Genomic DNA, 53,579 nt, shown 5'->3' on the forward strand with positions numbered 1-53,579 from the left:
GCGGTACGCCGAGTTGCTCGGTGACGCGGCGGTTTCACCGCGGTCTCGCTGAACGGAGCCCCGTCCGCGCGGCAACCGCCCCCGTTCCACCGCGTCGGGAAGTATCGCCCGGGTAGACTGCCGCGGGTTCTGAGACATCCCCGTGGGGTAGGCCTCCGCCCACTTGCGCGGAGACTCCTGGCTTCTCGTCGGGCCGCCGGAGGGGCTGCGGAGTTAGTCGTCGTAGCCGTGATCGGTGTCGTAGGGGCCGTATTCCGCGCCGTGCTCATGGCCCTGTTCGTGGATCTGCTCAGCCTGGCCACTCTGGTGCTGGTGGCGTTCGTTCTCGATGGCGAGCTGGTCGCGATGGGCCCGTTCGGCATAGCCACTATCGAAGGCGCGGTCCTGGTGGTGCTGGTCGTGCTGGACACGGGCCAGCTGATGCAGCTCTCGGAGCTGCGACTCGCGGGTCACGCGGCGTAGATCATCGACTGCGTCGCGTGCCGCTCCCGAGTCGCGCTCGCCGCTGTGGCGGGCACCGTTGTCTGCGGAGGGCTCCTGGGCGGCCTCGGGTGTTGCGCTCGCGCGCGGCTCCTGCACGTCCGGTTCGACCGCAGGAGAGTCGCCGCGGTGTCCAAGGTCCGCGCCCGGCGCTGTCTCCGAGTTCGCGCCCGGGCCCTCATGCTCGGCACTCGGCTGCGTGGCGGATGGGCTGCTCCCGGGCTCTGCGGCCCCGGCGGACTCCAGGACGTCGGTGGGCAGGGTGAGTTGTTCCCCGGCCGCCGGTGTCGGGGTGTCGCGCCAGGCGGGAAGCTGGCGTCGTTCCAGTTCCCCGGCCGCAGCCTGGTCGGCCTCGCGCAGCGGGGCAACCTCGTCCCACCACTGCTGCCGGGCCTCGTACTCCTCGGACATGGCGGCCGCATGAGCGGTGTACGCCTGCGCGAGGGCGCGATAGCGGTCGGCGGCCGCGACCAACTCGTCTCGGTCGGGACCGTCGGCGGTCACGTCTGCCTCGGCTGCGGTGAGCACAGCGTCGTCGCTGATCTCGGTGGCCAGCCGCTGGGTGGCGGCCAGATCCTCACCGACGGCGCGGGGCCCGTGTTCATCGGCGTGATACAGCGCGAGCGCCCAGGACTCGCGGGCCTGGTAGAGCTCGCTGTCGGTCTTGTGCTGCCAGGCCAGCGAGGTCGGGTCGGGGTCGAGGGCTTCGGTGGCCTCGCGCCACAGCGCGTAGGCGAAGGGCTGCTGAGTCGGGGGCGCCTGCCCGAGCGAGGACTGGTACTTGGGGATGCCTCGGTACTCCCGGTACGCAGCGACCACGCCGGCCCGCTGCTCCCATTCGTGGCGGGCCTCGACGTCGTCCTGGACGGGGACGTCCGGGAGCCGGTCGAGCGCCCACTGCGGCATGTCAAGAGCGATCTCGGTTCCGAGCGCGCTCTGCCGGTCAGCGGCCAGTTCACCGAGCTGGTGGAGGTAGTCGCGGACGGGGCCAGGAGCCAGGGTGTCGGCGACCGCGGTCCAGCCGTGCTCCGGCTCGACAGTTCCGCTATCCGGTTCGCGCTCAGCGGTGAGCTCTCCGACGCGCCAGTGCAGCACCTTCGCGATGGACTCGGCGTCGTCGAACCCGCGGCGTTGCACGGCCGCGGTGAGCAGTGCCCGCGGGTCGTGTCCGTCGAGTTCAGCGCCGTAGACGGCGGCCAACATGCGTCCGTAGGCGTCCTCATCCTGCAGGCGTTCCATCTGCTCCTCGGTGAGCAGTTCCGTGAGGATGTCGGCGTTGCGGCCGCCGGAGGCCCGCATGCTGACCTGGTTGATCAGGGCACCCAGAGTCTGGAACGAGGCAGTGTCGTACTCGGCGACCTCCCGCACGGTCAGCGCCGCTTCCGCAACGTCGCTGCGGGACAGGATGTCGGTGAGCCGCTGAGCTGGTGTGTCCTCGATGCGCCGCTGGTCGTGCCCGTCCGGGGCCTGCTCGATGACCATGTAGATCAGGTTGTTCTCTCGCCCGCGGCTACTCGGCACGTACGCCGATCCGCGCGTCGCGTCGCGGTCGAGGAGCGTCCGCCCCACGTCGACGGTCAGCCCCTGAGAGGCGTAGGACGTGACGGCGTAGCCAAGAATGACGTGCTTCGCCACGTACTCGGGGGTCAGGTGCGCGACCGCGCCGCGCTGGTCTCGAGCCAGCACCGCGCCGTCGGGGCTGAGGCCGATGACGGTGTAGCGCTCCTTGTTCAGGACTTCACCGACACTCCCGTCCGGTGCAGGATCCACGCGCAGTCGCCGGTCGTTGCGCGTGGCCTGGATCAGGTCTCCGACCCCGATGTCGTTCTCCACGCCACCGACAGTCACCGTGGCAAGAGCGTCGGGGGAGACCCGCCCCAGCCCGACCAGGGTCCGGCGGACCTGCTGCGACATCTCCGCTGCTGTCCGGTTGGTTCCGACGATGAGCAGGGCATCCTTGCCGTCGAGCATGTCGGCCAGGTGCCCGCGCACGGCGTGCTCGCTCATCTCCTCCAGCGTCCCCGTGCGCAGCCGCCCGCGGTCGGCGTAGGCGGCAACCGCTGCAACGTCGCCTGCGCGCAGCTGCAGTGACGCCTCGGCCTCCCAGGCGTGCGTGAATCGGTGCACGGTGTCCAGCTCCAGAGCACCGGTCTGGCCGGCGAGGTGAGCGAATATGCCGCCCGCGCCGACCGGCTGGAGCTGGTGGTGATCGCCGACCAGCAGCACCTTGGCCCCAGCCGCCGCAGCGGCGTCACAGATCTCGACCAGCTCGGCGGTGGTACTCATTCCCGCCTCGTCAACGACCACCAGATCCCCGGCGAGCAGCCGATCACGAACCTCACCGGTGGTCGGGTCGGGCACGAACCGCTGCCGCCACTGCGCGGTGTTCATCCCCTCCAGGCCAAGCCCGGCCAGGTTCCGCGCGGCCATCTCCGCCGTCGCCAAGCCCTGCACCCGCCCACCGTGCTCACCCGCCCACACAGCCGCCAGGACGCCGACGGTGTGCGACTTCCCGGTGCCCGCCGGCCCGACCAGCACGTCCACTGTCCGCCCGGACCCCAGCACCCCAGCAATCACCGCAGCCTGATCAGTAGACAACTTCTGAGCGCCGAGCACCTCACCGAGTTCGACGACCCGCGCGGCCGGAAGCGGGGTGAGGCCGTCGGTGCGGCTGTAGCCCAGCAGCCGCTCCTCGGCGGTGACCGCCGCGGTGGTCGCGTAGCGCTCGTCGATGTGGGCACGGAACATCGACCGACCGTCGCCGCCGGCGCCGAGACGTCGCAGCTCGTCCGGTACCGGCACCGGGTCGGCCGCGGAGACCTGCACGATCCCGAACTGGCCGGGCGCGCCCAGCACCGCTTCGGTCAGGGTGGCCATGAACGCCGGACGGGCGGCCGCGGTGACCCCGAGCGCGGCCGCGTGGTCACCGAGGTGGTCGTCGATGGCCGCGGTCAGGTTCCCGACCGTCCACGTCGCATACCGGCTCTGGACATCGGCCACTCCGACCTCGATCGCGATGGCCACCGCCCCCGCGAGCGTGGCCGCACCCTCACCGACAGGCATGTCCTGACCGGACACCGCCCGGCCGGCGCCGATGACCGCCAGGACCTCCAGCGCCGCCTCGCGTCCGTCGGTGACCAGCTCCTGGCCACCACGCGCGGACACCGGATGGGTGCCGTTGGCCGCCGCGGCCATCACCACCTCGTCGACCGCGTCCAGTGCGGCCGCGAGCCTGGACGCCCGCCCCGGCTGTCCGGTCGTCCACGCCAGGACCGCGGCCGGACCGGCCAGCCCCCGCTTCGGCTCACGGGTGCCCTTGACCGCCTGCTCCACCAACGCCCGCCGCGCCCGCGGCCCCGGCGCCCGCCCGTGCCGGGCCGTGTAGGCCTCCACCAGCTCCGCAACCGCCGGGCGGACACGCTCCAAAGTCCGGGTACTCGCCTGCGCCAGCAGTTCCGCGTCGAAACCGGCGATCTCCCGAGCCAGCCCGTCAGGCCGCTGCTGGAACAGCACCCCCATCCGCTCGGTCAGCAGCTGCTGATAGGCCCGCGTGTAGGCCGCCGACAGCGCCTCCTTGACCGGCCGGAACGCCTGCCCATCCAGGGCCAGCACACGCCCATCCGCGGTCGCGGCACGGTTCAGCACCCCGGCGTGGGAGTGCAGCTGCGGCTCGCCGTCGCGGTTGGTGTGGTGCCCGTAGACCACGGCGGCCAGCCCCGTGGCCGCCTCCCACTGACCCACTGTCCGCCCCGACGGGCCCCGCCCCTCGTGGCGGCCAGAGCGGACATACGCCACGTCGGACTGCACCGACGACAGAGCGATCCGCACCGCCTCGTCGTGCGCCCAGCGGACCGTCTCCGCGCCGTCGGAGTCGCCCGCGGCAAGCAACGCCGTGTAGTACATCGACACCGACTTCACCGGCGAGAACGTCACGTCGTAGTAGGCCGTCGGAGTCCGTGTGTTCCGGTCGGCCGACGTCTCGATCTCGAAACGCCGCTCCGCCGACGCGGTCGGTTCCTCCTTGAGCGCGTCGGCCACGATCTGGGCTGCTGTGCGGAACTTCCGCGGCTTCGAGCCGAGGTAGACCGGCGTCTTCTCCGTCGACCCAGCAAGTACGTGCTCGGGGTAGCGCAGCTGCCCGAACACCGCCCGAACGTCATCTGCGGTCGCCGTGGCGCCGGCCTCGAATGGCAGCCCGAGTGCCTCGATCCCGGCGCCGAACCAGACGCCGTCGGGCTCGCCGCGCTCGGCCGCAGAGGTCAGATACTCGGCCGCTCCGGGGGTGCGCTGCAGGCCGTCGCCGCCGTTCTCGACACCCTGTTCCGAACCGCGCTCGTGGCCCTGCTCGGGGCGCGAGTCACACCCGTGGAGCAGGTACTCGACAGACCCGGGCGCCATCGCAGTGACCCGCACGACGCCCATGGCGAGAACGCTACGCGACCGGCACCGTATCCGGCAAGATCATTTGATGCATAGGTGTGAGGCGTCAAAGATGGCAAGACAGACATGTAAGATCGAGGCAAGGTGATCGACAAGCGGGGCTTTGGGAAACTGCCAGAGTCGAACCAGAGTGAAGCTGCGACAGATCGCTAGGAGCGACCTACAGGGCGAAGAACTGAGGCTGGTCGATGGGAACGTGCGGTGCTGCGGCGGGCGACCGAGCTCGGCGCCTCGCGTCCGCTCGCGCCGGCTCCAGGGGCAGGCCCGGCGGGCACAAGCTGGCGCCCACCGGACGTCGGCAGGGGGCACCGGTAAGTGACCCGCTACGGGCGGGTCCGGGATCGATGGGGAGGCGGGGGGAGCGAACGATGGCAACCAGGAAGACAGCGAAGGCGGAGCGGGCGGTCCGGGATCGCGCTGAGGCCATCGCGGCGGCACGCGATCGTCTTGATGCCGATCAGGCCGAGCGCCGCCGGCGGGAGGACGAGGCGTTCGCGCGTTACGCGCGAGCCGACCGTGATGCCGAGCAGATCGTTGCCGACCGGGACTCGGTGATCGCCGAGCTGGAGCAGCGCCGGCGCGACGCAGAGGGTGAGGCGCAGAAGCGGCTCGAGGAGGTCGAGGCGCGACAGCGCGAGGTCCTCGCCGAGCTGCACCGCGAGGGACGGAAGGCCGAGGACCTGGCCGCGATGTTCGAGCTGTCGGTCAAGCGCGTGCGTGGACATCTACGTCAGGCCCGCCGCGCGAGCGCGGCCACCGATTCGCCGCCGGTGGCCGCCTTACCGAAGCCACCGGTCACCACGAGCGACAACGCGGCCACGGCCTGACCGTCCGTGGCCGCGGCTCCATGGCCGGCCCCGCTGGTGGTCGCGGGCGATGCTGTCCCGCCGAAGGTGGGTCCACTCTGAGCCCTCGGCCCGGCGCGGCCGTGAGCGCCACGTTCGGCCCGGGCCGGCGACCATGGCCGGCCCGGGCCGGGCGGTCAGGTGGACTGTGTGTCGCGCCAGGCAATGACGGCGAACTTGTCGGCCTTGGTCATGAATCGCCAGTCCCGTCGCAACCGGGCGTCACGCTCGGCCGGGCTGGTCGAGGTGGCGGCGATGTAGTCGCACCGTGCGGTCAGCATGACCTGCCGGGTTGCGTCAGCGTCCGGGACAGCGATCCCCGGAGTCCCATCCTCCCGGCAGTCCTGGCAGAGCCCATCGCGGTTGACGCGGCGCTGATCGGCGGTCGAACGCTCGACGCCGCAGGCCACGCACGGAAGACCACGCATCGGCGGCACCGCCGCAAGGTCGTAGTCCAGCCGGTCATCGTGCTGGGGTTCGTTGGAGTCCTCGACCGGGTCGATCCGGTCGGCGAAGTAGCGGCGGGCGACGCTGTCGCGCTCGACCGCTCGCGGGTCCCGTCGCCCGCGCGGAGCGCTCCGGCGGCTGGTCAGGTCGCGCGGCTTGCGGGCTGCGTGAGCCTGGTCCTTGGCGCGGTTGCTGCGCGCGATGCGCTCGGCGTCGCGGGTCTTCTCCGCGCGCCGCTCTGCGCTCGGGGCGCACGCCTCGACCAGCGCGCGCCCGTCGTCGTCGGCCTGGCGCCACTCGCCGCGCAGGCGGGCGAGCATCGTGGTCGGGTGCTCGGCTTCCAGGGCCTCCACGCAGCGCACCAGCAGCAGCCGCGCCGACGGGTCGGTGGTGTCCAGCAGCCGCGCGAGACGGGCACGAGCACCACGCAGCGCACCGCGCTCGATCATCTCGGCGATCTCGCCCAGCTCCGCGGCCGCGGCCGCCTTGGTGTTCGTGGTGGTGGTGTCGGTAGGGTTCATCGCGACTGCACTCCCTCGCTGGCCGGTGGACAGGACCGGGTGGGCCTGTCGGCCCGTCTCGGGTGGCGGGCGTCTGCCCCGCCACCGCGAAGCGGCGGTCGCGCGGCATCCGAGGCTCAACGTCAAGGGCAGCCCGAAGGGCTGTCGCCGAAGGCGACGCGGAGCTTGCGCAGCGCCCTTGACGTTGAGTGATGCCGTGCTCAGCTCTAGGGCCGTCAGGCCCACCCCGCCGAAGGCGGGTCCACCGGGTTTCCTCGGCCCGGCGCGGCCATGAGCGCCACCACCCGACCGCCGGCCGCGGCCGCCCACTGGCACCGCTTCGCCTCTGGCGCGGGGTGCGCCGCGGCCGAGGCCGATGTCAGCCTCAGCGGCTCGGCGCGACGACGCGGACGACGCGGACGACGCGGACGACGCGGACGACCACGATCATCCGGCCCGCCCGGGCCTCGATGACGGCTCCGCCGTCGAGCACGACCGACGCTGGCTCGTCCCTGCCGTGGTGCACGACGTCGGTCTCCCGAGCACACGAGGTGGTGTCCACTCGTGCGGGGACGCCGTCGTAGTCGTGTCGCATCCGATCGATCGTGTCGAGTGGCAGCAGGTCCCCTGCCCGGATCTTCGTGGTGTGGGTCTGGTGGATCTCGATCTGCATCGCTGGGGCCTCCTCAACGGAACACATGGGGAGGGGCCCCGCCCTGCGGGCGGGGCCCCTCGGTGGGCGAGCCGCCCTCAGAACGGAGGCTCGTCGTCGCCGAGCTCGGCGTCGCCGAAGTCGGGCGGCTCGTAGAGGTCGACGAGCAGGTCCTCCAGCACGCGCTGGTCGCTGATGCTGAGATCGGAGCCGATGACCCCGTCGAGGGTCCAGAGGCCGGTCTCGGTGTCGACCTCGACGCGTCGGGTAGCGCTGGTGCTGCTCATGTGTGGGCCTCCGGTGCTCGGTGCGGCTGGAACGCGGCGCAGCCTCAGCACGCCCGGGGTGGGGGCCCGCAGGGCCGGCGGCGGTCCTGGCTGGCCCATCCCGGTGTGACCCTGTACGCGACCGCCGCCGCCCCGCCTCGAAGTGACGGGGTCTCACCGGGATGGGTCGGCCAGGTTCGTCGGCGCTTGCCCCACCCCGGGTGTGCTGACCATCCGGGCGATCCAGACGTGCCGAGCACCGGAGGCCCACCCCCGCACCACCACTGCTGGCGAACAGCCACCCTGCAGACCGACCGGCACCGCAGCCGGTGACCCGAACACCCCGGCCTGCACCGAGCTGGCGACCCGGCGGTGCCCACCGGCACCGGGCCTGGTGAGACGAACACTCTGACCGGCACCGGGCCTGGTGCCCCAGCCACGTGACCGGCACCGCTGGCGAACGCGCCGTCCGGCCGGTGGGGCCGGACGGCACGCGAGCGCCGGCGTCAGTCGCCAGCCTCGGCCTCGGGCTCGACCTCGGTGATGGTGATGTTGTGGGCGATCGGGATCGACAGGGCCGAGCTGATCTCGTGCTCACTCGCGCAGCTCGGGCACGGCACGCGCTCACCCACCTCGTGCTCGCCGGGCACGATGCTCATCGCGTCAGTGCACCCGTCACCGAACTCGACCATGGTCGCGTCGCTCAGGGCCAGGCCGTCCTCGACCCGGGGGTTGACGATCGGGAAGTGCTCGCTCATCACGGTCCTCCTCGCAGTGGCTGGGTGGTTGTGGCTGGAACGCGGCCCTGCCTCAGCACGGCCCGGGTGGGCCCGCCAGGGGCGGCGGGGACCCGGTGCTGGCCCGTCCGGTGTGGGATCGGCCGCAGGCCGACGAGCGGGCAGCGAGCTCGTCCCACCCGTGGCGGCGTCGGCGGCGGGCATCGCCGTGCACCCACCCGGGGTGTGCTGACCTCTGGGCGGTCCAGACGGGCCTGCTTCGCCTCTACGGGACCGTGCCCGAGCGAGTCGCCCCGACAGCACTCCTCAGGGCATCGGCAACAGGGTGGCGCCCTCGTTCACCGCGGCCTGCTCGGCCAGTGAACGGAACTCGTCCCTGACCTCGCCGATCCGGGACGGGTCACCGACCAGGAGCGTCTCCCACTCCTCGAGCGACCACCGGACCGTGACCCCGTGCCGGGCCAGGTAGAACGCGAGATGCCGGACCTTCCACCGGTCCCCGCGGTCGAGCCAGGCGTAGCCGAGCAGCTGCCACACCCACCGCGCGACCCGCGCGGGCTGATCAGCCCGCAGCACGGTCTTGACCTCCACCAGGGTGTCGCCGACCAACAGGTCGGCCTCCGCCCAGTGCGGCACCAGCACCGGCGAGGCGAAACCCAGGTCCTGCCCGCGGTCCGGACCGCCGGCCCACTCGTGCCAGGCCGCGAGCGTGCCCGACGACTCGACCACCCGCGCGAGCGCGGCCGCGTCGGCCACGACCGCCGGGGTGGCCAGCGCGCGCAGCTGCTCCACCGTCGCCTCGCCGGACTGCGCGATGCGGGCCAGCGCCGGCGGGGTGGTCCCGGACCGGTAGCGGTCCTCGCCGAGGGTCCACACCGTGTGGGTGCGGGCGAGCGCGGTCTCGGCGCCCGGTGAGCCGATCACCCCGGTCGGGGCATGGCGCCGCGCGAAGACGTGGCCCCGGTGGGCGAGTTCAGCGAACACGGCATCGCCGCGCCGCCCGCCGTGCCCGTCAGCCCGCGGCGCGAGCAACGCGACGACGTCACGCGGAGTGGGGCGCAGCCCCACCGCGACCTCAGCCAGGTCCGGTTCCTGGGCGAGCACGGCCTGCTGGGCCGGGTAGCCGGCCGCGATCGCATTGCTCTCCTGCGGCGAGATCAGCTCGGCCGCGACGAGCCCGTAGAGCGCCGCGTACGGCGCGGCGTCGTGGACCAGCGCGGCCAGCCGCGCGCTGACGATCCCGCCCACCATGGGCCAGTGTCCCGCGCCGATCCGGCCGGTCGGCCGCAGCGCCTCGGCCGCGGCCGAGGCGGCGCGGATCTGGTCGACCGCTGCGGTGGTGCCGGGCAGGTGCGTGGCGCACCACCGCGCGAGCACACCCTGCTGCAGCTGCGCGGTCAGCGACATCCCCGACCTCCTGTCCTACTCGTCGCCTGTTCCGGGCTACTCCTCGCCGGTGTCGTTGCCGGCGTCGGCGGTACGGTCGCGGGTGACGGTGCGTGGGGCGCGCATCCCGAAGCTCATCCCGCGGGTCACGGTCCGCTCTGCTTCGGCGCGGGTGAATCCCGCGACCCCGATATGCGCGGTGGCGGCGTCGAGCAGGACCGCGTAGGCGTTGTCGGCGTCGAGTTCCCCGCCGCCGACGAGCTGGCCGAAGACCCGGGCGGCGCCCAGCAGGGTGATCTGCCGCCGGCCCTCTGCGGCGTGTTCGACCTTGTCGAGCTCGTCGGCCTGGATCGCGGCGACATAGGCGTTCGCGCGCCTGGTCGACAGCCCCTTCGCCGATCCGCCCTGCGGGCGGGGCGCCGGTGGCGGGGTGAGCAGCGTGGCCAGCCAGGCGGGCAGCTCGGCGATCTGGCCGTGTTCGGCGACCAGGTAGGCGCCCTCGGGGCGGACGCTGCCCGCGCCGACGACGAACCCACCACCCGCTCTCGTGTCGATCAGCGGACCGAGGCTGTGCCCGTGCCCGCCGTGGGTGTTGCGCAGCGCCAGGCCCTCGGGCATCCGGTAATAGAGGTGCTCCCCATCCGTCGGGGTCACCGTGGAGTAGGTGTCGGGCAGGATCTCGCCGTGCTGGGCGGCGAGCTGGTCGAGGACCTCCCGGCCAGTAGTGGCTCCGTCCCATTCAGGCAGCGGCTGGCTGCGGGTGTCGAGGTCGATCACCACAAGTCCGGAGGGTCCGCAGGCAATCCCGACATTCCACCGGGACGACGAGTGGGACCACCATCGCCGGATCTGGGCGGGATCGCGGGTGGCGCGCTGTTCCCAGCCCTGATGCCCGCCGGCACAGGGCCCGCGCCCGCGGCACTGGGTCTCGCCGTGGAAGGCGGGAATCTTCGATCCGGCCTTGACCGGGAACACGAACAGTCCGGCGGCCGCGGCGTCGAGCGCGACCTGACGCAGCCGCATCACCTCACGATCCAGGCGCGGGCGGACACGTCGCGGCATGCGCGCTACCTCCTCCCGCCCGGCCCGGGCGCCGTGCTCGTGCACAGCATCGCACCGCTCCCCGACACCGCGAGAGCTGTTGGTGCTGGCCGTGACACTCATGGGTTGCTCCTCCCGTGCTCTGTGGACCCCGTGCCCGACCCGGGTGGGATCCGGGACGGCCAACCGGGGGCAGGCTGTGCGCCTGCCCCTCGGGGGCCTCGCCCCGAGGGCGCGTCGAGGCTCACGGCTCCAGGGCAGCCCGCCAGGGCTGTCGCGACAGCGACGCGTCAGCGCCCTTGACCCGTGAGGAACGCGCCCGCAGGATCGGCCCGATCCCTCCAGGTCCACCGTGCGGCGCAGCCGCTCCACCGGTCTGTGCTTCTCCTGTGACGTCCACTCGGTGTGGCCCCGGTACGAATCCTCCGGGCCACACCGAGCTGGCCGCTACAGGTCCATCTCCGTCTCCGCGTGCTGCTGGATCCAGAAGGAGCGCTCGGCCAGCTCTTCGTCGGTTGGCCCGCGCCCCGAGACGGCGCGCGGTTCGGGCTCCCCTGCGGCCTCGCGCTGCTGCGCGCTGATCTCGACGGCGGCCAGGGCCTGTTCGGCACGGTGGACCGCTGCGTTGGCGTGACAGACCGCGTTGAGGTTGGCCAGGCTGGGCTCGTGGTCCCGCTCGTCGCGGGCGGTCTCCAGGTCGTCGCGCGCGTCGAGGAGCTGCTGTTCGGCCTGGGCGACGTCCAGGGCGCGGAACGAGCCATCGGTCATCAGGCCGAGATCGTTCACGGCGTTGGCCTCGTACCACTCCGGCGGCATGATGTCGCCGTAGTAGACCCCGGCCCCGGGGGCGAGTGCGCCGGGTTCGGCGAGACCGAGTTCGATCATTCGGGTGTCGGTCTTGGCGGTGTGGTCGTCCCATCCGGGCCGGCGTGTGTCGCTCATCGTGGCTCCTCGTGGTGTTGGACGGGTGGTGATGTGCCTGCGCGAGCGCGGCGAGACCGGGTGCGGCGGGGGTTCGGTGCTGGCCCGAGCGGGGTGGGAACCTGCGTAGCGGGTCCGAGCGAAGCGAGGCGATGTCCCACCCGGTCGGTGTCTGCCGCCGGTTCATCGCCCGGTTCCCGGGCACGGTGTGCTGTGTTTCGGGCGCTCACCTCACCCGACACCGCGCAGTAGCCTCAGCCTGGCGATCCGGCCGCGTGAGCCACCCCAGCCAGCAGTCCGCGGCGTGAGCCTGGGCGCGGTGGGTGACACTGCCGGGGGCTCGACGCGGTCAACGACGGGAGAGGCGCCATCGACGCGATGACGGCCTGGGCGAGCCCGGGGCTGCTCTCGGCCGACGACGATCCGGCCACGGCCCTCGCCTACGTGACCGTCACCTTCGCCGTGACCGTCGAGACCGGCGATCCGCATCCGGCGGCCGAGCCGGTCGACGCGATCATCTCGGCGCTGCTCGGTCGCGGGTTCGCGATGCTGACATCCATGGATCCCGGCGCGCTACGCGCGGCTCCGGCACTACCAGGGTGGTCCGGTGTGATCACCGGCGAGGACCGGATCCGGCTCGGTGCACCGGGCGAGCAGTTCTACGACGGCGACCTCGGCGCCGCTGTCCCCGCCCGGTGGCGCTCCACCGCCCTGTCTCGGGGCTGGTTGGTGGTGCTGGTCGCCACCCGGCTGGATCTGCACCGCGGCGACCGTGTCGAGCAGACCCACAGTGCCCTGCACGACGGTCGGCTCCTCGCCGGGCAGGTCCCGCTACGGGGCTCACCGGCCCCGTAGCGGGCTCCGCCGATCCGAGCGGATCAGCCGGTGGCGAGATGGGCGTCGGCGACGACGTCCATGATCAGCTCGTCGGCTTCGGCGCCACGCCAGTACCCGGCGCGGCGCAGCCGCCCCGCGTGGGCAAATCCGGCCTTCTCGTAGGCGGTGATCGCGCCGGTGTTGGGCTCGAGGACCTTGAGCCAGACAGAGCGCAGCGCCGAGATGGTGAAGGCGTAGTCCAGGGTCAGCCGGGTCGCCTCGACCGCGAGGCCTCGGCCACGACCGTCGGCGCCGAGCAGGATGATGAACTCCGCGGTGCGCACGTAGTGGTCGATGCGCAGCGCGCTGGTCCCGACCGGCACCGGCCCCCCGGGCCGGGTCAGGTCGTAGATGGTGAACCGCGGGATGGTGCCCATGCTACGGGCCTGGGCGTCGTAGCCGGCCAGCCGCGCTTCGAGCGATTCCGGGGTCTGGCGGCCCATGCCAGCGATCACGGCGGGCTCGTTCTCCCACTGCCAGTACAGCTCAGCCAGCTCGCGGGTGAACGGGCCCAGCGCGGCGCGCTCGCCCCGCATCCACAGCATCGGTGTGGCCGCGGCGGTGTGGTCGCCACTCGTGGCGCCGGGGTTGAAGGTGTCGGTGTGGCCGTTGGAGGTCAGCGTCATGAGTTGTCTCCTTTCGCCGCCCGGTCACGGCCGCGCGCGGGGTCGGGTTCGGGCAGCTGGATCAGTGGTGTGAAACGCAGCGTGGAGGCGGGCTCGCCGACGGGGCAGCCGTCAAGGCTGAGCCAGGCGTGCAGCCTGATCGGATCCGCGGCGATCCCGTGGCACCACCCAGCTCGCCGGCCGGTGACGGCCAGGGCGAGCATCGCCGCGACGGTTTCCTCCAAGCACGCTGTCCGGAACGGAGACACGCCTCCGATGACGCGCACACAGTGTAGGACCGCCACCACCTGGGTGTCGCACGCCGGACGGCGCGCCACCCCCGCCGCGATACGGACCAGGCGCAGCATGCGCGAGAACCCACGGGCCCGGCGCCCGGTCGTGCGCACGAGCAGCACTGCTGCGAGCGCGCACGCCGCGATCGGTGCCCACGCCGGCGACAGCGGTCCGCGCACCGGGAGTGCACCGGGCGCTTCCTGGGTGCCCCAGCTGGCGTCGGTTTCCGGGATGTCGACGATCGGCGCGGGCACCTGGCCCGGCTGGGCCGGGTGCAGGAACCCCGCGCTCGACAGGCTCGCGGCCAGCGCCTCGGCCTCGGTGCCGGGCGCCCAGGTGCCGGTGGCGTCGAGGGCGAGGAAGGCCTCGCGCTGGGAGCCGAGTAGGGCGCGCACCGTGCCGGTGCGTGCGTGCAGCAGCACGACGGTGTGGCCGAGATCCGCGGCGCGGACCTCGGCCGGACGGACGAGCAGCGTGGTCATCAGAAGACCTCCCATCGGGAGTGGGTCGAGCCCGCTGGTCGCGGGTCCTCGTCGGTGGTGATCCAGCGGGCGGCCGCGGGCCGCTGGTCGAGGGCGCGTAGCCACACCTCGGTGGCCAGCACGGGGTTGAGCTGGTGGAACCCGATACCCGGGGCGCCGGCGGCGGCACGGGTGAGCAGCGCCCGGTAGCGGTCGGGGTCGATCAGACCGCGCGCGGCCAACTCGCCGTCGACGAGCCCGGTGAGAGCCTGGAGGTGGGTGCGCAGTCCCCGGTACTGATCGGGGGTGAAGTCGCCCTTCGTCCGCCGCCCCGTCACCGACTCGGGCAGCAGCCCGGCCATGGCCTGGCGCAGCACCGGCTTGTAGTCACCCGGCGCGGCGCGCAGCGGCCCGGGGACCGCGAGTGCGGCGTCGACCACGGTGGGGTCGGTGAACGGGTTGTGCAGGGTGATGCCGTGGAGCTGTTCGGTGATCTGTGCGTCGGCGCGGGCGGTGCGGGCCACGACCCGCATCGCTGTGCGGGTGCGTGCCGCCTCGCCCGTCTCGCCGCGGGCCGCGGCCGCCCGGGCCTGGGCGAGCAGCGGCCAGACCGCCGTGCGCCGCAGCCGGGCCCAGCCCAGTGCGTGACGCAGCAGCTGCGCCTGCGAGTGCAGGGTTCGCGTTGCGGCAAGGTCGGGCAGGTATCCGGGCTGCGGGCCGAGCAGGGTGTCCCCACCGTCGCCGGTCACCAGGTCACCGACCCCACGACCGGCCAGCAGCGCGAGTTCGGCGTCGAACCGGGCGATCGCGACCGTGGACGGCGCCGGCTCATCGGTCGCCGGAACCAGCTCACCCATCCGCCCGTAGGGCAGGTGACGGTCATCCAGGGGGCAGAGCAGGTGCTCCACGGTCCGGGCCAGCCCGGCCAGCCCGGTGCGGGCGTAGGCGACCGCAGCGCGGGCGTAGTCGAGATCCCCACCCGCGGTGGTCCCGGCCGGGTGCACCGTCACCGCCACAGCGGCGTGGCGCAGCTCCTCGGCGCGGGCAGTGCGGCACTGGGCGAGCAGCATCGCCAGCGACGTCGAGTCCATTCCCCCTGAACAGTCCGCGGCCACTGCTTGGCCGGTCGAGCTGGCACCCGCGGCGATCTCGGCGACCGCTCCCTGCATCGCCCCCCGTAGCCGGTCAGCCGGCCGATCGGGCCCGCTGCTCGGGTCGCCGGCGGTGGCGAGCGGGCGGATCGTGGTTCCCGACGCGGAGACGGTCAGGCGGGCACCGGGCGGTACTGCGGTGACCCCGGCGAACGCCGACCGGGCGCCGGTCCCGCTGCCGGGCTCGGTGCTGTGTGCCGGGCGCAGGTGGGCGTGTAGCCATGTGTCGTCGACGTCGGCGCCGATCAGGGCGGCGAGCGCCACTGCGCTCGATCCCCACAGCGGGGCGCCGTCGGCGGTGGTCGCGGTGTAGATGGGCTGGACCCAGCCAGGATCGGTGAGCACCACCGTGGCCTCATCGGTGATCTCCACGACGGTGTAGCCCCCGGACAACGCGGTGACCGCCGAGTCGGGCACCCCGTGTCGGACCCAGTGCTCCAGCACCTCGACGTCGCAGCGGGCGCGCCCCAGGACCGCCACCGTCGGGCCGGGGCCCTGCACGGTCGCGGCCTGCGAGCTGGGCCAGTCTCCGCACACCCACGCCGTTCTGACGTCCCGGCCGAGCGCGCAGGCGCCGGCCGGGTACCCGGCCCCGGTGCAGCCGGTGCCGGTGTGGGCAGGGCCGGGGGCGGCGGTGCCGCGGCCACCGAACCATCGAACGCTCATCGTCTCGACCTCCCAGGTCGGGTTCTCCGGCCCACCCCGGGGGGGTGGGGTGCTGTAACGACGAGGGCCCGGTGAACGACAGTGCGTTCACCGGGCCCTCGCGCCTACGGCCTTGGATCAGGCGTAGACGTAGCGCTTGTCCTCCGACGTGCCGGAACCACCGCCCTCGGTCAGGACCGCGGCGTCACCCAGCTCGACCATCTCGGTCTCGTTGTGCTGCGACATGCAAGATCACCTCCTCTCGGGTGTGCTCGTAGGCGCATCGACCAAGTACTGGCCGCGCGCTGCCTTCCCCAGCCGCTACCGGCCGGATCCGGGCCCACCGCCGGTCGCGGTGGGACGTGACTCGCCCGCACCGCGTGGGCCGCCGCGCCGGGGACGCGCGCTCGCCCGACCGGTGTGACACCACCCCGCCCGCACTCGGTGGGCCGAGGGACGAAGTCGGTGGTGTCACCCGCGTCGGGTGCGGCCGGCGCGGCATCGGTGGGAAAGGCGGACCGTGGGGTGCAGAGTCACCACGTCCCCACATCGACGGCGGAGGATGCTCCGACCGGGCGCCACGGTGGTCCCGGCCGCGGTCGTGCTACCGGCACCAGGCCTCACTCACCCCGGCTCCGGGCGGCGGCGCAGCGCGTGGGCGTCGGTAGTGGTCTGACGACTATCGTTCGACGCAGCTGGAGCCGTTGTCGATCGTCACCCCCGCCGGGACCGATCGGTCCCGGCGGGCCTGGCTCTGGGCCGGTCATGCGCTGGTGCGGGCGTCGGCCCGCCATCGATCGAGGGTGCGGCGGCTGACACCGGTCTGGGCGGCGACGTCGTCGATCCGATCGCCCTGCTCGACCCGGGCGATGGCCTCAGCTCGTCGTCGGGCCCGTTCACTGCGTGGAGTCCGGTGGTCGGTGCGGCGGGGGCGGCCGGCGGTGCGGCCTCGCCGTAGGGCGCGGCGCTCGTCCTCGCTCAGCCCGCCCCATACCCCGATCTGCCCGGTGGACAGGGCCCACTCCCGGCAGGCGGCCATGGCTGGGCACCGGCGGCACACGGCCTTGGCGGCGTCGAGCTGGTGCTCGGCGGCTGGCCCGGACCCGACGACGAAGAACAGCTCCGGGTCCTCGTCGCGACACGGCAGGGCGTTGTCCAGGAAGTTCATCGCTGCTCACCTCTTTCGGCGGTCGGGTGGGGTGGAGACCGGGCGGGGCACCGCCTGAGGGGTGGCTGGTGCCCCGCCCGGTGGCCGACCGGGGGTCAGTCGGCCGTCTGGGGAGCGGTGGTCGAACCGGCCCGCTCGCGCCCGGGCTGACGGGTCACCGTCGCCCTCGCGCGGCGCAGGTCGGCGGCGATGGTCTGGGCCCGCAGCTCGGTGCGCCGGACCGGGTAGTCGGCCCCGGCGGGGGTGAAGGAGTTGTCGGCGAGCTTGCCGATCACGATCACGGCGTCCCCGGCGTGCAGCGACTCCGCGGTGTTCTCGGCCAGCTCGCGGAAGGCGACCACCTCGGTCCAGACCGGGGGGTTCTCGCGCCACTCGCCGCTGCGGCGGTCGACGTAGCGGTCGTTCTGGGCGATCGAGAACCGCAGGACCGCGTCCCCGGTGTGCTCGCTGTAGAGCAGCTCGGGCGCCTTGCCGATGTTGCCGGCGAGGGTGATCTCGTTCATGGGTGCCTCCAGGGGGTGTCGGGCTGGTTGGTGACGCGGCCCTGCCTCAGCGCGGCGGCGCGAGGCCCGTCAGGGGTGGCGGGGGTTCGGTGCTGGCCCGAGCGGGTGGGAACCCGCGAAGCGGGTCCGAACGCAGTGAGGCGCCGTCCCACCCGCTCGGCGTCCGGGCGCCGGTTCATCGGCACGTACCTCGCGCCGGGGTGCTGACCTTCGGGCGTCTCCACACCTGGGCACCGACATCCCCAGGAGGCATCCCGCCCCACCGGGGGCACTCGTTCCCGGCCGACGCGTCGCAGCGTGGCGGGCACGGCCGCCGTCAGCAGATAGCCACAGCGCCCAGACAGCTCAGACCCAGACGACGTCGCGCTGGTGGGCTCGCGCGTAGAGCGTGACCTCGCGCAGCACGGCGAGCCGGTCCTGCAGCCACCCGGCCTGGCGCCCGAAGTCGATCACCGCGCCGTCGCGGTGCTCGGTGGCTGGTACGCCGGCGTCGGCGGGCGCCGCCGCCAGGGCCAGCTCGACCCGGCCGAGCATCAGCTCCGCGGGAAGAGATCCCACCAGGGCATCCTCGGCGTCCTGCGGAGTGGACGGCGCGATCCCGGCCATGGTCGCCGGGTGCAGGTCGTCGGCGCCGATCTCCGTGCACAGGCCCAGGGCGCGCAGCAGGGTGCGCGCGTGGACGCTGGCTAGGTTGAGGCGCGGTTCGCCGTCGGTGCTGCGGTACTCGACGACGTAGCCCGCTTGGCCGGCGCACCACGGATCTGTGCAGAACCGGTGGTGTTCGGCCAGGCCCGCGGTCGCGGCGGTGTAGTCGCGGAACCGTCGCCGGTCTTGGCGCGGGTCGGCGGGGCAGTGGATGGACGCGCCGAGCACGGTCACGGCGGCGGGCTCGGCGGGGAAGAAGGTGACGGTCACGGTCGACTCCCTGCTGCTGGTGTTCGGGCGGGCAGGCCGCCGTGGTGGATGACGTAGAGGTCGGTGAGGTGCTCGCAGACGTCGCGGGACTGACCGGCGGTGATCATCGGGAGGAACTGGCGGGTGTAGATGCCGCTGCTGCCCTCGACGAAGCACATCCCGCCGGGCAGCAGGTCACACGGCTCCGGGCCCTCGCCGGGCACCTGCTCGCGCACGTCGTGGAACTCCACCCCGCCCATGTCCGGCGCATCGAGGTGAGCCCAGAGCTCGACGGCTCCGGCGGGGCCGGAGCAGATCAGCGAGTGCTTGGTGTGGAGTCCGCGGACCTGGCGCCGGCCCCAGAGGGTCAGGCCGGGAACGTGGAGGATCTCGCCGTTGATGTGGGCCAGGGTGTTCATCGCGTGTGCCTCTCGTTCGGGACCGGCTCGGAGCCAGAGCCTGTGGTGATCGGAGGCCAGGGGAATGGGAGTGCCCGTCCTCGTGGCCGGAGGTGGTCAGGGGTTCGCGCGGTTCATCACGCGCCCGGCGATCAGGACGTTGTGGTAGGCGGCGAGGGCGTCGCCGCTGGTGCGGCCGTCGTCCTGGACGTTCTGCGCCGCGCGGGCGGCGTCGGAGACGAGGTCGGGCAGGACTGGTTCGATCACGAGATCGAGGACGGCGTCGGCGAGGGCTCCTTCGTGGTCGGCGAGCACGTGCAGGGGGACCCCGGCTTGGTGCAGCGCGGCGCCGATCAGACACATCGGGCGGTGGCCGTCGGCGCTGACGTAGCGGCACGAGGGCAGCCCGTGCTCGCCGCTGTTCTCGGCGAACAGCGGGTGGTGATCGTCGGGCTCGACGTAGGCCTCGGGGTCGGTGTCGATGTCGGGGTAGGTCCAGTTCAGGCCGCGGTCGGCGATCACGGCGTGCAGCGCAGCAGTGAGCTGGTCCTCGGTGATGGCGAAGGTGGGCATGATGAATGACCCCTCTGGAGAAGGTGGAATGGGAAACGACGCGGCGGGGACCCGGTCCCGGTGGGCCGGTCCCGCCGGGGCTCAGCGGTTGAGCAGGTCGCGGTGGTAGCCGGCCAGGGCCACGATCACGGGTCCGAGATCGGCGGCGTCGACGAGCGGCCGGATGTCGCGGGCCAGGGCATCGTCGGCGAGCGTGTCGGGGTAGCAGACCCCGACGGTGACCTCGTCGCCGGTGAGGTCGCAGTCCTCACCCAGCTCCTCGGCCCACCGCCCCGGACAGAGCGGGTGGACCGAGTGCAGCGTGACCGAGAGACCGGCCGTCCCCGCGCAGCTGGCCCACTGTGCTGCGAGCCAGCGCATCTCCACCGCGCCGTCGTGGTCGGAGACGACCAGCCGGATCCAGTGCGGATCCAGCGCGATGGAGACGCCCAAGCCGTCGAACCGGGTCGAGCGCTCCCGGAGCCGGTCGAGGCTCAACGCCTCACCGAGCCGGGCACCGGCGCTGGTGTTCGTGTTGGTGATCGTCATGGTGGTCCTCCACGGGGTCGGTGAGGCTCGGCGGCTGGAACGCGGCTCTGCCTCAGCACGGCGGCGGTGGGGCCCCGCAGGGGGCGGCGGGGGTTCGGTCTGGCCCGGCCGGTGTGAGACCGCGACCGGGACCAGGACCCGGCCGGGAACAGGCGCTACCGGCCCGCTGTCGGCTACGGGCCCAGCAGGTGACCGGCGGCCCTGCCCGAGCGGCACCCCGGGTCCTCGCCGCCGGCACCGGGCTGACCGGCTCCGCTACGGCCCATCTGATCGTGGCGGTCTCACCCGGCCGGGTCGGACGGGTTCATCGCCGCGCACCCCACCGCCGGTGTGCTGACCTGCGGGCGATCCAGCCACCGAGCCTCACCCGACCCCAGAATCTGGCCTACCATCGACATGTCGCGCCGGGCGCACAACGGGGCGGGGCACGCTGCGGCGCCCCGCCCCGAAGAGGCGGCGATCAGCCAAGGGCCGCAGCCTCGCTGTCCTCCTCACCCTCGGGTGCACCCTGCTCATCGACATCAACGGCGTCGCCGGCGCCCTGGGGGGCGTCGGTGGTGTCCTCTGTGGCGTCGTCGGTGAGGACGAGCTGCTCGACGTCGGCCAGGGCGTAGCCCCAATCGCGCAGCTGGGCGAAGTAGCGGCGCGTCGCCGGGGTCGGGTTGCGCCAGCTGTCGCGGCTGGTGCCGTCCTCATAGGCGGCGAGCACCAGGGCGAGCGCGAGCATGGTGGCCCGGGCCGCGGAGCCGGAGCGTGCGGCCTCGGCGATGGGGCTGGGTTTGCCGCTGTAGTAGCCGTAGCCGCCGCCTGCGTCGCCGAGCCCGAGCAGTGTTGAGGCGAGGGCGTTGCCGGACTCCATCGCCCGGCGCAGGTCGTGGTCGCCCTGGGCGAACTCGGCGGCGACGAAGATCGCCGCACCCTTCGGGGCAGCCTTGCGCGCGAACAGCTCGCGCAGCCAGTCGCGGCGCACGACCTGCGCGGACTCCCACGCCTTGTTGTTCGCGATCACCGTGCGGCGCGCCTCACGCGCGGCCTCACGCTCGCGGTCCTCCCGGGCCTGACGCTGCTCGTCGGTCTCCCCGACCGGCACCGCCGGCTTCTGGCCGACGCTCGGGCGGCCGTAGCGTTCGGCGTGGCCGTGGATGGCGGGGTCGGTGCACACCCACAGCGTGTGGGCGGTCTTGCCCTGGTCGAAGTCGAAGCGCACCGTGACCGTCGCGGCATGGCCCGGGCAGTCGCGGTGAGCGTCCTCGGTGAGCTCGGTACCTGACGGGTCGTCCAGGCTGGGCCGCAGCCGGGCCAGGGTCATCGCAGTGTCGTGACCGGCGTCGTCACGACCCAGGACGGTGACACCGTCCTCGCGCAGCTGGTCTTCGAGCTCGGCGCACAGGGCCCGCTCGGCGCGGGTGTCACGCAGCCGCTGCGCGGCGTGGGCGAGCTGGTGAGGCCGCTGTAGCGCGGTTTCGGTGAGCCGGGCGACGGCGTCGTCGTCGTCGCTGAACTCGGCGATCACCGACATCTGGATCAGATCGAGGTCGTAGCGGGCGCCGACCTCGATCGCGCGGGCGCTGCCGGCGACCGCGGTGGTCTGGCGGACCCGCTTGGCCGGGGTCCGCGTGGTGCGCGCGATCTGCGCCGCGGACATCCCGAGCCCGAGCAGCTGCTGGTGCGCGGTGACCTGTTCGGCATCGGAGATGTCGGCTCGGTGCTGGTTCTCCGTGAGCTGGTCGATGATCCGTTCGGCGTCGTGAGTGCGTCGAGCCCGCTCCGGTTCAGTGTCGATGTCAGCGGTGGTCGGCTGGGGTTCGATGAGGACCCTCACGCGTGCCAGGCCGGCCTTGAGCGCGGCCAGGGTGCGACGCTGGCCCTTGCGCACGACCAGCACGCTGACCCCGTCGCCGTCGCCGTCGTTGCGTCGGTAGACGCTGATCGGCTCGCGCACACCGCGGTCGCGGACCGAGGCGCAGAAGTGCGGGTCGAGCTGAACCTCGGTGCGGGTGTTGACCTCCAACACCAGCTCGGCGGGGTCGGCCCAGGCCAGCTCACCGAGCTGGTCGAGCGTGCTGAGGGCCGCGCTGGTGTCGAACCCCAGGCGGGTGGTGGCGAACTCGGTGTCGGACTGGTCGTCGGTGCCGACCGTCGCTTCTGTGGTCGCTTCGGTGGTCGGTTCTGTGGTCATGGGCAGCAGGCCTTTCACTCACCGGTGATGTCCACCCGGCGTCGCTGGCCGGGTGGTGCGTCCCCGATGGCCGGGGGCGCGCTGCGCGTCTCCGGCGGCCCGACGGGTGGCTCGGTGGGGGTTCTGCCGTGGTCGCGGCGGCGTGGACCCGCCGGGCGGTGGTGGTGCGCATGCAGGTAGCTGCGGGGCGGGTTCACCCGCGGGGACCCCGCGGCAGGTTCATCACCGAACCACCCGTCGGGATGCCAGCGTGGGTCCGCCCCCTGCTGCGGGGGCGGACCCACACTCCGACGAATCCGTCTACTACTGTTCGACGGCGGTGTCGTGGTCGTGGCTGTGCCGGCAACGTGGCTCGCGAGGGGACAGGCACTGCGCTGCGAGCTCGAGCAGACTGGTGTCGTCGTCCAGCCCGATCGCGGTGAACATCTCATCGAGATGGCCGACCAGATCAGCACCGCTGATCGACCCGCCGCCGTCGTCCTGCAGATCCCGCCAGGCCACGAACAGCCCGAGAATCCACCGCTCGGCAGGGCCGTCGGCGCACAGCGGGAACGGCCGGTGCGCGGCCGGCGGGGCGAGGCGAGCGAGCACTGCGGGGATCACGCGGCACACCGGTTGGTGTGGCGGTGCAGGACCGGTAGGACGCTCTCCGCGATGGTGGAATCGGTACGGCCGTGCTCGACCAGCGCACCGTGGGCGGTGACGAGGTAGTGCCAGCCGATCCGCCAGCCGGCCCGCTCGAGCGGAGCGAACCACACCCGTGTCCCGTCCGGTGTGGTGAGCACGAACGCGGGGGTGCCGTGACTGTCGGGTGGGGTCTGGGTGAGCTGGTCGGGATCGATACCGCGCACGGAGAAGATCCGCCGGATGTCGGCAACCGCGGTCATCGCTGGAGCTCCTGTTCGCAAGAGGATGGTGGTCAGACACGCCCCCGGGCCCGCCGACCGACCCCCGCTGACTACGAGCGGGGTGCCGGTCGGACGGGCTGCCGAGGTGGGGAGCGGTCAGCGCGCGGCCGCGGCGAAGGTGGCCGAGAACTGCATGGCCTCGATGCCGCGGGACTCGACCTCGTAGGCCGCGTCGACGTCGGTGATGGTCTGGGCGGCCGCGGTGACCGCGTGCAGCACCCCACCCGAGGTCGGGGAACCGCCCCGGATGAAGTGGGACAGGATCGAGTCCTGGGCGGTGGTGGAGAACCGCAGCTTCTTGCTGACGTGCTCGATGGTCTGCTGCGGCTGGGTGACCTCGACCCCGGCGTCAGCCTCGATCTCGGTGATCCGGGCCTGGACCCAGCGGGGGTCGAGGAACTTCCCGACCGCGTCGCGGGTCATCTTGCGCGCCAGGGCCAGGCTGGTGGCCTGGGTGTCGGACGACCAGTCGATCTGGCCGTGCTCGAGGCGCCCGCCGGCGTGGACCTCGTCGATGGCGTGCTTGGTGAGGGTCATGCCGTTGGTGCAGATCTGCACGGTGAGCTGGGGGATAAGGCGGAACTTGCCCTGCCCGGTCTCGGAGTTGGTCAGGACGAACCCGGCGAACACCGTCGGGTTGTCGGCGCCGCGCTCCCCGGAGAACGGGGAGGTGTAGCCGGACAACAGCGCCGGGGCCATGGTCGCGACCGCGGTGGAGCGGATCTTGACGTACATGCGGGACTCGGACAGGTCCGCCGAGACGATGTCGACCGGGTGCCCGGCCTCCCGGATCCCGTCCAGGCAGGTCATCAGCACGTCGAGGTTCTCGATCGGGCGGTAACGGTCCGACAGCAGCGCCCGCATCACCCCGTGCCGGCCGTCGCCGTCGGCCAGGCCGCGCACCAGGAACCGGCGATCGGGCTGGTGACTGAGCCAGCCGTTGACGTTGTCGTCGTAGAGGTCGAGGTTCTGCTCGCGGGTGCGGCGCAGGTAGGCGGCCGGGATGCCGAGCTTGTCGGCGATGCCGTTGTCGGCGGTACGGGTCGGTGCCAGGGTCAGGTCACTGGTGGTGACCCCGTCGGGCGACAGCTCGACCCCGGCGCCGTGCACCAGCACCTGCCCGCCCAGGGCCGCCAGGGCCGATGCGGCGACGACGTGGTCGGTCTTGGCGGCCTGCTGGGTGCGCAGCAGCTCGACCATGTCGTTCAGGTCGGCGTTGCGGGTGGTCAGCGAGACGGCGTTCTGGTCGGTGATCTGCTCCATGGCGGGGCTCCGATTCTCTCGGGCGTTCGCACCGGCCCCTGGGGAAGCGGGGCCGGTGCGGTCCCGACCGCTGTGGTGGGACGTGACTCGCCCGCACCCCGCGGTCCGGCGCGACGGGGCCGCGCGCTCGCCCGACCGGTGTGACACCACCCGACCGCCCGACCGGAAGCCGACGACGCGACGTGGTGGTGTCACCCGCGTCGGGTGCGGCCACGCGCGGCATCGGCGGGCAAGCCGGGCCGCGGGGTGCAGAGTCACCACGGCCCACCCGGCTGCGGTCGCGACCTCACCGGAACCCTGCGCTCACCGACGACCACGCAGACCCCCATAGTTCGAACTATTGTTCCCATCTGGGTTAGGCTGCGCGGGTCCGTCGGGGTGGGGGAAGCACCCCGACGGACCACACAGCCGGGACGGCGCCGGGAGGGGCTGGGGATGGGCGAGAACAGCCGTTATGAGCGCTACGCCCACCATGTCGACGCCGAGACCGAAGCCGAGGCCTCGGCGCTACGTGTCGTGGCAGGTCTGGTCGAGCGGGGTGTTCCGCCGATCCCGGACCGGGTGGTCGCCGGGCGCGTCGCCGGCGTTCTGCGGTCTGCGGCCGCGGAGCTCTCGGCGGGCCAGCCGGTGCCGCTGCAGTTGCGGCGCACGGTGCGGTGGACCGCTGATGCGCTCCGCGCCGCGCTCGACCCTCGCACGAGTAGGGGGCGGTGATGCGGGTTTCCGAGGAACGTGCCGCGGTCCAGCTCCGTGATGACCGCCTCCTGCTGCTCGTCCAGTTCGCCCAACAGCTGCGGCGACGCGCAGGTCTGCGGCGCACTGGCCGCGGCGCGGCGCGAACACACGGGCCCAGATGGCCCCAACGATCCGCGTGGACGCACACGACAGGGCCTCACCAACGGTTTCGGCCACTAGCACGATTCTGTCCACGCCGCCCCGGACCGAGGGGATCCACCGAGAACCGCTGACCAGTACGCGACGGAGTGTGGGCAGCCCGACGTTGCACACTCTCCGTGCCAGTGAGACAGTGTGCAGGTAGCTCCCCGCCGTCCTCCGGGACTGGCGGGGCATTTTCTTGTGTACGGTGCGCCGGGTGTCTGGCCCATTGCGCGCGTCCGTAGTGATCGACTATCAGAACATCCATCTCACGGCGCACGACCTGTTCGCCGCGCCGGGAGCTCAGCGGCACACCTCGTTGATCCATCCGCTGCACTTCGCGACCCAGCTCGTGGCCGCGCGCAACGCGGGCCTCAAGGAAGGCTTCGCGCCGGCGGTCCTGTCTCGCGTCCGGGTGTTCCGGGGCTTGCCCTCCGAGGAACACGATCCGGACCAGTACCGGCGCAACCTCGCCCAGCGGGCCGAATGGACCCGGGATCAGCGTGTCGATGTGCACCTGCGGCCGCTGACTTACCGATACGAGCGCGACGCCACCGGGCGCCACCTGCTCGACGTCCACGGCCGTAGGCAGATCGTGGAGGTGCGCGAGAAGGGCGTCGACGTCCTGGTCGCCCTCGCGTTCGTGCGCGAAGCCGCGGACCCGGACGTCGACCTCGTTATCCTGGCTTCGCACGACACCGACCTCGCGCCCGCCCTTGATGAGGCGTTGCGGATAGACAGGGCGAAGGTGGAGACCTGCTCCTGGTGGAACCCGGACCGCTACCGCACCGGCGCGCCACGCCCATCCGGGGAGCGGCGGGTCTGGAATACCCGAGTCCGTCAGACCGAGTTCGACCGAGCGCAGGACCGCGGCGACTACAGCTGACCCCCAGGCTCGGCGCCGCCGCGAAGGCGATGGCGCGCGGATGCTTCCGGCGGAAGCACTCGGACCCCACCATCCCGAGCTGGTCGCCGGGAGGACGGGCCCGGGCCGGCGTACCCCGTCGGCTCGGTGTGAGCGCTCAGACCCAGCGGCGTAGGCGCGCCAGCCACCCGTCGTCGCCCGAGGACCACGGCACGACGTCGGCGTCGGCCGCGGCCACGAGGTACTCACGCTCGTCGCCCAGGTACGCGAGCAGCTGCGTCGGCGCGAACACACCCACCCACACCTGCCCGTCGTCGACCCCGTCTGGCTGCCGGTTGACCGCGAAGTCCCGGGCGATCGCCAGGTTCCTCGTCCACGACATCCCGAACCGGCGGTCCGCCGTCGCGCCCCGGAACAGCCGGCGCGATCCGAGCGGACGCCGAGCTCGCCAGCCCACAGCTTCCCCCGAGGCCCACACGAAGTACCCCGCGTGATCGACCATCGCCCGCCGCGGCGTCGTCGAGAGGGTCGGCCCGGGAGCGGCAGCGCCAGACCGTCGGCAGCTCCTCCACCATCTGGTCGGGAGTGACCTTCCCTGCCCGGAAGCGCGCGTACAGGTCGACCGCGGCACGGTCCCACCCATCGAGGCTGGCCACGGCGCGCTCGGTCAGAGCCGCAGGTCGACGCGCAGCACCGGGACCTCTGTCCCTCAGCTCAGCGCGGCGAGCAGCGCCTGGCCGACAAGCTGCGCGACCGTCCCGCCGGCGGCCGCGGTACCGACCCGGCCGAGAACCACGCGTGCACCGTCCCGCAGCCGGCGGTGGTCGGGCTCCTCGGAGCCCGTCTCCTCCAGAACGCCCTCGGCGACCTCACGGAGCCCGTCCGGGTCCTCGACCTCGAGCTGACCCTTGTCGAGCACGTCGAGTAGCTGCCCGAGCGCTGTCCCGAGCTTCTCGACGTCGACCGGCTCCGCGCCGCTGCTGATCTGGGTGACGCCACCGGAGACGCCGATCGCCACCTGGTGCCGCTCGCCGCTGATCTCGTAACTATCGCCGTAGTAGTAGGACTGGTGCGGTACCACCGGCCCGGCCCACCCGACGGCCGACGCGCGGGTTACGTACTGGGTACGGAGCTGCACGCGGGTCTGCGTCCGGACCCGGGTGGTCACCTTGATCTTCTGGTTGCGGCCCATCACGACCAACCTCCACGGCCGTCCGGGCACGAGAGGGGGGAGCGTCCGGTACCGGCCTCGCAGCCACGACCCGGGTTGAGTCGCGGTCACTCAACATGATGGCACAGTTCGTCCGTCTCTGTCCCGTCTATTCGAACTTCAGTTCGTAGCTCGGCGGCGGGGAAGCCGAGCGGTTCCGCTTGTGTGTGGAAGCGGACTCGTGATGGACGCTCGGGTCAGCGTCCGCGTAGGGCGCGCATGAGTTCAGTGACGGCCCGAAGGACTTCGGCGCCGTCGTCGTGTCGGACGAGGACGACCAGGACACAGGCCAAGGTCAGGGCGAGCACGATGACCATAGCCAGGATGGGGACGTAGCCGCGCTGCTGCTTGAGGTGCGCCGCGACCGCCGGATGCCAGGGGCAGCGCCCCCGGCCGGTGAACGAAACGGGGACTACAGCCGGGTCTCACGAGCTTCCCGGAGCTGACGCAGATGCTCGCTGAGTGCCTCGCGCGCAGCCTGTCGCGCCCCCCGCCCGGCCGGCCGGGCGAGCAGCGCCCGGTCGAGCTGCACTGCCAGCGCAGCCCCGCGCTGCAGGACCGGTGGCTGCTCGCGCTCGGGAGCCGAATCAGTGGTGTTGCGCATGCGTCCGATCTGGACGGCGCGGATCTCGTGCAGCCGCCCCTGCCAGGGACGCAGCCGTGCCCCCATGACTCGTAGGGGATCGCGGGCATCGGTGGTGACCGGTCCCCGGGGCTGGTCGGGCCGGTCGGGATGGTGCTCGAGGGCGTGCCGGAGCCCGGCGACGGTGGCGCCGGCCTCCCACCACGGCTTGAGCAGAGCCCGGGCCCGCCAAATCTCGATCTTGCTGCCTTTTCGGCCTCCTAGGCCGAGAAGCGTGATCAACGAGAGGGTTGCTGCGTTTCTGGCACCGGGGGTGCCGGGGACGTCGTAGGGGTGCCACGGGTGCTGGGAGGTGAGTTGTGGCCGTCTGCCGCCCGACAAGGGCTTAGTAGGCACGTGAGTAGTGGGGAGGTCGCCACTTTCATCCACAGTGGTCTGACCTGGGGAACCGGCATGGCTGTGGGGTTCGGTCACGAGCTGGGGGAGCGGGCTGTGGGTGACCAGAGCGTAGGTGGGGGTACGGCCGGTGTCGGTTCCGAGGAACTCGGCACTCGCACCGGCTTCGACGACCACGAGCAGGCCGCAGTCGCGGGCCCAGGCCAGGACGCGGGACACCGTGCGCGAGGCGCGGCCGCCGGCGTTGGCGAGGTGCTCGAGGGTCAGTCCGGTGATCAGGCCGGTGTCCCAGTCCATGTGGCACACCAGGCGGTGCAGGATCGCCGACCAGCTGGCGCGCTTGTCCGAGCGCCAGTCCTCGTCGTCGACGAGCCGGGCGACGTAGTCGAGCGCTTCACGCTGGGCGGTCAAGACCCGGTACTCGCGGTCGATGAAGTTGCGCCATCCCGGGTGCGGGATGAACCCATCTCGGTGCCGGGCTCGGGCCCGGGCAACACCACGGGCACGGGCCCGTCTGCTGGGAGGCAGGGCGCGGCGTGGCCGTCCGGGGCCGCTGGTCGGCCCGACTCGCCCCCTCGCGGCCCGTCCGCGAGGGGTGCGGCGCGGGGTGGCGGTCGTGCGGATGCCGTAGGCGTCGGAGGGTGGCTGCTCGACGAGGGGGAGCTCGTGGAGCAGGCAGAGCTGGGAGGGGCCGGAGGCCAGGGTGAACGCGCCGTGCTCGTAGCAGTGCAGGCAGAACCCGGTGCCCACTGCTGGTGAGCGCCCTGGTTCTGGGCACGACGAACTCGCCCCGTGTCTGTAGTGGTCGGCTCCCGGCCCAGGATGTATCCTGGACACGCGAAAGCGCCCCTTCTTCGCAGGTGGGGGATCGGCCCCGGTTCGCCGGGGCTACGGCGTCACCTCGGGTGCAGGTCCGAGTGACGCGAGAACGAACGGAGGCGGCCCCTGGCAGGGGGGCCGTCTCGTTCTCGTTTACGAGGCCTTGGTCGTCAGCAGTTGCTCCTGGGTCGTCATGTACTGCACGGGGATCTGACCCGGCAGTTCACCGGCGTGCCGAAGCCCAATTTCGATCAGCGCGCCGCTGACGATCGCGAGGCTCCGGTCCAGCTGTTTCGCCAAGGCCCGGAGCTTTGCTCCTTCGGCCTCAGGGATCCGGACCGTCATGTCCTCGCTCTCAGCCGGGCTGTACCGCATGGGCAACGGCGCGGGCAGCTCCGAGAGGTTCCGGAGTCCTTCTGCGAAGAGCTCTGCTCCGATCTCGGACAAGGTCAGACCTCGCCGCGCGACCAGGTCTCTGAGCGCTCCCTCGGCTGCGAGCGGCAGTCGGGGGAAGATCACGACGCGGCGGCCCTTCGAAGGGCGTCCCTTCGCGCGGCCTGATGATCTCCTCGGCATGGGAGTCATCATGACCCAGATTCTGAATGTTGGGTAGGCGACACGCGGGCCGGTCTGCCGCACATTGGATTGCCGTTCCTCGTCCACTGGCCCCAAGGCCCGGCTGGCAGGGCAGGAGGAGCTAGTGGAGTCGAGCCGGCGGAGACCATCTCATGCTGGGCGCTCTGAGGCGCGGGCAGAAACGCCCGCGGCCAGCTAGTCAAGTTCGATGCCGTCGTCGAGTTCCTCGCCGTGTGAGATGGGCTCAATGCTCTGCTGGAGCTGCTGTGCCACATCGTCGTGGGCGGTGGTCAGGGTCTGATGCGCGGTCTCGAGGCCGTTGAAGCGCCAAGCGCCGAGAGCGGGGGCGGCTTCCTGCTGAATGACGCGTTCTGCGAGTACGGCCATCTCTACGGGGCCGATCCCGCCGGGTACGGGGGTGACGACCTGTGGCTGGGCAGCGGCGGCGGGGTGGAGGTCGCCGCGGGGCCCGTCGGGGTGCGGGGTGAACCCGGAGTCGACGACCAGGCGGTGCTCGGAGTGGATGTGGTCGGGGGTGAGCAGCCAGGGACTCCCGGTAGTCGAGAGGACGACGTCAGCGTCGCGGAGGCGGCGCAGGTCGTCCCCGTCCTCGAACAGGATCGGGTCGTGGCCACCCTGGCGCAGGAGCGCGACGACGCCGGAGCCGACGAAGCCGCTGCTGCCGACCACCGCGATGCGGGCATCGGGCAGGTAGGGCTCGGCGATGCGCACGATGCCGTCGGCAGTCGCACACGCGGTGCGTGGCGCGAAGATGCTGAGGGAGTCGATGTCCTTCGCGGGGTCGATCTCGTTGAGCAGCGCGAGCACGGCTTGGGGCGGTGGAGCCTGGACGATGATCCCGGCGACTTGGGGGTCGTCGTTCGCGCGGTGGATGACTCGGGCGATCTCGCCGAGCTCCACGGTGTCGGGCACGACGATGTGGTCCGAGGTGGCGCCGAGTGCGGTGAAGGTGCGGACCTTCTGCTCGGCCGAGACGCGGGATGCCTCCATCCGCGCGGCCCAGACGGTGTCGTCGGAGGTCGGCTCGAACCGCACGACAATCACCCGGCTACCGCGTTCCTGCAGCGTGTGGGCGTAGGCGTCGCGGTAGGTGTCGCGTACCTCGGCCAGGATCGCGCGGCCAGGGATCTCGCGAGGCTGTGGGGCGTCGGTCATCCCTGGTGCGGGCCGGTGTCGCCGCCGTCCTGTCGGGGCCGGGGGATGTCCCAGGGCATCGCGTCGAGGACCTCCTCGACCGGCCGCAGCCGCAGCTCGGCGAGCAGCCGGCGGGAGTCGTCGTAGTTCAGCCGGGTCACCTCGTCCCAGGCCGGGACGCTGTAGCGGTCGAGAGTCCAGCGCAGGTCAACGCGGGTCAGCGACTCCGGCCCGGTCGGGTCGGCACTGGAGAACTCGCCGTGGTGCACCAGCCACGTGATCGCGCCCGGGTCGACGCTGCCCGGCACGAGCTGGGCGCGCGCGCTGTTCGCGGCGCCGGCGACGTCGGACAGGACGTAGTGGCCGCGGGGCTGACCGCGCAGCTCGCTGAGCACGACAGTCAGCAGCAGACGATCGGCTGCTGCCGGGTCGCGGGTGCCGCGCAGGCGCGCCAGGCACGACGTGGTCGACCCGTAGCGGTGCGTCCAACTCAGGATCGCGTCGCTGGCCAGCGTCAGGCCGTGAGTATAGGCCGTAGTCATAGCGGTCATCATCGTTCACGGCTCCAGGTTCGTCATGGCCTGCTGTGCAAGGGGCGCGATCGGGGCCGGCGGTACGTGGTCCTCGACGAACTGCAGCAGCAGCTCTTCGCCGCGGGGGCGGGCGATGATCTGCAGACCGACCGGGCAGCCGTCGGCGGTGAACCCGGCCGGGACGCTCACCGCGGGGTGACCGGAGAGGTTGATGCCCCAGGTGAGCGCGACGCTCAGGTGCGTGCCGGGGCCGTCGTGGCCGTGCGCTCGCCCGGGGGTCGTGGGCGTCAGCAACAGGTCGAAGTTCTGGAGGAGCTCGGCGAGCCGATTGTTGTTGTCGTGTCGCGTTCGCTGTGCGAGGCGCCGTTCTGCTGCGCTCGAGGTGGAGCTGCGCAGCGTCATCCACGCGCTCTCGGGGTCGGTCAGGTGGACCCCCGGCCGGGATAGGGCCAGGCCAGCGCGGGCGCACAGGGCCTGAGCTGCCCGCTCGGCGATCTCGGCGACCTCGGGGTCGAGGTGCGGACCGGCGAAGCCGAGGGTGGCCGACCAGGCTGCGGCCGCCAGAGGGGGCTCTGACATCGCTGTCTGCGGGGACCAGTCGGGCAGCACGGCGGCGGCCCAGGGCTGCAGGAGGGCAGGTTCACGGACCAGCACGCCGGGTACGGCGAGCCCGGTCGGGTCGGAGGTGGGGGCGCGGCCGGTGCTCGGCTTGAAGCCGATCACGTGGCACCACGCTGCCGGGATGCGGACTGACCCGGCTCCGTCACTACCGCAGGACAGCGGGACGATCCCGGCCGCGACGGCCACGGCCGCGCCGGCCGACGACCCGCCGGGAGACAGGTCCGATCGCCATGGGTTACGCGTCGGACCGCGATCGGTGTAGCCCCAGGTCTGGTAGCCGCGCCGGCCACGGGGGACGGTTGTGACCCCGATGGGCACGGCGCCAGCTCGGAGAAGACCTTGTACGCCAGGGGACCGGGCGCATCGTTCGCCCTTGACCGTGATCGGTAGACCGTCCAGCGGAGACTCAGCTGCGTCGCCTGGATGAGGTGGCGCGCCGGTGTCGAGACGGATGGAGAGGAACGCACGCAGCGCTGGGTCCAGGCGCCGCGCCTGCTCGATCGCGACGGCGGCCGGCGCCTGCTTGTTCGCGGTGTGGTGTGTGGTGGCTGTGTCTCCTCGGATGAGTGCTGCCTGGGGCTGTCGCACGTGCCAGCTGTAGGTGGCTAGCTTCGTTCTCGGTAGTCGTCCGCCAGGTGTCGCACCAGCTCGAGTGACTCGCCTTCGGACAGAGCGAGTTCGGAGAGCTCGGCGTGCAGCTGCGCGTACATGGCGATGTAGTCGGGGTCCTGGATCAGGGTGCTGCCGGATTCGGTGCCGACGAGTGCCTGGGTGTCGTCGTAGAGGTGGAAGCCCGACACCGGCGCGGGACGGGGTGCAACCGTGTCCAGAGCCAGCACCCGGAAGCTGACGTTCGGCTGCGTGGCGATGCCCGCGATGCTTTCCAGCTGCTCGGCTTGTTGTCGGTAGCTGCCGACCAGCCAGCGTAGGGCTTGCTCGTTCTGCACCATCTGCCAGGAGCGGCTTGGATCAGCGAGTAGCTGGGCCCGCTCCATGCGGGCGTCGACGGACTGTGCCGCGTCCTGCTCGTCGAGCTGTGCGTCGGGGGTGAACACCGCGCCTGCGTAGCTCCGTGTCTGCAGCGGGCCGATGATCACGGAGGGGTGATAGGAGCGCACCAGGCGTGCGACTCGCTCGGCCTCGTGAATGCGCCACTGGAACCGGTGGGCGCTCCCGCTCTGCAGGACGACACGGGCGTCCACGCGCTCGACTTCCAGGGCTTGTGCCTGCTCTACGAGCTCGTCGATGCGTTCGGGAGTGAGGGAGTCGACGCCGTGCTGCGCGTAGACCTGCAGTACGGCGCGCACCAGTCGTGGGGTCGGTCGGGACTCGCCGGCTTCGGTACGGGACAGCGAGGACTGCCCAACCCCGGCTGCCTTGCGTGCCTGGTTCTGGCTGAGGCCGGTCTGCTCGCGCAGCGCGCGCAGCAGCTCACCGGACAGCGGGAGGCTGTCCGGAGAGCTACTCGGCTGCGCATCGGGCACTGAGCTCAGGCCGCCCTCTGGCGCTGGTGCAGCTCGGGGTGCCGGTCCCACCACGCCCGAAACGGTTCCGCCGCCGCGTGGGCTTCGTCGCGTGCCCGCAGGTACGGCGCGATCGTCTCGGGGTCGGTGACGATGTCGGCGCTCAGGAAGCGGCCGTGCTCGTCGTACTGCATCGGGATGAGCAGCGCGTCATTGACCAGCCAGAAATCTTCACGGATGAACGTCGCCGGGGTGTCGTGCTCGCCGTCGCGAAGCACAGCGATGTCCTCGCCGGCTGCGGCGTTGTGGACGTAGCACCAGTCAGCCTCGTACCGCTCGTACTCGGTCATGGCGTTGGAGAACGCGCGCACGCGATAGGAGATCAGCCCGCGGGCCTCCTCGCTCCGCAGGATGGCAAGCCACTGCTCCTTGCGTTCCATGTCGGGCCCGTCAGCCCCGGCGAGGTAGCGCTGGAAGTCGCTCTCCTCGCCCTCGCTCGCCATGTAGCGGGGCAGGCACTCCATCCGGAACAGCCGGTCCCCGGCGTGGTGGAAGTGCTCGTCGATGGCAGCTTCGAGCTGCTGTTCGTCGATCATGCTGCTACTCCCTCCAGGATCTGTGCCTTGACCGTCCCGAGCTGTTCGGTGACGGGGTCGAATAGCTCCGCGAAGGCGATGAGCTCGACCTCGCCGGTGACCTCGGATGAGATCACGTACACCCGATCCGGATGGACGCCAGGCCCGGTTACCCCACGGGTGCGCGCGACTGCGTCGCACTCGGCGGGGAGCAGCCCGGCGGGCATCCAGCCGAGGACTTCGCCCTCGTCGAGCAGGTGCTCGAATGCGGCGGCCTCAGCCGGGGTGGTCCGCTTGGACACGACCCACAGGTCCTCGGTGTCGCCGACGACTTCGTGGACTGACGGGCAGACTCGGCTCTCGCCGCATTCGCTGGCGGTGGTTACGAGCGTGCGGATCTCGAGATGGTGCACGTGCTCGGTCATCGGCGTTCCTCCCGGTCAGGGTGTGACCAGGTCAGTGTCGGTCGGGCTCGACCAGCTAGTCAATCGCTCGCTGGATAGCAGGCGCGGCGCCCTCCAACCGTCAGATCATCGCTTGTTATCCATCGTATCACTGGATAAGCTGTGGGTGCGATTCCCCGGCATGTGCCGGTGGGCGGCCCCGGCGGATGCAGCCACATCCGCCGGGGCCTGACAGATCGCGCTCACCCAGCCGTCGAGCACGAGGAGCACGACCGTCATGTCAAGGATCCCAAACCGAGGCCACCGGCCCGAGACCACATCCGCGAGTCCTCAGCAGCGGCACGCGCGTCCTGCGATGGCGGCAGTCGAAAGCCGGCTTGTTGCCCGCCTCAGTACCGATGACTGGTCGCCTCGTCAGAGGCAGCGCGATGACAACGCCCCGATGACGTCTGCCGGGGATGGGCTCGAGCACGAGGTTGCGGCGGAGGAGCTCGTCGTCGGGCGTGCTGTCGGGCGCTACCGCGCGCTGTGCGGCCTGCTGGTCGATCCGGTGTCGTTGACCGTGCCGGCCGGTGTGCCGTGCCGCGGGTGCGCCGTCGAGGCGGCGCCCGCCCCGGATCTTGCGGGGCAGGACGCCCAGAGGTCTCGGCGTGAGACGGCGAGCTGGCTGCGTGGTCTGCGGGCCCGGACGGCTCGTCTCGCGACGTCCTCGGGTGGTCTCGATGTGGCCGCGTAAGTCCGCGCAGTCGCTGCGGGAACGGGCAACGGAGCTGGCGGCCGAGGCCGAGCACTCGGCGCAGGTGCGCGCGTTGTCGACGCACCCGGATGTGGTTGCCCTGCAAGTGGAGCGTGTCCGGAGCCAGGTGAACCGGTTGATGTGGACCGGGATCGTGCTTGGGATGGCGTTCTGCATGACCAACGTGCAGGAGTTCGGGGCCGAGGCGACCGAGGCCGAGGAGTGGTCTCCGGGCTGGTGGGCGGCATGGCTGCTCGACCCGATGGTGTCGTTGGTGTTGATCGCGGTGGTACTGGCGGAGCAGACGACGTCCCGGTGGCAGCTGGCGACGCCGGCCTGGGCTCGCCGGGCCCGATGGGCGACTCTGGGCGCGACGTATGCGATGAACACCTGGAAGGCGTGGGGAGCGCTGGATCTGGGACAGATCTTGCTGCACTCGGTGCCGCCGCTGGTCGTGTTCGTCGCGACCGAGGCTGCACCGGAGATCCGCGACCGTCTCACCGCGGCGGTCAAGGCCGCCGCGGCGGACTCGGGAGACCGTCCGGTGACGGTGGCTGAGGCTGCCGTGGCGGCGGGCATCGCGGCCGAGCCGGCCGTGGTGGAGGCGACTGAGCCGCGGGCTGCGGCAGCGCTCGAGGACGCCGCCGAGCCGCGGGGTCTCCCGGTGGCCAGCGCGGTCGGCGGGGTGCGCTGGGAGCGTGAGGAGCTCCTCAGCGCGGACCCGGCAGCCCGGGTCGAGCAGGTGAAGGACCTGATCCGCGGAGGACTCGTACCGTCGGTGGAGCTCACCGGGTCCCAGGTCGCCGCGATCTTCGGCCAGTCGCCACGCACTGGGCGCCGCGATATCGAGGAAGCCCAGCGCCAGCTCGGCATGGGACAGAGTGAGGAGGCCGACGATCAGCACCGGTCCGCAGGCATGTGTACCGACCCGGAGCACGACGGCTCGTCTGGTGGTTCCGGTGCTCTGGTCCTCGTCGGGCCTGATCGTGGTGTGACGCTGGGGGTGGGCGCATGAACCCCACCGAGTTGCACAGCGTGGTCCCCGGGCCTGAGGACACAGCAACCGTCGAGGTCGGACAGGACCGAGCGGACACGATCGAGGACCAGCACCACGACTCCACTTCGGGCCGATCCCCGGAACCTTCGGGGCAGGGAGCTGCTGCGTTGATCTCAGTGCGGCGGGCTGTGAGCCGGGTGTGGTGGTGGGGTCTGCTACCGCTGGTCCGGTCGATCGTGGCCTCTGCGGTGTGGGCTGGCCTCGGCGAGCGTTCGGCCAGGGCCCTGTCCCGCGGCCTGGCCCAGACGGGCGCTGCCTGCTGGGTGTTGCTGGGGCTCGTGCTGTTGTGTGGTCCGGCGGTCGTCGCGACCGTGGTCGGTGCAGTCGTCGCGGCCGCGTCGGCGCTGCTGCTGTGGCGCCAGGCCCTGCCTGGCGCGGTGTCGGTGGCGGGGCTGGTGCTGGGGGTGGGGCTGCTGGTCCTTCCCGATGTGATGGTCGTGGTCACCGGTGCTGTCCTGACGGCGGTCGGTGTCGCGGTGCTGGCGATCCCGCCCGGCCGGGCGGCGTATGGCCACACCGAGCGGGCCCGTGTGCGGACCGGCTTCGGCGTCGAGGGGTGGGCCGGGTGGTGGGACCTGCACCGGCACCTGTCCTCGCACGCGGTGCGCCTCGCCGCTGCGGCGACTCGCCCCAGCGTCACTGCGGAGGTCAGCCAGCCCGACTCTGGGGGAGTGCTGGCACCCGGGTTGGTGGAGCGGCTGCCGGTGCGTCGGTGCGGGACCTGGCTGGGGCGTTCGGTGGTCGGGCCGGTGATCGGTACCGACTGCTATGCGCCTCATCGGGATGTGATCGGGCTGGTGGCCCCGCCGCAGACGGGCAAGACCGCGTTGATGGGTCACCACATCCTCGATCACGACGGCCCGCTGCTGGCGACCTCGACCAAGCCCGATCTGTACAACTACTGCGCGGGCAAGCGAGCCGAGCAGGGGCCGGTGTGGCTGTTCAACCCGGAACAGCTCGGGGATCTGAGGTCGTCGGTGTGGTGGTCCCCGGTATCGGGCTGCGCGGACGCAGAGGTCGCGGCGGTGCGGGCCGGGCTGATGGTGGGCGGTGTGTCGGCCAGCGATGACGGTGGTGATCGCTGGGACCAATGGTCGGTCAGTGTGCTCGCTGCCTTGCTGATGGCCGCGGATCTGTCCGGGCGAGACATGGCCACCGTGGCGCGGTGGGTGTTCTCCCCGACCAGTGATGCACGCAGCGGGGGAGCCGGGGAAGCGCTGGAGGTGTTGGGCCGAAACCCCGGTGGGCGCGTCCCGGAGGGCACGCTGGACGCTCTGCGGCAGGTATTGACGACCGATGCCCGCAAGACCCGCGATTCGATCTTCATGACCTTGTCGGAAGCGGTGAAGTTCATGACCGATCCGCAGGTCGCCGCCCTGGTCACCGGTAGCGATGGTGGTCAGGAGCTCGATGCTGAACAGCTCCTCGCTGGTCGCGGGTCGTTGTTCGTGGTCGGTTCGGACCGCCAGCATGCTTCGATCGCGCCGCTACTGGCGGCGTTGACTGGCCAGCTGTTCGAGACGGCCAAGCGCGTTGCGTCGTCGCGGCCGAAGGGGCGGTTGGATCCGCCGCTGGGCCTGTTCCTCGATGAGGCTGCGTTGATCACTCCGGTGCCGTTGGATCGCTGGGTCGCCGACGCCGGTGGCCGTGGAATCCACATCGAGTGGGCGGTCCAGTCGCCGTCCCAGCTCGCCCAGCGCTGGGGAGCCAAGGGTGGGGAGACGATCTGGAACGCCACCAACGCCAAGGTCATCTTCGGTGGGCTGTCGCTGCGCGAGGACTTGGAGAAGGCCTCGGTGCTGTGCGGGGACCGGCACGAGCCGGTGCCCACCGGTGGCGGTGAGGAGCGCTACGAGAAGGTGCGGGTGTGCCCGGTCGACCGGGTGCGCACGATCCCGCAGTGGCACGCGCTGCTGATCCATCGCGCGACCCCGGCGACGGTGGTGCGTGTCAGCCCGGTGTGGGAACGATCTGATCTGCGCCCGCCGCCTGCGATCATCACGCAGGCTCCCACCGTGGCTGTTCGTGCCGCCGGGCATGCTGCGGATCAGGTGGCTGCCTAGTTCTGGCTGGTCCGGCGCACTGGTGCGCCGGACCAGCCACTGCTATGTCGTTGAGACGAGAGGAGATCGGTCACCGTGACCAGCGATGGGCCCGTCCCGCCGTCGGGTGGGGAGCGACCCGCTCCTGGCGCGGCCCGGCCGTGGGCGGTGGAGGTCGGTGAGCAGCTGCGCCAGGTGCAGCGGCAGCTCGATGCCACGGTCCGGAAGAGCGATGAGACTGCCGGGCATGTTGCCGAGATCGCCGACATTCTCGGCCGGATGAGCCCCCGGCTCGACGATGTCGAGCAGGGTGTGGCCGCCCTCGGTGGCGCGGTCGAGGCCGCCGCGGCCGGGGTGGGGGCGGGCGATGCGGAGGACGAGGCGCTCTCCCTGACCCCGGCGTTGCGCTGGTCGCAGCTGGACCGAGGCGACAAGCACGCCGCGTGGGACGCCCTCGCGGGATTCGTCTCCGAGGTCCTCAACAACGACTACCAGCTCTCCCGGCTCGAACTGCCGGACTGCTGGCCGGTGCATCCGCGCGCGGTACGTGAGCTCGCGTGGCTACGCACCCTCTACATCTCCTCCAGCGCAGTCGGGACCCGCCCTGAGCTGGTGGCCGAGTGGCACGTTCGTTGGCTGCCGGCCGCGATCACCAACCTCGCAGTGGCGATCGACCGGCGCGAGTGCGCGCCGGGCAAGCACCGGCTGACCGAGGAAGAGCGGCGCCAGTACGACGACGCCGTGCAGCAGGCCGGGACCGCCGGCCAGTCCCCGCCGCCGCTGACCGCTGAGGGTGGCGTGAATCGTCCGCGCTATCTACCGGCACGGTTCCCGCCGCTGCGCGGCCACGACCCGAGCTACAGCTACAGCGCCGTAGCGGACCGGCCACGCCTCCTCGACGCCGAAACACCGCCACCGCCGAGCACCCCGGAGCACTGGTGGGAGTACTTCCTCGACGCCCGACTGGCCGACATCGGCGAGGACGCCCGCGGCACCTGATTCGACGAAGGGACCGGCCCGGCCACATCCGAAGAGGTAGTCGACCGCCGCGCTGAGAGTCCCCACTGACGATTGCACCCGTCGTCGTCCCGAGAACTGGGTGTCAGAGGACGGGCGGCCGCAGGTCCCCGAGATCCCGGTCGGGCCGCAGGCCCCGCCACGAGGGATGTCGGAAGCTCCCCGCACTGGTTCGTTGCCTGTAGGCGATCTCGCCCACGAGGCCGGGACGGACCCAACGCAGGCGGTCAGCGGGCGTGGCGCCGGCCCAGCGTGAACCGCGGTGCGCGGGAAGCTCGACGGGTGGACGGTCTTGCTCGCGGATGGTCAGCAGCTCGAGGAGCTGCTGACGGGCAGAAGCGGTGAAACCGGTACCGACTTCCCCGGCGTAGCGCAGAGTCCCGGTGTCATCGGGAAGCCCGATCACCAGCGCCCCGAGCGCGCCGCCGTGGCGGCTGGCGGGGGCCCACCCGAGAACGGCGACGTCGCAGGTGTGGCGGATGGCGTGCTTGATCCAGGCTCGGCTGCGGCGGCCGGGCTCGTAGCGGGAGCTGAGCCGCTTGGCCACCACGCCTTCGAGCCCCTGGGTCTCCACCGCTGCGAGGACGTCGGCGGCGGCGATGTCGGTGAAGTGGGGGGGCACCGCGAGCCGACCGGGCCTGGTGAGATCGAGCTCGCCGAGCAGGTCCCGTCGGTCGCGGTAGGGCTGGTCGAGCTGGCTTGCGTCGTCGACGCGCAGGACGTCGAACACCATCAACGACACCGGGACGGACTCGACCAGGGCGGGGGAGGGCCGGGTGTGGTGGAGCCGCTGCTGCAGGAGCTCGAAGTCGCTCACGCCGCGGTCGTCGAGGGCGACGATCTCGGTGTCGAGCAGCAGCCGGGGCGGCAGCTCGAGTTGGGCGAGCTCGGGGTAGTCCGCGGTCAGGTCGCGCCGGTTGCGGGACCGCAGCCGCACCCCGTCTGCGGTGGTGGCGGCCAGCCCGCGGATGCCGTCCCACTTGACCTCGTAGGCCCAGCTCTCGCCTGCGGGCAGCACTCCCGCGGTGGCCAGCATCGGCTCGATCCAGCCACCGTCCATCCCCGCATCATCACGCCGCTTCGGCCGGCTCGCCATTGCGCCGGGCCATGCGATCACTCGGCAGGTGAGGCTGTGGCCCCGGCTCAGTGGGCGTCGCCCTGGCGGCGGACCCAGTGCGCAAGCAGCGGACTGGGCACCTCGGCGTGCACGATCGGGACACCGTCGAGTTCGTCGAGCTCTGGCAACAGGTCGGGCGGCAGGACCCAGGTGACATCGTCGGCCAGGTCGTGGCGGCGCAGGCGGGCCAGGACCGGTCGGCCCGCGCACAACGAGCGGGCGACGACCTGCTGGTCGGCTTCCGTGCTCATGGCGCCAGTGTGGGCCGGGAGGCGCTGATTCCGGCGGCGACGCGCGGGCAGAGCTGTCCTCCGGGGCGGGTGGGGTCGGCGATGACGCAGCTCGGATCGCACCAGTGGTCCGTGCAGGTCACCGCGTGATACTGCCGCTGAGCCCAACTCACGGTGGGAGCCTGGCACAGCACCCCGACAGGATCGTTCCGAAAGGTGCCCAGAGCCCGGCGCACAGCGAGATGATCCGTGGCCTACACGGTCAACGTGTAATGCGATGAAGCGCCGGGGTCTATTGCCCGCCGAAGTTCACCCGGGACGTCCCTGCCGGGGCCGGGGTGTCCAGGTCGGCCACCGGGACGCCGTCGAGTAGGACCGCTCCGCGGTCGAAGTGCATCTGCAGCCGTTCCTCGGTGATCCCGGCCGCGAGGGCGCGGGACCGCACCGTCGGGGCAGGGCTTCCCTGGTCGTCGGTCATATCGGTCTACCTCCTTAGTGGCCGTCGCCGGCGCTGAGTGGCTCCACGTGCCCTGCCTTTTCCAGGTCGTCGTCGAGCAGCTCCCGTACCGCGGCGAGCGCGGCGCGCCCGGTCTGCGACGGCAGCCGGTCCATCTCGAATGCGCAGGCTTCGAGCACGGCGGCGAGGACGTACAGCTCATCTGGGTGCCGGAGCCCGGCGTAGCGCCCGGCATTGATGCGGTGACGAAGCTTCTGCGCTGCCTCGTGCGTGCGGTCGCGGTTCTCCCGGAGTTGGGATGCGCGCCGCTGAGCGGGGGACTCGTTCGCCACTCCAGCAGCATCGCACATCTGTTCGATTTAAGAGTCTCGTCGCTGGAACAGCGGCGGCGCTGTACACCCGCTGCTCTCGCAGTAGGTGGCTTGCCCGTCCGGCAGGCGGCGAGGTTGTCGCGTGCCACCCTGGGCGGGGCAGGCGGCGATGGCTCGCCCCGGGGTCGGTGCCGGCTCTTCCCCCGTCGACAGGAGAGGCGATGAACCCACGTCACGCGCGACATCGACGGCGCTGGCTACCCGTACTTCTGGCCGAGCTAACGGTCGTCGCGCTGGTCACCGCCACGATGATGTTGCTGCTCACCAACGTGATCCACATCGGAACGATCTCGGCCGCGGACCTGGAGGTGCGCCACGCCGCCGAAACGGCGTTGCCGCACCCGGCGTCGCCGGCGTCGCCCCCCAGCTTCCTGGTTTCACCGAAGCTGCCCTCGGAGCCGCACTGAGTCGTATCCGAGCAGCGGCCGGGACGCTGAAGTCCGAGGTCGCACCCCGGCCGGCGGACACGGCCTCCGGGGGAAAAGGCCATCCGCTCGACGTCACGGTGATCATGTCCGAGCAGCCGATCCATACGCTGCGCACGTTCCCGGCCCTGCTCGCGTACGCGATCGACGCCCTGCACACCCTCGCCCGACGCTCGACCTCATGGATCATGCACGGAGGTGGCCTGCCACCCGGCAGGCCACCCCGGCCCCGGACCGGCTCAGCTGAGCAGCGCACCGGCGAACGAGCCGTCGACGATCGTCCATGCCATCGCGAAGGACAGCAGGAAGATCACCGCCAGCACCAGCAGGACGACAGCCCGCCGGTAAACCCCGGTCGCGCCGTACAGCACGCCCTCCAGCACCCCCAGGCAGCGCCACACCACGGCCGCCCAGTTCGGCGCCCCCTCGGCACCCACCACCATCTTCCTCAACCCCTCGTCGGTTCCGGCGGATCCGGGTGACCCGCGCTGGAACCGACGATCACCGACCTGGCCAGCGCTGTCACGCCACCCGAAAACCGCGCTAGACTGCGCCTCGAGCAAGACGCTGAGCATGGACCCGTCAAGTTGATGGCTCCTGGCGCAGTCAATCGGGGTCATCGACACCAGGGAAATTGAGTTTTGTTGATCTTCAATGGGTGAGGCACGCCCGTGGCGGGAGCGGGCGCTGCGGCGCGCGGAGCGCCTCGGGTCGCTGCTGGACACCACACGCCCGGGTGGGGCCGTTGACCTCGAGGTGTCGGAGAACCGTCGACGGTTGTGGTCCCGCCATCAGCCGACAGCGATCTCCATCAGGACCGATCTCCTCGCACACACCGGCGGGCGGAGCCTGTTCCAGGGCCTCGAGAGTCGTCGCGGCGTCGCCCAGCAGGCGCTTCTGACGTCGTTGTTCTTGGCGCAGTGCCGTCCGACCCCGAGCTCGGGGGAGACGCCGGAGTTCACCCTGCCGATGCGTGACTCCACGGACCTGGCAAAGCCGCCGTGGCGGGGCCTGATCGCCGCCTCGACCTTCGACAAGACGGGCCGTCGCCCGACGGCACGGTTCCCGACGGACGGTGCCGTCGAGCAGATCCGGTACGCATTCGATCGGCTGGAGAGTGAGGGCCGGGTCGAGCTGCGGGGTCGAGACCGGCGCCACCGCTTCGAACGGATCCGGTTGCTGAACGAGGGCACCGTGAACACAACTCAGGTGACCAAGCCGGGTTACCGGCCGCCGCGGCAGGTCGAGGACACCATCGCGGTGCCTGCGGAGTTCTGGCTGAACGGCTGGGTGCACGCCCTCGAGTCGAACGAGATCATCGCCTACTTCATGCTGCTTCGCAGTTGGCAGGCGACCCCGGTCGAGCAACGCGACGCGGGGATCCTAATGTCCCGCATCTCCTTCAGTCTGGCCTTCGGCCGAGGCCGCGGCGGCGAGGCCTACCGGATGCTGAGCCGCTACGGGCTGGTGGGGATCGACCGAGACCCCCGACGCCGCGACGACGGCACCGTCCGCCATCACAACAGTGATGACATCCTGACCACAACCCGCACCGACCCACACCGGTTCCACGTGCACGACGCGGAGGCCCTGCAAGTATCGGCCGTGTCCCGGGTGGAGGCTGCACTCCGGGCGCAGGCCGACGGCATGGGCATGGAGGACGCCCAGATGATGGCCGTCTACGACTATGACTACGACGAGATGTGTCGGAGCCTGGGGGTGGCCATGGATCAGCCGATACCGCACCCTCCTCCGTCGTAGTGCCCGTCAGAGGCCTACCGTCTACGACGCTGGCTACCCGTACTTCTGGCCAAGCTGACGATCGCCGCGCTGGTCATCGCCACGTTGATGTTGCTGCTCACCAACGTGATCCACATCGGGTCGATCTCGGCCGCGGACCTGGAGGTGCGCCACGCCGCCGATACCGCGTTGCCGCACACGGCGTCGCCGGCGCCGAGCCCCAGCGTGCCGGTTCCGCCGCCGCCATCCTCGGAGCCTGGCTGACCCGTGTCCGGGGCAGCGGCCGGGGTGAATGAGGTCCGAGCTCGCACCCCGGCCGCCGGGCACGGCCGCCGGGCACGGCCTCGGGGGACAAGGCCGGCACGACGAGTGTGCGCCTGTCGACGTCCGGCTGCACAGCGGACACGAACGACCGGTGCAGAACTGGTCCCAGCCGGTACCGGCCGAATGCGCGGCAGCTGGAACCTGCTCAGGGCTGGGGGCCGGCGAGACGCTGGCGGTGCCGCAGGACGGTGGTGGCGCCGATCCCGATCCGGGCGGCGGCCTCGCGGGAGCTGATGTGCATGGTCTGGGCGATGGCCGTGTCGAGCTCGGGAAACCCTGCGCGGCGTGCCTGCTCGTCGAGCCGGTCGCGGCGGCGGCCGGCCATGATCTGGACGGCGTAGCTCTGGCCGGGCGCACGATGGGCGCGGACCAGGTCGTAGCCGCGGGTGCGATGGTTGCTCTCGATCGCGGTGTTCCGGAGCTGATCGAGGTGTTCGGGAGTCCGGTACGGGGCCAGCCGGTTGGCGTGGTCGGGGTCCTCGGCGATGCGGGCGCGCTGCCAGTCGCTGGAGGACTGTCGTGCTCCGTCGCAGTTCAGTGCGCCGGTCGCCGGCAGCTGGTGGCGATCGCGGTACTCGTCGGCGCTGAGGTCGTGCTTCGCGTGCAGGTGGCGGCCCAGGCTGCGGAACCGCAGCCCGCACTCCAGGCAGCGCAACAGCCCCTCGGCGTCGGAGATGGTCGCGGTGGCGCCGCGGCGCCGGGTCGCGGCCGCGGGCGGGGCGGCGGCCAGGATCTCGTCTCGGTCCCACAGCATCATCCACGTCCGGGGTGGATGGAGCAGCAGCGCCGCGGGGCGTGGCCATCGGTCCGGGTCGCGGCCCATGACCGTGGCCATGCTGGTGCGCGAGTAGCCGAGCAGGTCGGCGACCTCGACACGGGTCAGCAGCGGCGAATCGTGTGCCCGTTCGTGCAGCCGCGGCAGCTCTCCGCCGGTACCGGCCGAGCCGGACGTCACCGCCCGAGCGCCTTGCGGACGGTCATCCGAGCCACCCGGGTGCGTTCCGACAGCTCTCGCTCCGAGCCGGACGAGGCGAGAAGGGCGCCGGTCAGCGCGGCCATCCGGGCGCGCTCGACCCGTCGGGCTTCGTGCCACTGTCCGGCGATCGCCTCTAGGGTGTCGTCGCCCAGGATGATCTGCGTCGCGGCCGAGGCCGCCTCGGTGCGGTCGTCGGCCTGATCCTGATCAGGCCACCGAGCTTCGATCTCGTCGAAGGCCCGCTCGAGCTGCTCGCCCTGCTCCTCGCTGACCTCGGCGGCGAAGTCGCCCAGCCAGTCAGCCACGTCCGAACGCAGGCTCACGCGGCTCAGTCCCGGGCCTGGTCGAGGACGATCGCCCAGAACACGTCCGGGTCGAGGGTGTCGGGGTCGACGCAGCCGTGGCGATCGATGATCGTCGCCACGATCCCGTCGACGTCGTAACTACCCTCCGAAGCCTCGGCGGCCTGGCAGACCTGACGATCGACATCTGAGCTGGTTAGCGACTGCACACCTCTAATGGTACAGGCGTAGACCAGCGCTGTCTAGTGCTAGACCACCGCGATGCAGGAAGAGGAGGCGCCAGGTAGGCCAGGGACCACGAGACACCGCCAAGCAGTCGTCCTACGGCGCTGCGGAAGCCAGTCCCAGTAGGCCTGAGCCGGGAACCCGAGCAAGGTAAGTAACGGCGTGACCCAAACTCGCGATGCTCGACGTCTCGGCGTGCCTGAACGCCGCGCCGCCCAGGCCCGCGCCGGCGGTGCTGAGCTCCGGGATGGCACGGCCGGGTCGGTCAGTCTCGGCGGGTCAGGTCTTCGCCGCCGAGGCCCACGGTGGTCGCCGGCAGTGGTGCGCGCATCACGGGATCGGCCGGGGCCGGGGTGTCCTGGTCGCCGGCGGTGAACAGCGGCACCCAGCGGGTCTTGTACTGCACGACGTCCTCTCCGTGGCCGTCGGTGGGATGCCAGGTCGACACGCTGACCACGAGTGCGGCGCAGTGGGAGCACTCACCGATCGCGGCGGAGACGCGCTCGCCCGGCCGCAGCGGGCCGTCGAGGTGGCCCCAGGCCAGGGGCTCGAGCTGTAGCCGGGAGTCCTCATTGAGGGTGTCTCGGGGGCCGGCGCCGACCAGGCCGTGGACGTGGGCGGCGGGGTGGTCACAGGTGCGGGGCGGGGTCATCGCGGGCTCCGTGGTCACGTCGGTGGGGTCGGTTCCGGCCGGGTCAGAGCGGGGCTGCTGCTGGTTGCCGAGCGCCGCGGCGGATTCCGCGGCCGCGGCGTGCTCGGGGCCGGCGGCGGCGTTGGGGCCGGGGCGGTGCTGGTCGATCCAGTGCTGTCGGTGTGATGCGGGGCGCCGGAACGGCGCGCGCGGGCGAGCGCGGTGGCGCAGGCCAGGATCGAGGCGATGACGCCGAACGAGGCGAGCCCACCCAGACCTGTGATCAGCATGTTCGGGGGCACACCGGGTGGGCGGGCAGTGGTGTTCTCGGGGACGAGGAGCATCAGTCCACCCAGAATCGACCAGACCACGAGGAAGGCCCACACGTGCAGCCGCACGGTGTCCTGGGCCTCGGGATCACCGAGGCGTTCCGCCTGGGCCTGCAGGCGAGCGAAGACCGCGAACGGCGTCCCGAGACCAATGGTCACCGCGACCAGAGTAGGTACGGGCGGCGCCGAGGCGATCACCGGTGTGATCGCGAGGCAGAGCGCTCCGAGGCCGCAGAACCACGTCGCGCCGCGCAGCACGATCCGCTGCACCCAGTAGCCGGCTCGCGCGGCGGCGGGACCGGGCGCCGGCGGATGGTGCCCGGCGGCGGGGCCGGGCGACGGCGGGTGGTGCCGCCCGGCGACGGTCCGGCGGCGCTGTGGTCCGGCCATCCGCCGGTCCGGAATCCGGCGGCCGCGTTCCACGTCCGCCAGCGCCAGCGCGGGGTGAGAGGCAGCCACCGCCCTCAGTCCTCGCCGGGGGCGGCGGGGGCGTCTGGGTCGATCGTCTCGCCGGTGGCGGGGTCCCCGGCCGGGACGACCGTGTTCTTCTCGGTCGCCGGGAGCGCGAGCACCGTCGGCTCCTGGGGGGCCCACCACTCGTAGCTCCACGCCCAGCGCACCCGGATCCGGTCGGCCCACGGGAACACCGTGCCGGCCACGCTCTGTACCGCGGACTGCAACGCCAGCACCGCGGCTTCGATCCGGGGGGCCTGGATGTTCGCGCGTAGCCCCGGGGGCACGCGCAGCTCGAACTCGATCCGAAGCACCCGAGGTGTAGCAGCCATGACAACCTCCGCCAGATTCGCCCACCTCGACGACGTGGGCCTGGCTCCGGATTATGGTGAGTTTCGCGGAAAATGGCCAGTCTCCGGACCATCCTGCTACGCGACAGAAGCAACATTATGTTGCGTAGCAACCCGATGCGGGTTCACCGGCTCTTCTGTCGCCGCACGGAGCGCTCTGACACGCTGTGGACGTGTCTGCGCTAGACTCGGTGGCATGTCGGAGCAGGTGGACGATGCGGGACGTGCCGAGGTCGTCGTCAATCGGGACGGCCGGATCCTGATTCCGGCACAGGTGCGTCGGGATCTGGGGTTGGCTGCCGGGTCGACGTTGCTGCTGTCGGTCGAGGACGGGCGGGTGGTGATGGAGTCCCGGGCGCAGCTGGTCGCGCGGATGCGTCGGGAGATCGCCGCGGAGTGGCAGGGCGACCCGCAGGACTCGGTCGCCGACGAGCTGCTCGCCGAGCGCCGGGCCGAGGCCGCGACCGAGGACGCCTCCTCGTGACCGGCCCGGACCGGCCGGTGGCCAGCGACTTCCCTGGCTCCCCCGCCTCCTCCGGCCCGGCGGTGCTGGATGCCTCGGCGGTGCTGGCCTGGCTGCGCGCCGAGCCCGGCGCCGAGGTCGTCGAGAGCTACCTCGAGGCGGCGGTGCTCTCGGCGGTGAACCTCTCGGAGATCTATCAGAAGCTGGCCCAGCGCGGCGTCGACGCCGACCGCACCCTGCGCCAGCTGCGCACCCTGGGGATCGGCATCGAACCGGTCACCGCCGCCGACGCCGTCACCGCCGCGGCCCTGTGGCCGGTCACCCGCACCGCCGGACTCTCCCTGGGCGACCGGTGCTGCCTGGCCCTGGCCACCCGCCTCGACGGACCCGCGATCACCGCCGACACCGCCTGGACACAGCTCGACGTCGGCGTGACTGTCGTACCCATCCGCTAGACCCACGGGTGCACGACCGTGCACCCGGCCCACCCGAGGGAGAGAGCCACGATGACGACGCTCCTGGTCGCGCTCCAGCTGATCGTGCTGGTCGTGCTCGCGGTCCTGATCCTGACGGTCGCCCGCGCCCGCTACCGCGGGAACACTGTGCCCGACCTCAGCCCGGCCGCGCTGCGCCTGGGTGTGGTCGCGGTCCTGTTCGGTGTGGTCCTGGGCTGGGTGCTTCCCGCCATGGCCCCGGCCGTCGAGGTCCCGATGAGCGCGAAGCTCTGGGCCCCGCTGATCTGCCTCGTCCTCGCCGTGCTCACCGCCGCCTGGCTGAGGGCCGAGGCCCGCCCCGGCGGGCAGCCCGAGCGGAACGAGCTGCTCCACAGGTTCACCCGCCGGCACCCGCCTCGCCGCGATGTCCGGTAGCCCGGCATACCCAGAACGGATCGGAAGGGCATCGCGGGTCCCAGCGGAGGTTCCGGCCACCGAATTCCGGTGCGAACGCGGCGTGCTCGGCGCCGGTCTGGAGGCTGTCCCGCGCCGCCGGGCTGTCCCTGGGCGACCGGTGCTGCCTGGCGCTGGCCGCCCGCCTCGGCGGCCCGGCGATCACCACCGACACCGCCTGGACGCAGCTTGATGTCGGGGTGAGTGTCGTACCCATCCGGTAGAACACGAGGACGACACCGCGGGGTCAGCCCCGGCGGGCTCCCTCCGCGCGCCGGAGCACCTCGTGCAGCCCCGGGTAGCTGTAGTACTCCGCGCGCCCCTCGGTCGACTCGCACTTCGCGGCGAAATCGCCGAAAGGACCGAACCGGGCGTCACCGAGGTGGGCCGTCGCGTGGAACAGCTGCACAGCCAGGCCGGGCATCTCCGCGGCCTGTCGGCACTCGTTGTTGTCGTGCCAGCTGCACAGCGCTTCCTGCAGAGTCTCGACGGTCAGATACTCCGCGTGCTGGACGAGCAGCCGCCCCACGGCTTCTCCGGTCCGCCAGCTCCCGGCGGTCTGCAGCGCAACGATTACGGCCGGAACGAAATACTCGGCGGCACGCGCGGCCATGACGTTGCGTCTGTGGTGATCATCGAGCTGCTCGAACCGCAAGGCCAGGGCTGGCAACCGGTCCCGTGCCTGCTTGCTCGCCACGACCGCGAGACTGGCTGCCACGTCGTGCGGTAGGGGCTCCCACGGCACCACAGTGATCGGCCTGCTCAACTGCGCCTGGAACCGGTCGGCGAGCGGCTGATCCACGGCCGACCAGAAGTAGTCGTGGTCCGCCATCCGCACCAGAACCCGCAGCTGGGTCGCAGCGTCGAGGGTCTGCAGCTGCTCTTGGCAATGCCCTACGGCGTCGCGCACTGTATCCCGATCCCGCTCGGCAAGAGCCTGCAGCGCCACCGCCATCCGATCGGCGTGCTCGCTCGGCGAGATGACACCGTCCGCCGCGAGTTCGAGCATCGCCGACTTGGCCGCGAGCTTGACGATGGAGTTGCGGGTCGCCACTCGGGTTCGATCATGGAATGTCGCCTGCACGTGCAACGCCGACGGCGCCCACATCGGGTCACAGATGTAGCTCTTGAACTCCTCGATCAGCTTCTTGCCCTGCGTCGGAGGATGGACCAACAACGTCGTCAGGGCGACCGCGAGATGTGCCCGCCCGACCTCGGCACGCGGGGTGTAGGCCTCGCCGGCCGCGCGCAGCGACGGGTGCGCGCACAGGTGGCGGTCTTCCCGGATCCTGTTCAGCTCCCGGCCGTCGATCGTGTCGATCAGCTCGAACTTCACGGCCTCGTCGACCAACGTGCCCTCGATCTTCTGCATGGCGGTGACGCCCTCGGGCCTCAGGCCGTGCTCTCGGGCGGTCTCCACCTTGTTTCGGAACTGCTGGGCCTGGGCGTCGCCTTCATCCGCCAGGCGGACCAGCTTCCCGATGATGTCGGCGCCCACTGCCGACCAGGTCGCGGCGATGCAGGACCGGATCGCACCGGCGTTGTAGCAACGCCACGCCTCCTCCGCGAGAGGGCGGACGTCGGGGCTCCACACCTGCGCGATCAGCGTCTCCAGATCAGATGCCACCAGCGCCTCCATCCCATGATCAGTTCAGCGCCAAGGAGCCGGTGTCCGTCAGGCGTTCGCACCGTCTGTCGTCGAGACCGCTCCGAGCGTGACAATGGCCAGATCACATGACCTCTTCCTCAGCGGTCCGCCGCTGTCGCGGCGCGGGTCCCCAGCGAGGTCGGCCTGGCTCGCTACCGTCGCTGACCGTGTCCGATCACCAGCACCGCGAGCTCACCGCCGCGGCCGCGGCCGCCGGGCTGGTGCCCGTCACCGACCTCGACGGCGGCCCGCTCTCGGCCGAGGAGGCCGCCTACGGCCATGCCTCGAAGGCCGCGGCGACCATCGAGGCCTACCGCACCGACTGGAACGAGTTCTGCGACTGGTGCGACGGCGCACACCATGCGCCCGCACCCGCCCCACCGGCCGCGGTCAGCGGGTACCTGACCGCCCTGGCACGAGCCGGGGCGAAGGTCTCCACCATGAGCCGGCGCATGGCCGCGATCCGGTTCTTCCACGCCCTGGCCGACCTGCCCGACCCGACCAGCCCGGCCCGGGTCACCACCGTCTGGGAAGGCATCCGCCGCGTCCACGGCGCCCCACCCGACCAGGCCCCACCGCTGATGCCCCCACAGCTGTTCGACCTCGTCGCCGCCACCGCTACCACCCGCCACTTCCGCACCCGCCCGCCCGAGCCCGACCTGGCCGGCGCCCGCGACCGCGCCCTGCTGCTGCTCGGGTTCTTCTCCGCACTGCGCTGCTCCGAGCTCTGCGCACTGACCGTCGACAACGTCCTGCCCCACGACCGCGGCCGCACCCTGGTCATCCCCTCGTCGAAGACCAACCAGCGCGGCGAACAGACCGAGCTCGTCGTCCTGCCCTACGCCAGCCACCCCGACGCCTGCCCCGTGCGCGCCCTCGATGCCTGGCTCGAGCTCTCCGAGATCACCGACGGCCCCCTGCTGCGCCGGGTCTCCACCGGCAACCGGCCGGCCCCCACCGGGCTTCATCGGGCCTCGGTCAACCGCCGGATCACCGAGCTCGCCGCCGCCGCCGGCCTCGGCGATGAGGGCTACTCCCCGCACTCCCTGCGGGCCGGGTTCGTGACCTGGGCGCACCTCCGCGGTGCCTCCGATCGCGAGATCGCCGCCCAGACCCGACACCGCTCCCTGGTCTCGGTCGGCGGCTACGTCCGCGTGCAGTCCGCATGGAGTTCGAACGCCGCCACCAACATGGGGCTGTAGCCCCTCAAGTAGGAAATGATGCTGCATCTGGTGCAACGAACACGACCGCTTGCGGACAGTGCCGCACGGTGCAGGAGCTTGTCTTGCACTTGGTCAGCACCGAGCCGGTAGGCGAGCATCACGTGATGAGTGAGCCGGGCGAAGTGCCAGCCAGGGTCCCGCGGCAGATGTGGCAGTGGATCGGTGACGTACTCGGAAAAGGGCGAGCGCGTCACTTCGATCCGCTGGTCAGCTGTGTGCTGGCCTCTGGCGAAGTCATGAGGGACGGCGGCGCGGCACAGACGTCACTCGAGGTGCTCCAGCACTGGGCCCGCTACCTCGATAGCTCTCGGCGGTTGGTCCATCAGAACGAGTTGCAGTTCATCCGGCATCTACGCGCCGCAGGAAGGTCCGACCCCGAGATCCGCTCGTTGGCTGTACTGGATCCCGACACCGATATCGACGCGCGTCTCACCGAGCTGGAGCAGCTTGTGCGGAGGGTCGACCGTCCGCCTCCACCCCAACGTCAGGCGTGACACATCGAGATCGCGGATGGTCGTGGTCGAACTCCGACGCTGCTGGGGCAGCCGACACACAGAGGCCTGATGGTGGCGATCCGGCATGGGGGTCAGCCGGGTCGGGCTGCGCTGGACCGGGTCCTGAGCCATGGGTAGCCAGGCGAACACTGCAGGTCCCGAATATCGCACCTTCGCCAGTCCAGCCGCGGATCTTGGAACCGTGGTGTCAACGGCGGGTTGGGAGTGACCCCGTGGCGACGGATTGGCGCGGAGTGAGCCGTTGCGAGACTCAATGGCAGCTCTGCGAACCGCCCTGCCGGGGTTCCCTGCCTGCTCGGCGCCTGATCACCCGTCATCATCAACTTTGATGAGTGGCGCTAACGGCGTAGTCGGTGCTTGCGCTAAGTGGGCGTCCGATGCGCCGCACGTGAGTGATGTGGCGTCCGGAGCTGGATCGGCTCTCTGCCCTGGAGCCGACCCGCTGGGGAGCCTGGCGCGGTGGGGGCTGCCGGGCCTGAGACAGTAACTGACTACCCATCCCGAACCGATGGCACTGGAGACGCTTCTGTGACGGTGCAGTCCTTCCTGCGAACTTTGCGGGAGCAGTACGTGCTCGTGGCGGTGACCGTCCTGATCGGGGTGGCGGCGGCCGGGGCTGTGTTCGCCGTCCAACCGGCCTCCTACACGGCGTCGACGTCGCTGTATGTCTCGGCCCAAGCCGGCAGGGAGGACGCGCAGCAGGCGTATCTGGGTGCGCAGTTGTCCGCGGAGCGGGTCCGGTCCTACACCAACCTGATCACCGGGTCGCGGGTGCTCGGCGGTGCTGCCCAAGCGCTCGGTAGCGGTGAGTCGGTCGAGGACCTGCGGCAGCGGGTGTCTGCGACCAGCCCCACGGATTCGGTACTGATCGAGGTCTCGGCCACGGACTCGACTCCGGAGCGGGCCGCGCAGCTGGCCGACGCGGTCGCCGCCGCGGGGGCGGGTGTGGTCAGCGACCTGGAGCGCCCGACCGACCCCGGCGCAGCCGCCCTGATCACGCTGCGGGTCGTGCAGCCTGCGGATGTACCGACCGAACCATCGTCGCTGTCGTTGCCCGCGATGCTGGCCATCGGGCTGATCCTGGGCGCTGGCGCCGGCATCCTGCTGGCCCTGGCGCGGCGGGCGGTCGACACGAGGGTCACCTCCGACGCCGAGCTGGTGGCTGCGACGCGGTCGCCGGTCATCGGGCGTGTGCTGGCCGACCCTGGGGCCGAGCAGCATCCGCTCGTGGTGAACCACGCGTCGTCGGGGCGGGAGGCTGAGGCGTACCGGCAGCTGCGGACCAACATCCAGTTCATCGACGTGGACAACCCGCGCAAGGTCGTCGTGGTCACGAGCGCGATGCCAGGCGACGGGAAGACGACCACGGTGGCCAACCTCGCCATCGCGTTGGGCCGGGCCGGGTCGCGGGTGCTGCTGGTCGATGCCGACATGCGTCTGCCGCGGGTCGCGAGCCTGTTCGGCCTGGACAACTCGGTCGGTCTGACCCGGGTCATCTCGGGGCAGGTGCCGTTCGACCGGGCGGTGCAGAGCTGGAACGGCGGCGTCATCGACGTGCTGACCAGCGGGCCGGTGCCGCCGAACCCGAGTGAACTCCTCGCCTCGGCGAGCATGCGAGCCACGATCGCGCACGCCCGCGACCGCTACGACATGGTTCTGATCGACTCCCCACCGGTGCTGTCGCTGTCGGACACGACGGTCCTGGCCGGAACGGTCGACGGCGCCATCCTGGTCTGCCGGGCGAAGAAGACGACCCGGCGTCAAGCGGAGTCGGCGGCCGAGGCGCTGCGGCTGGTGGGGCTCGCCCCGTTCGGGTCGGTGCTG

Annotated in this window: 62 protein-coding genes and 2 pseudogenes (2 of these 64 cut by a window edge); 18 read left to right on the forward strand and 46 right to left on the reverse strand. The window is 71.6% G+C overall.

The genetic code is table 11. The features are described 5' to 3' along the window. Positions 1-52, forward strand: the 3' end of a protein-coding gene (locus tag Ae717Ps2_RS31000; protein ID WP_075334565.1) for a hypothetical protein. 740 nt of this gene lie to the left of the window's left edge; the window shows 52 of its 792 coding nt (coding positions 741-792); its start codon lies off the left edge, out of view; it ends in the stop codon at positions 50-52. A gap of 161 nt (positions 53-213) precedes the next feature. Here the strand turns inward: Ae717Ps2_RS31000 and mobF are convergent, their stop codons facing one another. Next, entirely contained in the window at positions 214-4,902 is a 4,689-nt protein-coding gene (gene mobF, locus Ae717Ps2_RS31005; RefSeq protein ID WP_075334566.1) for a MobF family relaxase, read from the reverse strand. Between the two features lie 386 nt (positions 4,903-5,288). Between mobF and Ae717Ps2_RS31010 the strand changes: the two genes are divergently transcribed. Then, positions 5,289-5,747 (forward strand): hypothetical protein, encoded by a 459-nt coding sequence (locus Ae717Ps2_RS31010; RefSeq protein WP_075334567.1) that lies wholly within the window; start codon positions 5,289-5,291, stop codon positions 5,745-5,747. Between the two features lie 155 nt (positions 5,748-5,902). Here Ae717Ps2_RS31010 and Ae717Ps2_RS31015 read toward each other — a convergent pair whose 3' ends face one another. The 7 genes from Ae717Ps2_RS31015 to Ae717Ps2_RS31045 all read right to left on the reverse strand — a co-directional run bounded on the left by Ae717Ps2_RS31015 (position 5,903) and on the right by Ae717Ps2_RS31045 (position 11,736). Continuing rightward, positions 5,903-6,853 carry a hypothetical protein gene (locus Ae717Ps2_RS31015; RefSeq protein WP_233147852.1) on the reverse strand — a complete coding sequence of 317 codons (951 nt, stop codon included), beginning with the start codon at positions 6,851-6,853 and terminating at the stop codon, positions 5,903-5,905. Between the two features lie 244 nt (positions 6,854-7,097). Further along, complete coding sequence (locus Ae717Ps2_RS31020) at positions 7,098-7,385, reverse strand: hypothetical protein (RefSeq protein ID WP_075334569.1); 288 nt, start codon at positions 7,383-7,385, stop codon at positions 7,098-7,100. 77 nt (positions 7,386-7,462) lie between these two features. After that, a complete protein-coding gene (locus tag Ae717Ps2_RS31025; RefSeq protein ID WP_075334570.1) occupies positions 7,463-7,651 on the reverse strand; it encodes a hypothetical protein in 189 nt (62 codons plus the stop codon). Between the two features lie 485 nt (positions 7,652-8,136). Further along, entirely contained in the window at positions 8,137-8,388 is a 252-nt protein-coding gene (locus tag Ae717Ps2_RS31030) for a hypothetical protein (protein ID WP_075334571.1), read from the reverse strand. A gap of 285 nt (positions 8,389-8,673) precedes the next feature. Next, entirely contained in the window at positions 8,674-9,774 is a 1,101-nt protein-coding gene (locus Ae717Ps2_RS31035) for a hypothetical protein (protein WP_233147853.1), read from the reverse strand. 36 nt (positions 9,775-9,810) lie between these two features. After that, positions 9,811-10,917: a bifunctional DNA primase/polymerase gene (locus Ae717Ps2_RS31040; protein ID WP_083702666.1), complete on the reverse strand. Its 1,107-nt coding sequence runs from the start codon at positions 10,915-10,917 to the stop codon at positions 9,811-9,813. 324 nt (positions 10,918-11,241) lie between these two features. Beyond that, complete coding sequence (locus Ae717Ps2_RS31045; RefSeq protein ID WP_075334572.1) at positions 11,242-11,736, reverse strand: hypothetical protein; 495 nt, start codon at positions 11,734-11,736, stop codon at positions 11,242-11,244. 357 nt (positions 11,737-12,093) lie between these two features. Between Ae717Ps2_RS31045 and Ae717Ps2_RS31050 the strand changes: the two genes are divergently transcribed. Further along, positions 12,094-12,570 (forward strand): hypothetical protein, encoded by a 477-nt coding sequence (locus Ae717Ps2_RS31050; RefSeq protein ID WP_233147854.1) that lies wholly within the window; start codon positions 12,094-12,096, stop codon positions 12,568-12,570. Between the two features lie 23 nt (positions 12,571-12,593). Here Ae717Ps2_RS31050 and Ae717Ps2_RS31055 read toward each other — a convergent pair whose 3' ends face one another. From Ae717Ps2_RS31055 to Ae717Ps2_RS31115, 15 genes and pseudogenes are all read right to left on the reverse strand, one after another. Further along, the gene (locus Ae717Ps2_RS31055; RefSeq protein ID WP_233147855.1) at positions 12,594-13,217 is read right to left on the reverse strand and encodes a GNAT family N-acetyltransferase; all 624 of its coding nucleotides are present in this window, start codon (positions 13,215-13,217) and stop codon (positions 12,594-12,596) included. Further along, complete coding sequence (locus Ae717Ps2_RS31060; RefSeq protein ID WP_075334573.1) at positions 13,214-13,972, reverse strand: lasso peptide biosynthesis B2 protein; 759 nt, start codon at positions 13,970-13,972, stop codon at positions 13,214-13,216. Before Ae717Ps2_RS31060 ends, Ae717Ps2_RS31055 begins: the two co-directional genes overlap by 4 nt. Then, positions 13,972-15,768 carry an albusnodin/ikarugamycin family macrolactam cyclase gene (locus Ae717Ps2_RS31065; RefSeq protein WP_075334574.1) on the reverse strand — a complete coding sequence of 599 codons (1,797 nt, stop codon included), beginning with the start codon at positions 15,766-15,768 and terminating at the stop codon, positions 13,972-13,974. Before Ae717Ps2_RS31065 ends, Ae717Ps2_RS31060 begins: the two co-directional genes overlap by 1 nt. Before the next feature lie 117 nt (positions 15,769-15,885). Continuing rightward, positions 15,886-15,993: an albusnodin family lasso peptide gene (locus Ae717Ps2_RS36720; protein WP_139319120.1), complete on the reverse strand. Its 108-nt coding sequence runs from the start codon at positions 15,991-15,993 to the stop codon at positions 15,886-15,888. Positions 15,994-16,510: 517 nt separating this feature from the next. Continuing rightward, a pseudogene (locus Ae717Ps2_RS39565) lies at positions 16,511-16,633 on the reverse strand (helix-turn-helix domain-containing protein); the annotation flags it as partial. A gap of 39 nt (positions 16,634-16,672) precedes the next feature. Beyond that, a pseudogene (locus tag Ae717Ps2_RS39570) lies at positions 16,673-16,915 on the reverse strand (WhiB family transcriptional regulator); the annotation flags it as partial. Between the two features lie 95 nt (positions 16,916-17,010). After that, entirely contained in the window at positions 17,011-17,418 is a 408-nt protein-coding gene (locus Ae717Ps2_RS31075) for a single-stranded DNA-binding protein (protein WP_075334576.1), read from the reverse strand. A gap of 345 nt (positions 17,419-17,763) precedes the next feature. Continuing rightward, on the reverse strand, positions 17,764-18,333 hold the full coding sequence (locus tag Ae717Ps2_RS31080) for a hypothetical protein (RefSeq protein ID WP_075334577.1): 570 nt from the start codon (positions 18,331-18,333) through the stop codon (positions 17,764-17,766). After that, the gene (locus Ae717Ps2_RS31085) at positions 18,330-18,731 is read right to left on the reverse strand and encodes a hypothetical protein (protein WP_060577594.1); all 402 of its coding nucleotides are present in this window, start codon (positions 18,729-18,731) and stop codon (positions 18,330-18,332) included. The genes Ae717Ps2_RS31080 and Ae717Ps2_RS31085 overlap by 4 nt, the downstream gene beginning before the upstream one ends. A gap of 96 nt (positions 18,732-18,827) precedes the next feature. After that, positions 18,828-19,283: a hypothetical protein gene (locus tag Ae717Ps2_RS31090; RefSeq protein ID WP_075334578.1), complete on the reverse strand. Its 456-nt coding sequence runs from the start codon at positions 19,281-19,283 to the stop codon at positions 18,828-18,830. An 81-nt stretch (positions 19,284-19,364) separates the two neighbouring features. Beyond that, positions 19,365-19,811, reverse strand: a complete 447-nt coding sequence (locus tag Ae717Ps2_RS31095) for a hypothetical protein (protein ID WP_075334579.1) — start codon at positions 19,809-19,811, stop codon at positions 19,365-19,367. Positions 19,812-20,271: 460 nt separating this feature from the next. Then, positions 20,272-21,990 carry a hypothetical protein gene (locus Ae717Ps2_RS31100; RefSeq protein ID WP_075334580.1) on the reverse strand — a complete coding sequence of 573 codons (1,719 nt, stop codon included), beginning with the start codon at positions 21,988-21,990 and terminating at the stop codon, positions 20,272-20,274. A 303-nt stretch (positions 21,991-22,293) separates the two neighbouring features. Then, positions 22,294-22,593, reverse strand: coding sequence for a hypothetical protein (locus Ae717Ps2_RS31105; protein ID WP_075334581.1), 300 nt, complete (start codon positions 22,591-22,593; stop codon positions 22,294-22,296). Continuing rightward, positions 22,590-22,877: a hypothetical protein gene (locus tag Ae717Ps2_RS31110; protein WP_075334582.1), complete on the reverse strand. Its 288-nt coding sequence runs from the start codon at positions 22,875-22,877 to the stop codon at positions 22,590-22,592. Before Ae717Ps2_RS31110 ends, Ae717Ps2_RS31105 begins: the two co-directional genes overlap by 4 nt. A 117-nt stretch (positions 22,878-22,994) precedes the next feature. After that, on the reverse strand, positions 22,995-24,161 hold the full coding sequence (locus Ae717Ps2_RS31115; protein WP_075334583.1) for a DUF932 domain-containing protein: 1,167 nt from the start codon (positions 24,159-24,161) through the stop codon (positions 22,995-22,997). A 435-nt stretch (positions 24,162-24,596) separates the two neighbouring features. Between Ae717Ps2_RS31115 and Ae717Ps2_RS31120 the strand changes: the two genes are divergently transcribed. Together Ae717Ps2_RS31120 and Ae717Ps2_RS31125 are read left to right on the forward strand one after the other, a co-directional pair. Continuing rightward, entirely contained in the window at positions 24,597-24,875 is a 279-nt protein-coding gene (locus tag Ae717Ps2_RS31120; RefSeq protein ID WP_075334584.1) for a hypothetical protein, read from the forward strand. 406 nt (positions 24,876-25,281) lie between these two features. Further along, a complete protein-coding gene (locus Ae717Ps2_RS31125) occupies positions 25,282-25,923 on the forward strand; it encodes a hypothetical protein (RefSeq protein ID WP_233147856.1) in 642 nt (213 codons plus the stop codon). Positions 25,924-26,059: 136 nt separating this feature from the next. On the opposite strand, the gene Ae717Ps2_RS31130 is transcribed toward Ae717Ps2_RS31125, so the two are convergent. The 11 genes from Ae717Ps2_RS31130 to Ae717Ps2_RS37600 form a co-directional block, all read right to left on the reverse strand. Next, positions 26,060-26,284 carry a hypothetical protein gene (locus tag Ae717Ps2_RS31130; protein WP_143510718.1) on the reverse strand — a complete coding sequence of 75 codons (225 nt, stop codon included), beginning with the start codon at positions 26,282-26,284 and terminating at the stop codon, positions 26,060-26,062. 327 nt (positions 26,285-26,611) lie between these two features. After that, positions 26,612-27,094 carry a hypothetical protein gene (locus Ae717Ps2_RS31135; RefSeq protein ID WP_075334586.1) on the reverse strand — a complete coding sequence of 161 codons (483 nt, stop codon included), beginning with the start codon at positions 27,092-27,094 and terminating at the stop codon, positions 26,612-26,614. Positions 27,095-27,524: 430 nt separating this feature from the next. Then, positions 27,525-28,841, reverse strand: coding sequence for a hypothetical protein (locus Ae717Ps2_RS31140; protein WP_233147857.1), 1,317 nt, complete (start codon positions 28,839-28,841; stop codon positions 27,525-27,527). A 222-nt stretch (positions 28,842-29,063) separates the two neighbouring features. Next, the gene (locus Ae717Ps2_RS31145) at positions 29,064-29,573 is read right to left on the reverse strand and encodes a hypothetical protein (protein WP_233147858.1); all 510 of its coding nucleotides are present in this window, start codon (positions 29,571-29,573) and stop codon (positions 29,064-29,066) included. A 108-nt stretch (positions 29,574-29,681) separates the two neighbouring features. Then, a complete protein-coding gene (locus Ae717Ps2_RS31150) occupies positions 29,682-30,662 on the reverse strand; it encodes a tetrahydrofolate dehydrogenase/cyclohydrolase catalytic domain-containing protein (RefSeq protein ID WP_075334587.1) in 981 nt (326 codons plus the stop codon). Continuing rightward, the gene (locus Ae717Ps2_RS31155) at positions 30,659-31,183 is read right to left on the reverse strand and encodes a hypothetical protein (RefSeq protein WP_075334588.1); all 525 of its coding nucleotides are present in this window, start codon (positions 31,181-31,183) and stop codon (positions 30,659-30,661) included. Before Ae717Ps2_RS31155 ends, Ae717Ps2_RS31150 begins: the two co-directional genes overlap by 4 nt. 15 nt (positions 31,184-31,198) lie before the next feature. Next, complete coding sequence (locus Ae717Ps2_RS40120; protein ID WP_143510722.1) at positions 31,199-32,383, reverse strand: amidase; 1,185 nt, start codon at positions 32,381-32,383, stop codon at positions 31,199-31,201. Positions 32,384-32,400: 17 nt separating this feature from the next. Then, positions 32,401-33,279: a helix-turn-helix transcriptional regulator gene (locus Ae717Ps2_RS31165; protein WP_075334589.1), complete on the reverse strand. Its 879-nt coding sequence runs from the start codon at positions 33,277-33,279 to the stop codon at positions 32,401-32,403. Positions 33,280-33,284: 5 nt separating this feature from the next. Further along, entirely contained in the window at positions 33,285-33,854 is a 570-nt protein-coding gene (locus Ae717Ps2_RS31170) for a DUF6879 family protein (protein ID WP_075334590.1), read from the reverse strand. Continuing rightward, the gene (locus tag Ae717Ps2_RS31175; RefSeq protein WP_075334591.1) at positions 33,851-34,258 is read right to left on the reverse strand and encodes a hypothetical protein; all 408 of its coding nucleotides are present in this window, start codon (positions 34,256-34,258) and stop codon (positions 33,851-33,853) included. The genes Ae717Ps2_RS31170 and Ae717Ps2_RS31175 overlap by 4 nt, the downstream gene beginning before the upstream one ends. Before the next feature lie 105 nt (positions 34,259-34,363). Then, positions 34,364-34,516, reverse strand: coding sequence for a hypothetical protein (locus Ae717Ps2_RS37600; RefSeq protein WP_158071589.1), 153 nt, complete (start codon positions 34,514-34,516; stop codon positions 34,364-34,366). A 163-nt stretch (positions 34,517-34,679) separates the two neighbouring features. On the opposite strand from Ae717Ps2_RS37600, the gene Ae717Ps2_RS39585 reads away from it, so the two are divergent. The 4 genes from Ae717Ps2_RS39585 (at position 34,680) to Ae717Ps2_RS31195 (ending at position 39,071) form a co-directional block, all read left to right on the forward strand. Next, on the forward strand, positions 34,680-34,973 hold the full coding sequence (locus tag Ae717Ps2_RS39585; RefSeq protein ID WP_233147859.1) for a hypothetical protein: 294 nt from the start codon (positions 34,680-34,682) through the stop codon (positions 34,971-34,973). Continuing rightward, complete coding sequence (locus Ae717Ps2_RS31185; RefSeq protein WP_075334650.1) at positions 34,960-35,988, forward strand: hypothetical protein; 1,029 nt, start codon at positions 34,960-34,962, stop codon at positions 35,986-35,988. Before Ae717Ps2_RS39585 ends, Ae717Ps2_RS31185 begins: the two co-directional genes overlap by 14 nt. Beyond that, entirely contained in the window at positions 35,985-38,093 is a 2,109-nt protein-coding gene (locus Ae717Ps2_RS31190) for a type IV secretory system conjugative DNA transfer family protein (RefSeq protein WP_075334593.1), read from the forward strand. Before Ae717Ps2_RS31185 ends, Ae717Ps2_RS31190 begins: the two co-directional genes overlap by 4 nt. A gap of 75 nt (positions 38,094-38,168) precedes the next feature. Continuing rightward, positions 38,169-39,071, forward strand: coding sequence for a hypothetical protein (locus Ae717Ps2_RS31195; protein ID WP_075334594.1), 903 nt, complete (start codon positions 38,169-38,171; stop codon positions 39,069-39,071). A gap of 103 nt (positions 39,072-39,174) precedes the next feature. Here Ae717Ps2_RS31195 and Ae717Ps2_RS31200 read toward each other — a convergent pair whose 3' ends face one another. The 4 genes from Ae717Ps2_RS31200 to Ae717Ps2_RS31215 all read right to left on the reverse strand — a co-directional run bounded on the left by Ae717Ps2_RS31200 (position 39,175) and on the right by Ae717Ps2_RS31215 (position 41,225). Beyond that, positions 39,175-40,149 (reverse strand): DNA ligase, encoded by a 975-nt coding sequence (locus tag Ae717Ps2_RS31200; RefSeq protein ID WP_233147860.1) that lies wholly within the window; start codon positions 40,147-40,149, stop codon positions 39,175-39,177. Between the two features lie 83 nt (positions 40,150-40,232). After that, positions 40,233-40,457: a hypothetical protein gene (locus Ae717Ps2_RS36725; protein ID WP_143510724.1), complete on the reverse strand. Its 225-nt coding sequence runs from the start codon at positions 40,455-40,457 to the stop codon at positions 40,233-40,235. A gap of 271 nt (positions 40,458-40,728) precedes the next feature. After that, the gene (locus tag Ae717Ps2_RS31210) at positions 40,729-40,914 is read right to left on the reverse strand and encodes a hypothetical protein (protein ID WP_075334596.1); all 186 of its coding nucleotides are present in this window, start codon (positions 40,912-40,914) and stop codon (positions 40,729-40,731) included. 14 nt (positions 40,915-40,928) lie between these two features. Next, a complete protein-coding gene (locus Ae717Ps2_RS31215; protein ID WP_075334597.1) occupies positions 40,929-41,225 on the reverse strand; it encodes a hypothetical protein in 297 nt (98 codons plus the stop codon). Positions 41,226-41,425: 200 nt separating this feature from the next. Here Ae717Ps2_RS31215 and Ae717Ps2_RS36730 point away from each other — a divergent pair, with 200 nt between their 5' ends. Continuing rightward, complete coding sequence (locus Ae717Ps2_RS36730; RefSeq protein ID WP_143510726.1) at positions 41,426-41,671, forward strand: hypothetical protein; 246 nt, start codon at positions 41,426-41,428, stop codon at positions 41,669-41,671. A 257-nt stretch (positions 41,672-41,928) separates the two neighbouring features. Here Ae717Ps2_RS36730 and Ae717Ps2_RS31220 read toward each other — a convergent pair whose 3' ends face one another. After that, entirely contained in the window at positions 41,929-42,126 is a 198-nt protein-coding gene (locus tag Ae717Ps2_RS31220) for a hypothetical protein (RefSeq protein WP_143510728.1), read from the reverse strand. Positions 42,127-42,343: 217 nt separating this feature from the next. Here Ae717Ps2_RS31220 and Ae717Ps2_RS31225 point away from each other — a divergent pair, with 217 nt between their 5' ends. After that, positions 42,344-43,450, forward strand: coding sequence for a hypothetical protein (locus Ae717Ps2_RS31225; protein WP_075334599.1), 1,107 nt, complete (start codon positions 42,344-42,346; stop codon positions 43,448-43,450). An 87-nt stretch (positions 43,451-43,537) separates the two neighbouring features. After that, positions 43,538-43,693, forward strand: coding sequence for a hypothetical protein (locus Ae717Ps2_RS37605; RefSeq protein WP_158071590.1), 156 nt, complete (start codon positions 43,538-43,540; stop codon positions 43,691-43,693). 205 nt (positions 43,694-43,898) lie between these two features. Here the strand turns inward: Ae717Ps2_RS37605 and Ae717Ps2_RS36735 are convergent, their stop codons facing one another. The 6 genes from Ae717Ps2_RS36735 to Ae717Ps2_RS31255 form a co-directional block, all read right to left on the reverse strand. Next, on the reverse strand, positions 43,899-44,708 hold the full coding sequence (locus tag Ae717Ps2_RS36735) for a MucR family transcriptional regulator (RefSeq protein WP_075334600.1): 810 nt from the start codon (positions 44,706-44,708) through the stop codon (positions 43,899-43,901). Next, positions 44,705-45,052: a hypothetical protein gene (locus Ae717Ps2_RS31235; protein WP_075334601.1), complete on the reverse strand. Its 348-nt coding sequence runs from the start codon at positions 45,050-45,052 to the stop codon at positions 44,705-44,707. The genes Ae717Ps2_RS36735 and Ae717Ps2_RS31235 overlap by 4 nt, the downstream gene beginning before the upstream one ends. Positions 45,053-45,057: 5 nt before the next feature. Then, positions 45,058-45,240 (reverse strand): hypothetical protein, encoded by a 183-nt coding sequence (locus Ae717Ps2_RS31240; RefSeq protein ID WP_075334602.1) that lies wholly within the window; start codon positions 45,238-45,240, stop codon positions 45,058-45,060. A 281-nt stretch (positions 45,241-45,521) separates the two neighbouring features. Beyond that, on the reverse strand, positions 45,522-45,908 hold the full coding sequence (locus Ae717Ps2_RS31245; RefSeq protein WP_143510730.1) for a hypothetical protein: 387 nt from the start codon (positions 45,906-45,908) through the stop codon (positions 45,522-45,524). A gap of 14 nt (positions 45,909-45,922) precedes the next feature. After that, positions 45,923-46,675 carry a hypothetical protein gene (locus Ae717Ps2_RS31250; RefSeq protein ID WP_075334604.1) on the reverse strand — a complete coding sequence of 251 codons (753 nt, stop codon included), beginning with the start codon at positions 46,673-46,675 and terminating at the stop codon, positions 45,923-45,925. 5 nt (positions 46,676-46,680) lie between these two features. Continuing rightward, entirely contained in the window at positions 46,681-47,001 is a 321-nt protein-coding gene (locus Ae717Ps2_RS31255; protein ID WP_143510732.1) for a hypothetical protein, read from the reverse strand. Positions 47,002-47,215: 214 nt separating this feature from the next. On the opposite strand from Ae717Ps2_RS31255, the gene Ae717Ps2_RS31260 reads away from it, so the two are divergent. From Ae717Ps2_RS31260 to Ae717Ps2_RS31270, 3 genes are read left to right on the forward strand one after another with little or no spacing between them, the layout of a single operon-like run. Further along, positions 47,216-47,503 (forward strand): AbrB/MazE/SpoVT family DNA-binding domain-containing protein, encoded by a 288-nt coding sequence (locus Ae717Ps2_RS31260; RefSeq protein ID WP_075334606.1) that lies wholly within the window; start codon positions 47,216-47,218, stop codon positions 47,501-47,503. Beyond that, a complete protein-coding gene (locus tag Ae717Ps2_RS31265) occupies positions 47,500-47,937 on the forward strand; it encodes a type II toxin-antitoxin system VapC family toxin (RefSeq protein ID WP_198932374.1) in 438 nt (145 codons plus the stop codon). Before Ae717Ps2_RS31260 ends, Ae717Ps2_RS31265 begins: the two co-directional genes overlap by 4 nt. Positions 47,938-47,988: 51 nt before the next feature. Beyond that, positions 47,989-48,351, forward strand: a complete 363-nt coding sequence (locus tag Ae717Ps2_RS31270) for a hypothetical protein (RefSeq protein WP_075334607.1) — start codon at positions 47,989-47,991, stop codon at positions 48,349-48,351. Positions 48,352-48,616: 265 nt separating this feature from the next. Here the strand turns inward: Ae717Ps2_RS31270 and Ae717Ps2_RS31275 are convergent, their stop codons facing one another. Continuing rightward, entirely contained in the window at positions 48,617-50,008 is a 1,392-nt protein-coding gene (locus Ae717Ps2_RS31275; RefSeq protein WP_075334608.1) for a hypothetical protein, read from the reverse strand. A 176-nt stretch (positions 50,009-50,184) separates the two neighbouring features. On the opposite strand from Ae717Ps2_RS31275, the gene Ae717Ps2_RS31280 reads away from it, so the two are divergent. The 3 genes from Ae717Ps2_RS31280 to Ae717Ps2_RS31290 form a co-directional block, all read left to right on the forward strand. After that, positions 50,185-51,219, forward strand: coding sequence for a site-specific integrase (locus Ae717Ps2_RS31280; protein ID WP_158071591.1), 1,035 nt, complete (start codon positions 50,185-50,187; stop codon positions 51,217-51,219). Between the two features lie 68 nt (positions 51,220-51,287). Next, positions 51,288-51,734: a hypothetical protein gene (locus Ae717Ps2_RS31285; protein WP_075334609.1), complete on the forward strand. Its 447-nt coding sequence runs from the start codon at positions 51,288-51,290 to the stop codon at positions 51,732-51,734. A gap of 480 nt (positions 51,735-52,214) precedes the next feature. After that, positions 52,215-53,579, forward strand: partial view of a polysaccharide biosynthesis tyrosine autokinase gene (locus Ae717Ps2_RS31290; RefSeq protein ID WP_083702673.1) — the 5' portion only. Its footprint extends 270 nt past the window's final position; the window shows 1,365 of its 1,635 coding nt (coding positions 1-1,365); the start codon lies at positions 52,215-52,217; its stop codon lies off the right edge, out of view.

This window comes from Pseudonocardia sp. Ae717_Ps2 (assembly GCF_001932475.1).
Lineage (GTDB): Bacteria > Actinomycetota > Actinomycetes > Mycobacteriales > Pseudonocardiaceae > Pseudonocardia.

Excerpts from the sequence above, each read along its gene's own strand:
- Ae717Ps2_RS37600 (WP_158071589.1), bottom strand. The coding sequence starts at position 34,516 with ATGACGGTCGTGCTCCTCGTGCTCGACGGCTGGGTGAGCGCGATCTGT.
- Ae717Ps2_RS31095 (WP_075334579.1), bottom strand. The coding sequence starts at position 19,811 with ATGACGATCACCAACACGAACACCAGCGCCGGTGCCCGGCTCGGTGAG.
- Ae717Ps2_RS31120 (WP_075334584.1), top strand. The coding sequence starts at position 24,597 with ATGGGCGAGAACAGCCGTTATGAGCGCTACGCCCACCATGTCGACGCC.
- Ae717Ps2_RS31260 (WP_075334606.1), top strand. The coding sequence starts at position 47,216 with ATGTCGGAGCAGGTGGACGATGCGGGACGTGCCGAGGTCGTCGTCAAT.
- Ae717Ps2_RS36720 (WP_139319120.1), bottom strand. The coding sequence starts at position 15,993 with ATGTCGCAGCACAACGAGACCGAGATGGTCGAGCTGGGTGACGCCGCG.
- Ae717Ps2_RS31255 (WP_143510732.1), bottom strand. The coding sequence starts at position 47,001 with ATGGCTGCTACACCTCGGGTGCTTCGGATCGAGTTCGAGCTGCGCGTG.
- Ae717Ps2_RS31025 (WP_075334570.1), bottom strand. The coding sequence starts at position 7,651 with ATGAGCAGCACCAGCGCTACCCGACGCGTCGAGGTCGACACCGAGACC.
- Ae717Ps2_RS31170 (WP_075334590.1), bottom strand. The coding sequence starts at position 33,854 with ATGATCGACGAACAGCAGCTCGAAGCTGCCATCGACGAGCACTTCCAC.
- Ae717Ps2_RS31090 (WP_075334578.1), bottom strand. The coding sequence starts at position 19,283 with ATGCCCACCTTCGCCATCACCGAGGACCAGCTCACTGCTGCGCTGCAC.
- Ae717Ps2_RS31155 (WP_075334588.1), bottom strand. The coding sequence starts at position 31,183 with ATGACTACGGCCTATACTCACGGCCTGACGCTGGCCAGCGACGCGATC.
- Ae717Ps2_RS31075 (WP_075334576.1), bottom strand. The coding sequence starts at position 17,418 with ATGAACGAGATCACCCTCGCCGGCAACATCGGCAAGGCGCCCGAGCTG.
- Ae717Ps2_RS31060 (WP_075334573.1), bottom strand. The coding sequence starts at position 13,972 with ATGACCACGCTGCTCGTCCGTCCGGCCGAGGTCCGCGCCGCGGATCTC.
- Ae717Ps2_RS31110 (WP_075334582.1), bottom strand. The coding sequence starts at position 22,877 with ATGACCGCGGTTGCCGACATCCGGCGGATCTTCTCCGTGCGCGGTATC.
- Ae717Ps2_RS31175 (WP_075334591.1), bottom strand. The coding sequence starts at position 34,258 with ATGACCGAGCACGTGCACCATCTCGAGATCCGCACGCTCGTAACCACC.
- Ae717Ps2_RS31100 (WP_075334580.1), bottom strand. The coding sequence starts at position 21,990 with ATGACCACAGAACCGACCACCGAAGCGACCACAGAAGCGACGGTCGGC.
- Ae717Ps2_RS31045 (WP_075334572.1), bottom strand. The coding sequence starts at position 11,736 with ATGAGCGACACACGCCGGCCCGGATGGGACGACCACACCGCCAAGACC.
- Ae717Ps2_RS31050 (WP_233147854.1), top strand. The coding sequence starts at position 12,094 with ATGACGGCCTGGGCGAGCCCGGGGCTGCTCTCGGCCGACGACGATCCG.
- Ae717Ps2_RS31210 (WP_075334596.1), bottom strand. The coding sequence starts at position 40,914 with ATGACCGACGACCAGGGAAGCCCTGCCCCGACGGTGCGGTCCCGCGCC.
- Ae717Ps2_RS36730 (WP_143510726.1), top strand. The coding sequence starts at position 41,426 with ATGAACCCACGTCACGCGCGACATCGACGGCGCTGGCTACCCGTACTT.
- Ae717Ps2_RS36725 (WP_143510724.1), bottom strand. The coding sequence starts at position 40,457 with ATGAGCACGGAAGCCGACCAGCAGGTCGTCGCCCGCTCGTTGTGCGCG.
- Ae717Ps2_RS39585 (WP_233147859.1), top strand. The coding sequence starts at position 34,680 with ATGACGTCTGCCGGGGATGGGCTCGAGCACGAGGTTGCGGCGGAGGAG.
- Ae717Ps2_RS31130 (WP_143510718.1), bottom strand. The coding sequence starts at position 26,284 with ATGTCGTGGACGAGGAACCTGGCGATCGCCCGGGACTTCGCGGTCAAC.
- Ae717Ps2_RS31085 (WP_060577594.1), bottom strand. The coding sequence starts at position 18,731 with ATGAACACCCTGGCCCACATCAACGGCGAGATCCTCCACGTTCCCGGC.
- Ae717Ps2_RS31185 (WP_075334650.1), top strand. The coding sequence starts at position 34,960 with ATGTGGCCGCGTAAGTCCGCGCAGTCGCTGCGGGAACGGGCAACGGAG.
- Ae717Ps2_RS31030 (WP_075334571.1), bottom strand. The coding sequence starts at position 8,388 with ATGAGCGAGCACTTCCCGATCGTCAACCCCCGGGTCGAGGACGGCCTG.
- Ae717Ps2_RS31150 (WP_075334587.1), bottom strand. The coding sequence starts at position 30,662 with ATGACCGACGCCCCACAGCCTCGCGAGATCCCTGGCCGCGCGATCCTG.
- Ae717Ps2_RS37605 (WP_158071590.1), top strand. The coding sequence starts at position 43,538 with ATGTTGCTGCTCACCAACGTGATCCACATCGGGTCGATCTCGGCCGCG.
- Ae717Ps2_RS31135 (WP_075334586.1), bottom strand. The coding sequence starts at position 27,094 with ATGGGCCGCAACCAGAAGATCAAGGTGACCACCCGGGTCCGGACGCAG.
- Ae717Ps2_RS31055 (WP_233147855.1), bottom strand. The coding sequence starts at position 13,217 with ATGACGCTGACCTCCAACGGCCACACCGACACCTTCAACCCCGGCGCC.
- Ae717Ps2_RS31115 (WP_075334583.1), bottom strand. The coding sequence starts at position 24,161 with ATGGAGCAGATCACCGACCAGAACGCCGTCTCGCTGACCACCCGCAAC.
- Ae717Ps2_RS31190 (WP_075334593.1), top strand. The coding sequence starts at position 35,985 with ATGAACCCCACCGAGTTGCACAGCGTGGTCCCCGGGCCTGAGGACACA.
- Ae717Ps2_RS31040 (WP_083702666.1), bottom strand. The coding sequence starts at position 10,917 with ATGAGTGTCACGGCCAGCACCAACAGCTCTCGCGGTGTCGGGGAGCGG.
- Ae717Ps2_RS31245 (WP_143510730.1), bottom strand. The coding sequence starts at position 45,908 with ATGACCCCGCCCCGCACCTGTGACCACCCCGCCGCCCACGTCCACGGC.
- Ae717Ps2_RS31270 (WP_075334607.1), top strand. The coding sequence starts at position 47,989 with ATGACGACGCTCCTGGTCGCGCTCCAGCTGATCGTGCTGGTCGTGCTC.
- Ae717Ps2_RS31200 (WP_233147860.1), bottom strand. The coding sequence starts at position 40,149 with ATGGACGGTGGCTGGATCGAGCCGATGCTGGCCACCGCGGGAGTGCTG.
- Ae717Ps2_RS31225 (WP_075334599.1), top strand. The coding sequence starts at position 42,344 with ATGGGTGAGGCACGCCCGTGGCGGGAGCGGGCGCTGCGGCGCGCGGAG.
- Ae717Ps2_RS31035 (WP_233147853.1), bottom strand. The coding sequence starts at position 9,774 with ATGTCGCTGACCGCGCAGCTGCAGCAGGGTGTGCTCGCGCGGTGGTGC.
- Ae717Ps2_RS31020 (WP_075334569.1), bottom strand. The coding sequence starts at position 7,385 with ATGCAGATCGAGATCCACCAGACCCACACCACGAAGATCCGGGCAGGG.
- Ae717Ps2_RS31010 (WP_075334567.1), top strand. The coding sequence starts at position 5,289 with ATGGCAACCAGGAAGACAGCGAAGGCGGAGCGGGCGGTCCGGGATCGC.
- mobF (WP_075334566.1), bottom strand. The coding sequence starts at position 4,902 with ATGGGCGTCGTGCGGGTCACTGCGATGGCGCCCGGGTCTGTCGAGTAC.
- Ae717Ps2_RS31275 (WP_075334608.1), bottom strand. The coding sequence starts at position 50,008 with ATGGAGGCGCTGGTGGCATCTGATCTGGAGACGCTGATCGCGCAGGTG.
- Ae717Ps2_RS31065 (WP_075334574.1), bottom strand. The coding sequence starts at position 15,768 with ATGAGCGTTCGATGGTTCGGTGGCCGCGGCACCGCCGCCCCCGGCCCT.